General features: G+C 56.2%; 54 protein-coding genes (2 of these 54 cut by a window edge). 32 read left to right on the top strand and 22 right to left on the bottom strand.

Annotation, left to right across the window (positions count from 1 at the left end):
- On the bottom strand, positions 1–806 hold the 5' portion of the coding sequence (gene rhaS, locus IBT54_RS05935; protein ID WP_033783160.1) for an HTH-type transcriptional activator RhaS. 16 nt of this gene lie to the left of the window's left edge; only the first 806 of its 822 coding nucleotides appear in the window; the start codon lies at positions 804–806; its stop codon lies off the left edge, out of view.
- 291 nt (positions 807–1,097) lie between these two features.
- Between rhaS and rhaB the strand changes: the two genes are divergently transcribed.
- From rhaB to rhaM, 4 genes are read left to right on the top strand one after another with little or no spacing between them, the layout of a single operon-like run.
- A complete protein-coding gene (rhaB, locus tag IBT54_RS05930) occupies positions 1,098–2,570 on the top strand; it encodes a rhamnulokinase (RefSeq protein WP_201251801.1) in 1,473 nt (490 codons plus the stop codon).
- Complete coding sequence (locus tag IBT54_RS05925) at positions 2,563–3,819, top strand: L-rhamnose isomerase (RefSeq protein WP_201251800.1); 1,257 nt, start codon at positions 2,563–2,565, stop codon at positions 3,817–3,819. Before rhaB ends, IBT54_RS05925 begins: the two co-directional genes overlap by 8 nt.
- 10 nt (positions 3,820–3,829) lie before the next feature.
- Positions 3,830–4,672: a rhamnulose-1-phosphate aldolase gene (gene rhaD / locus IBT54_RS05920; protein WP_201251799.1), complete on the top strand. Its 843-nt coding sequence runs from the start codon at positions 3,830–3,832 to the stop codon at positions 4,670–4,672.
- Positions 4,662–4,976, top strand: coding sequence for an L-rhamnose mutarotase (rhaM, locus tag IBT54_RS05915; RefSeq protein WP_041456867.1), 315 nt, complete (start codon positions 4,662–4,664; stop codon positions 4,974–4,976). The genes rhaD and rhaM overlap by 11 nt, the downstream gene beginning before the upstream one ends.
- A gap of 34 nt (positions 4,977–5,010) precedes the next feature.
- Here rhaM and IBT54_RS05910 read toward each other — a convergent pair whose 3' ends face one another.
- Complete coding sequence (locus IBT54_RS05910) at positions 5,011–5,661, bottom strand: TetR/AcrR family transcriptional regulator (RefSeq protein WP_147789204.1); 651 nt, start codon at positions 5,659–5,661, stop codon at positions 5,011–5,013.
- Between the two features lie 308 nt (positions 5,662–5,969).
- Between IBT54_RS05910 and IBT54_RS05905 the strand changes: the two genes are divergently transcribed.
- Complete coding sequence (locus IBT54_RS05905; protein ID WP_013357919.1) at positions 5,970–6,227, top strand: DUF1471 domain-containing protein; 258 nt, start codon at positions 5,970–5,972, stop codon at positions 6,225–6,227.
- Between the two features lie 37 nt (positions 6,228–6,264).
- On the top strand, positions 6,265–6,522 hold the full coding sequence (locus IBT54_RS05900; protein WP_013357918.1) for a YdgH/BhsA/McbA-like domain containing protein: 258 nt from the start codon (positions 6,265–6,267) through the stop codon (positions 6,520–6,522).
- Between the two features lie 78 nt (positions 6,523–6,600).
- Here IBT54_RS05900 and IBT54_RS05895 read toward each other — a convergent pair whose 3' ends face one another.
- The 3 genes from IBT54_RS05895 to IBT54_RS05885 all read right to left on the bottom strand — a co-directional run bounded on the left by IBT54_RS05895 (position 6,601) and on the right by IBT54_RS05885 (position 9,751).
- Positions 6,601–7,785, bottom strand: a complete 1,185-nt coding sequence (locus IBT54_RS05895; RefSeq protein ID WP_013357917.1) for a sugar transporter — start codon at positions 7,783–7,785, stop codon at positions 6,601–6,603.
- A gap of 286 nt (positions 7,786–8,071) precedes the next feature.
- Complete coding sequence (locus tag IBT54_RS05890; protein WP_095707169.1) at positions 8,072–8,332, bottom strand: hypothetical protein; 261 nt, start codon at positions 8,330–8,332, stop codon at positions 8,072–8,074.
- Between the two features lie 168 nt (positions 8,333–8,500).
- The gene (locus IBT54_RS05885) at positions 8,501–9,751 is read right to left on the bottom strand and encodes an MFS transporter (RefSeq protein ID WP_201251798.1); all 1,251 of its coding nucleotides are present in this window, start codon (positions 9,749–9,751) and stop codon (positions 8,501–8,503) included.
- 95 nt (positions 9,752–9,846) lie between these two features.
- Here IBT54_RS05885 and IBT54_RS05880 point away from each other — a divergent pair, with 95 nt between their 5' ends.
- The 4 genes from IBT54_RS05880 (at position 9,847) to IBT54_RS05865 (ending at position 14,457) form a co-directional block, all read left to right on the top strand.
- Entirely contained in the window at positions 9,847–10,740 is an 894-nt protein-coding gene (locus IBT54_RS05880; protein ID WP_013357914.1) for a LysR family transcriptional regulator, read from the top strand.
- A 130-nt stretch (positions 10,741–10,870) separates the two neighbouring features.
- A complete protein-coding gene (locus IBT54_RS05875) occupies positions 10,871–12,088 on the top strand; it encodes an ROK family transcriptional regulator (RefSeq protein WP_013357913.1) in 1,218 nt (405 codons plus the stop codon).
- A 113-nt stretch (positions 12,089–12,201) separates the two neighbouring features.
- Entirely contained in the window at positions 12,202–12,900 is a 699-nt protein-coding gene (gene bioD / locus IBT54_RS05870; protein WP_013357912.1) for a dethiobiotin synthase, read from the top strand.
- 180 nt (positions 12,901–13,080) lie between these two features.
- Entirely contained in the window at positions 13,081–14,457 is a 1,377-nt protein-coding gene (locus IBT54_RS05865) for a nucleobase:cation symporter-2 family protein (protein WP_201251797.1), read from the top strand.
- 504 nt (positions 14,458–14,961) lie between these two features.
- Here IBT54_RS05865 and osmV read toward each other — a convergent pair.
- Genes osmV through IBT54_RS05845 form a run of 4 tightly spaced genes read right to left on the bottom strand, consistent with a single transcriptional unit; the run spans position 14,962 to position 18,400 of the window.
- Positions 14,962–16,098 carry an osmoprotectant ABC transporter ATP-binding protein OsmV gene (osmV, locus tag IBT54_RS05860; protein ID WP_095707175.1) on the bottom strand — a complete coding sequence of 379 codons (1,137 nt, stop codon included), beginning with the start codon at positions 16,096–16,098 and terminating at the stop codon, positions 14,962–14,964.
- Complete coding sequence (gene osmW, locus IBT54_RS05855; protein ID WP_010244802.1) at positions 16,098–16,745, bottom strand: osmoprotectant ABC transporter permease OsmW; 648 nt, start codon at positions 16,743–16,745, stop codon at positions 16,098–16,100. The genes osmV and osmW overlap by 1 nt, the downstream gene beginning before the upstream one ends.
- A gap of 9 nt (positions 16,746–16,754) precedes the next feature.
- A complete protein-coding gene (locus tag IBT54_RS05850) occupies positions 16,755–17,666 on the bottom strand; it encodes a glycine betaine ABC transporter substrate-binding protein (RefSeq protein ID WP_013357909.1) in 912 nt (303 codons plus the stop codon).
- A gap of 17 nt (positions 17,667–17,683) precedes the next feature.
- Positions 17,684–18,400 (bottom strand): ABC transporter permease, encoded by a 717-nt coding sequence (locus IBT54_RS05845; protein WP_013357908.1) that lies wholly within the window; start codon positions 18,398–18,400, stop codon positions 17,684–17,686.
- A 392-nt stretch (positions 18,401–18,792) separates the two neighbouring features.
- Here IBT54_RS05845 and IBT54_RS05840 point away from each other — a divergent pair, with 392 nt between their 5' ends.
- Positions 18,793–20,259 carry an MDR family MFS transporter gene (locus IBT54_RS05840; RefSeq protein WP_107319747.1) on the top strand — a complete coding sequence of 489 codons (1,467 nt, stop codon included), beginning with the start codon at positions 18,793–18,795 and terminating at the stop codon, positions 20,257–20,259.
- 39 nt (positions 20,260–20,298) lie between these two features.
- Here the strand turns inward: IBT54_RS05840 and IBT54_RS05835 are convergent, their stop codons facing one another.
- Entirely contained in the window at positions 20,299–20,595 is a 297-nt protein-coding gene (locus IBT54_RS05835; protein ID WP_013357905.1) for a DUF1161 domain-containing protein, read from the bottom strand.
- Between the two features lie 45 nt (positions 20,596–20,640).
- Positions 20,641–20,964 carry a DUF1283 family protein gene (locus IBT54_RS05830; RefSeq protein WP_013357904.1) on the bottom strand — a complete coding sequence of 108 codons (324 nt, stop codon included), beginning with the start codon at positions 20,962–20,964 and terminating at the stop codon, positions 20,641–20,643.
- A 133-nt stretch (positions 20,965–21,097) separates the two neighbouring features.
- On the opposite strand from IBT54_RS05830, the gene IBT54_RS05825 reads away from it, so the two are divergent.
- The gene (locus IBT54_RS05825) at positions 21,098–21,424 is read left to right on the top strand and encodes a YnfA family protein (protein ID WP_041457218.1); all 327 of its coding nucleotides are present in this window, start codon (positions 21,098–21,100) and stop codon (positions 21,422–21,424) included.
- A 31-nt stretch (positions 21,425–21,455) separates the two neighbouring features.
- Here the strand turns inward: IBT54_RS05825 and ydfG are convergent, their stop codons facing one another.
- Positions 21,456–22,202 carry a bifunctional NADP-dependent 3-hydroxy acid dehydrogenase/3-hydroxypropionate dehydrogenase YdfG gene (gene ydfG, locus IBT54_RS05820; protein ID WP_033733008.1) on the bottom strand — a complete coding sequence of 249 codons (747 nt, stop codon included), beginning with the start codon at positions 22,200–22,202 and terminating at the stop codon, positions 21,456–21,458.
- Between the two features lie 402 nt (positions 22,203–22,604).
- Here ydfG and guaD point away from each other — a divergent pair, with 402 nt between their 5' ends.
- From guaD to dcp, 5 genes are read left to right on the top strand one after another with little or no spacing between them, the layout of a single operon-like run.
- On the top strand, positions 22,605–23,933 hold the full coding sequence (gene guaD, locus IBT54_RS05815) for a guanine deaminase (protein ID WP_013357901.1): 1,329 nt from the start codon (positions 22,605–22,607) through the stop codon (positions 23,931–23,933).
- Positions 23,930–25,372 carry a xanthine dehydrogenase small subunit gene (gene xdhA / locus IBT54_RS05810; RefSeq protein WP_201251796.1) on the top strand — a complete coding sequence of 481 codons (1,443 nt, stop codon included), beginning with the start codon at positions 23,930–23,932 and terminating at the stop codon, positions 25,370–25,372. The genes guaD and xdhA overlap by 4 nt, the downstream gene beginning before the upstream one ends.
- Entirely contained in the window at positions 25,362–27,728 is a 2,367-nt protein-coding gene (gene xdhB / locus IBT54_RS05805; RefSeq protein ID WP_201251795.1) for a xanthine dehydrogenase molybdopterin binding subunit, read from the top strand. The genes xdhA and xdhB overlap by 11 nt, the downstream gene beginning before the upstream one ends.
- A complete protein-coding gene (gene xdhC, locus IBT54_RS05800) occupies positions 27,715–28,491 on the top strand; it encodes a xanthine dehydrogenase accessory protein XdhC (RefSeq protein ID WP_147789212.1) in 777 nt (258 codons plus the stop codon). The genes xdhB and xdhC overlap by 14 nt, the downstream gene beginning before the upstream one ends.
- Positions 28,492–28,551: 60 nt before the next feature.
- A complete protein-coding gene (gene dcp, locus IBT54_RS05795; protein ID WP_201251794.1) occupies positions 28,552–30,594 on the top strand; it encodes a peptidyl-dipeptidase Dcp in 2,043 nt (680 codons plus the stop codon).
- Positions 30,595–30,636: 42 nt separating this feature from the next.
- Here the strand turns inward: dcp and hpxO are convergent, their stop codons facing one another.
- Positions 30,637–31,794 (bottom strand): FAD-dependent urate hydroxylase HpxO, encoded by a 1,158-nt coding sequence (gene hpxO, locus IBT54_RS05790; protein WP_201251793.1) that lies wholly within the window; start codon positions 31,792–31,794, stop codon positions 30,637–30,639.
- Between the two features lie 628 nt (positions 31,795–32,422).
- On the opposite strand from hpxO, the gene IBT54_RS05785 reads away from it, so the two are divergent.
- From IBT54_RS05785 to IBT54_RS05765, 5 genes are all read left to right on the top strand, one after another.
- Positions 32,423–33,604 carry a glycosyltransferase family 4 protein gene (locus IBT54_RS05785; RefSeq protein ID WP_095707181.1) on the top strand — a complete coding sequence of 394 codons (1,182 nt, stop codon included), beginning with the start codon at positions 32,423–32,425 and terminating at the stop codon, positions 33,602–33,604.
- Between the two features lie 67 nt (positions 33,605–33,671).
- Positions 33,672–33,917, top strand: coding sequence for a hypothetical protein (locus IBT54_RS05780; protein WP_041456861.1), 246 nt, complete (start codon positions 33,672–33,674; stop codon positions 33,915–33,917).
- A gap of 30 nt (positions 33,918–33,947) precedes the next feature.
- Positions 33,948–35,102: a class C beta-lactamase gene (ampC, locus tag IBT54_RS05775; protein WP_013357894.1), complete on the top strand. Its 1,155-nt coding sequence runs from the start codon at positions 33,948–33,950 to the stop codon at positions 35,100–35,102.
- An 88-nt stretch (positions 35,103–35,190) separates the two neighbouring features.
- Positions 35,191–35,643 (top strand): antitoxin Xre/MbcA/ParS toxin-binding domain-containing protein, encoded by a 453-nt coding sequence (locus IBT54_RS05770; protein ID WP_013357893.1) that lies wholly within the window; start codon positions 35,191–35,193, stop codon positions 35,641–35,643.
- Positions 35,643–36,113: an RES family NAD+ phosphorylase gene (locus tag IBT54_RS05765; RefSeq protein ID WP_013357892.1), complete on the top strand. Its 471-nt coding sequence runs from the start codon at positions 35,643–35,645 to the stop codon at positions 36,111–36,113. The genes IBT54_RS05770 and IBT54_RS05765 overlap by 1 nt, the downstream gene beginning before the upstream one ends.
- Positions 36,114–36,147: 34 nt before the next feature.
- Here the strand turns inward: IBT54_RS05765 and IBT54_RS05760 are convergent, their stop codons facing one another.
- From IBT54_RS05760 to IBT54_RS05750, 3 genes are all read right to left on the bottom strand, one after another.
- Complete coding sequence (locus IBT54_RS05760; RefSeq protein WP_201251792.1) at positions 36,148–37,965, bottom strand: glycoside hydrolase family 15 protein; 1,818 nt, start codon at positions 37,963–37,965, stop codon at positions 36,148–36,150.
- A gap of 92 nt (positions 37,966–38,057) precedes the next feature.
- Positions 38,058–38,951 (bottom strand): SDR family oxidoreductase, encoded by an 894-nt coding sequence (locus tag IBT54_RS05755; protein WP_013357890.1) that lies wholly within the window; start codon positions 38,949–38,951, stop codon positions 38,058–38,060.
- A 263-nt stretch (positions 38,952–39,214) separates the two neighbouring features.
- The gene (locus IBT54_RS05750; protein WP_013357888.1) at positions 39,215–40,249 is read right to left on the bottom strand and encodes a substrate-binding domain-containing protein; all 1,035 of its coding nucleotides are present in this window, start codon (positions 40,247–40,249) and stop codon (positions 39,215–39,217) included.
- 221 nt (positions 40,250–40,470) lie between these two features.
- Here IBT54_RS05750 and IBT54_RS05745 point away from each other — a divergent pair, with 221 nt between their 5' ends.
- From IBT54_RS05745 to IBT54_RS05730, 4 genes are all read left to right on the top strand, one after another.
- Entirely contained in the window at positions 40,471–41,493 is a 1,023-nt protein-coding gene (locus tag IBT54_RS05745) for an ABC transporter substrate-binding protein (RefSeq protein ID WP_013357887.1), read from the top strand.
- An 88-nt stretch (positions 41,494–41,581) separates the two neighbouring features.
- Positions 41,582–43,807, top strand: coding sequence for an iron ABC transporter permease (locus IBT54_RS05740; RefSeq protein ID WP_201251791.1), 2,226 nt, complete (start codon positions 41,582–41,584; stop codon positions 43,805–43,807).
- Complete coding sequence (locus tag IBT54_RS05735) at positions 43,804–44,865, top strand: ABC transporter ATP-binding protein (RefSeq protein WP_033783124.1); 1,062 nt, start codon at positions 43,804–43,806, stop codon at positions 44,863–44,865. The genes IBT54_RS05740 and IBT54_RS05735 overlap by 4 nt, the downstream gene beginning before the upstream one ends.
- Positions 44,866–44,888: 23 nt before the next feature.
- The gene (locus tag IBT54_RS05730) at positions 44,889–45,680 is read left to right on the top strand and encodes an inositol monophosphatase family protein (protein ID WP_201251790.1); all 792 of its coding nucleotides are present in this window, start codon (positions 44,889–44,891) and stop codon (positions 45,678–45,680) included.
- A 33-nt stretch (positions 45,681–45,713) separates the two neighbouring features.
- Here IBT54_RS05730 and IBT54_RS05725 read toward each other — a convergent pair whose 3' ends face one another.
- Positions 45,714–46,151, bottom strand: coding sequence for an N-acetyltransferase (locus IBT54_RS05725; RefSeq protein WP_201251789.1), 438 nt, complete (start codon positions 46,149–46,151; stop codon positions 45,714–45,716).
- A gap of 180 nt (positions 46,152–46,331) precedes the next feature.
- Here IBT54_RS05725 and hipB point away from each other — a divergent pair, with 180 nt between their 5' ends.
- From hipB to IBT54_RS05710, 3 genes are all read left to right on the top strand, one after another.
- A complete protein-coding gene (hipB, locus tag IBT54_RS05720; protein ID WP_201251788.1) occupies positions 46,332–46,580 on the top strand; it encodes a type II toxin-antitoxin system antitoxin HipB in 249 nt (82 codons plus the stop codon).
- Positions 46,580–47,893 carry a type II toxin-antitoxin system HipA family toxin gene (locus IBT54_RS05715; RefSeq protein WP_195858087.1) on the top strand — a complete coding sequence of 438 codons (1,314 nt, stop codon included), beginning with the start codon at positions 46,580–46,582 and terminating at the stop codon, positions 47,891–47,893. Before hipB ends, IBT54_RS05715 begins: the two co-directional genes overlap by 1 nt.
- Positions 47,894–47,997: 104 nt before the next feature.
- On the top strand, positions 47,998–48,204 hold the full coding sequence (locus IBT54_RS05710; protein WP_013357880.1) for a type II toxin-antitoxin system MqsA family antitoxin: 207 nt from the start codon (positions 47,998–48,000) through the stop codon (positions 48,202–48,204).
- Positions 48,205–48,241: 37 nt separating this feature from the next.
- Here IBT54_RS05710 and IBT54_RS05705 read toward each other — a convergent pair whose 3' ends face one another.
- Positions 48,242–49,129 carry a benzoate transporter gene (locus IBT54_RS05705; protein ID WP_201251787.1) on the bottom strand — a complete coding sequence of 296 codons (888 nt, stop codon included), beginning with the start codon at positions 49,127–49,129 and terminating at the stop codon, positions 48,242–48,244.
- A gap of 431 nt (positions 49,130–49,560) precedes the next feature.
- On the opposite strand from IBT54_RS05705, the gene IBT54_RS05700 reads away from it, so the two are divergent.
- The 3 genes from IBT54_RS05700 to IBT54_RS05690 all read left to right on the top strand — a co-directional run bounded on the left by IBT54_RS05700 (position 49,561) and on the right by IBT54_RS05690 (position 53,863).
- Entirely contained in the window at positions 49,561–50,943 is a 1,383-nt protein-coding gene (locus tag IBT54_RS05700; RefSeq protein ID WP_201251786.1) for a Xaa-Pro peptidase family protein, read from the top strand.
- 80 nt (positions 50,944–51,023) lie between these two features.
- Complete coding sequence (locus tag IBT54_RS05695; protein ID WP_201251785.1) at positions 51,024–51,668, top strand: LysE family translocator; 645 nt, start codon at positions 51,024–51,026, stop codon at positions 51,666–51,668.
- Between the two features lie 149 nt (positions 51,669–51,817).
- Positions 51,818–53,863 carry an FUSC family protein gene (locus IBT54_RS05690; protein ID WP_095707192.1) on the top strand — a complete coding sequence of 682 codons (2,046 nt, stop codon included), beginning with the start codon at positions 51,818–51,820 and terminating at the stop codon, positions 53,861–53,863.
- A gap of 334 nt (positions 53,864–54,197) precedes the next feature.
- Here the strand turns inward: IBT54_RS05690 and IBT54_RS05685 are convergent, their stop codons facing one another.
- The 4 genes from IBT54_RS05685 to IBT54_RS05670 form a co-directional block, all read right to left on the bottom strand.
- Positions 54,198–54,542 (bottom strand): gamma-glutamylcyclotransferase family protein, encoded by a 345-nt coding sequence (locus tag IBT54_RS05685; RefSeq protein ID WP_013357876.1) that lies wholly within the window; start codon positions 54,540–54,542, stop codon positions 54,198–54,200.
- Positions 54,543–54,774: 232 nt separating this feature from the next.
- Positions 54,775–55,491, bottom strand: a complete 717-nt coding sequence (locus IBT54_RS05680) for a fimbrial assembly chaperone (protein WP_095707194.1) — start codon at positions 55,489–55,491, stop codon at positions 54,775–54,777.
- Complete coding sequence (stbD, locus tag IBT54_RS05675; RefSeq protein ID WP_081917127.1) at positions 55,457–56,809, bottom strand: fimbrial usher protein StbD; 1,353 nt, start codon at positions 56,807–56,809, stop codon at positions 55,457–55,459. The genes IBT54_RS05680 and stbD overlap by 35 nt, the downstream gene beginning before the upstream one ends.
- Positions 56,787–56,891, bottom strand: partial view of a fimbrial outer membrane usher protein gene (locus IBT54_RS05670; RefSeq protein WP_255540544.1) — the final stretch only. It continues 2,478 nt past the right edge of the window; the window shows 105 of its 2,583 coding nt (coding positions 2,479–2,583); its start codon lies off the right edge, out of view; its stop codon occupies positions 56,787–56,789. Before IBT54_RS05670 ends, stbD begins: the two co-directional genes overlap by 23 nt.

The following is a 56,891-nucleotide window of genomic DNA, read 5'->3' as shown; positions in this document are numbered from 1 at the left end:
CGCTCCGCTCGCGGTGCGCAGCCAAATTCGCGCCTGAACAGGGTTGAGAAATGGTTACTGTCACCAAATCCACACTGGAAGGCGATATCGGTAATTCGCATATCACTGTGACGCAGCAGATGACGAGCCTGTAACAGCCGCAAACGGTTCAGATAGCGCTGCGGCGTACTGCCGGTTTGCTGCTTCATCTGCCGATGCAGGGTTCGCAGTGACAGGGAGAAGCGATCAGCCAGTTCCTCCCAGACAATCTCGTCACTGTAATGGTCGCTAAGCCAGTCGAGCAGGCGATGCAACCGTGCTTCCTGATCCTGACTCTGCCCGTCAATACAGGCTTCCCTCAGCAACACCAGCAGCTGCAAAAAGAGCTGTTCCTGGTGCGCCTGTTTCTCCAGCGACCAGGTATCATCCTGCTGCATCTTCGCTGTCACACTCAGCGCCTGCGCCATCACTTTGTGATTGATACGCCAGTGAGAGGTGTATTGCCCGTCCTGATCGCAGGGCAACAAGGCCTGCAGCCCGGAGAGAAAGCGAAACGCGCCGGGACTGCGATAAAGCACATTTGTCAGGCAAAGATTTTCGGTCTGCTCATAGAGATGACGATCGTGATCGCGCACAAAGCAGACACAGCCTGCACACAGCGTCTGCGGCTGACCATTAAACACATGAATGCCGGAGCCTTGCTCCACCAGTACAATTTCATGAAAATCATGATGATGTTCCGGAAAAGCTGCCTGCGGTATGCGGGGTTCAATCGCTATCGCGTAATCGCCTTCGGGAAAAAAATCTGCACTGTGCAATATGGTCATCGTCGTCTCTCGCTGCTTAACAAAACCGTAACGCAGTCTAATCAGGACGCCGTTACCTTACCTTGAATTTTCAGCTGGACTCAGCAGGAATCATGCTGATTTTTCAAGAAATCCCCGGCAGTTAACAGATTTGCGGCAGGGGTCACATCGCCTCTGCTGCCATCTCTGTGATCTCCCTCACGAAGTTCTTTGCCCATCTGCCAGCCACTAACGCCTGCTGGCATTCTGGGGAAGGTGACAACCAGGCAAGATTTTTACTCTGTGACCACTTAATCACAGGGAAAAGTCGCCATGACCAGGAGAAACATTGTTGCTATCGATCTCGGCGCATCCAGCGGACGGGTCATGCTCGCCAGCTGGGATGCCGCGCAGCGCCAGCTGGCACTGCGTGAGGTCCGGCGCTTTAAAAACAAGCGCCAGCGTCGTGCCGGTTATGACTGCTGGGATCTGGCTATGCTGGAGCAGGAGATACGCGCCGGGCTGGCTCAGTTAGATGATGAGGGCGTCGTCCCTGACAGTATCGGCATCGACACCTGGGGTGTTGATATGGTGCTGCTGGATGCAGAGGGTGAGCCGGTGGGTGAAGCGGTCAGCTATCGTGATGCGCGCACGCACGGCCTGATGGAGCAGGCACAGCATGAGCTGAGCCGCAGCGCCATTTATGCCCGAACCGGCATTCAGTTTCTGCCGTTCAATACACTCTACCAGATGCGCGCTCTGCATCAGCAGCAGCCCGACTGGCAGGCCCGCGTGGCGCATGCGCTGATGATACCTGACTACCTGCATTATCGCCTGACCGGTAATCTCAACTGGGAATACACCAACGCGACCACTACGCAAATGCTCAATATTCACAGCGGTGAGTGGGATCGCGATTTGCTCGCCTGGGCGGGCGTTGACGCGCGATGGTTCGGTCAGCCGCAGGCACCCGGCAATACCGTCGGTCACTGGATCAATCGCGCAAGCACGGCGGTTCCGGTGATCGCCGTCGCCACTCACGACACTGCCAGCGCAGTTCTTGCAACGCCGCTGATGCAGGACGACGCCGCTTATCTCAGTTCAGGAACCTGGTCGCTGATGGGCTTCGAAAGTCTGCAGCCCTATGCCTGCGATACGGCACTGCGCGCCAACATCACTAACGAAGGCGGCGCTGAGGGGTATCGCGTACTGAAAAACATCATGGGGCTGTGGCTGTTGCAGCGTATCTGCAGCGAACTGCAGATTGACGATCTCAGCATGCTGATTGAAGAGACAGCCCATCAGCCCGCCTGTGTTTCACTTATCAGTCCCAATGATGCGCGCTTTATCAATCCGGACAGCATGGTTAATGAGATTCAGAACGCCTGCGCAGAGCAGGGCATGCCGGTGCCCCAATCTGCCGCTGCGCTGGCTCGCTGCATATTTGACAGCCTGGCGCTGCTCTACCGTGAAGTCATTCAGGAGCTGGCTCAGTTGCGTGGCAAGCCTTTCAGCCAGTTGCACGTGGTGGGAGGCGGCAGCCAGAACCGCTTTCTTAATCAGCTCTGCGCCGATGCCTGCCAGATCCCGGTACTGGCAGGCCCGGTTGAAGCCTCCACGCTGGGTAACGTTGGTTGCCAGCTGATTGCCCTGGGCGAACTGACCGATGTGGCTGATTTCCGCTGCAGCGTCATTAACAACTTCCCACTCGAAAAATTCGAACCGCAAACACACAGCGTCTTCAGTGCCAGTCAGGCACGCTTCGCGACGCTGAGTCAACCCGCTAAGGAACCCGCTTATGACTAAGCAGATTGAACAGGCTTTTGAACTGGCTAAACAACGCTACGCTGATAATGGGGTTGATGTTGAACAGGCCATGCGCCAGCTGGACCACATTCCGGTCTCCATGCACTGCTGGCAGGGTGATGATGTCCGGGGATTCGAGAACCCGCAGGGCGCACTGACCGGCGGCATTCAGGCGACCGGCAACTACCCGGGACGGGCACGGAATGCCAGTGAACTACGCAGTGATATCGACAAGGCTATGTCGCTGATTCCTGGCGCGAAACGTCTGAACCTGCACGCTATCTACCTTGAAAGCGACAAGCCGGTGGACCGGGATGCCATTGAACCTGCCCATTTCGCCAACTGGGTCGCCTGGGCCAAAGAGAATAAGTTGGGCCTCGATTTTAACCCAAGCTGCTTCTCGCATCCAAAAAGCGCTGACGGCTTTACGCTGTCGCACAGTGATAAAACCGTCCGTCAGTTCTGGATCGACCACTGCAAAGCGAGTCGCCGCATCTCTGCCTCATTTGGTGAGCAGCTTGGCACCCCCTCAGTGATGAATATCTGGGTGCCGGACGGTATGAAAGATATCACCGTGGATCGGCTGGCCCCGCGTGAGCGCCTGATGAGTGCGCTGGATGAAATCATCTCAGAAAAAATCAACCCGCAGCATCATATTGATGCGGTTGAGAGCAAGCTGTTTGGCATTGGCGCTGAGAGCTACACCGTAGGCTCTAACGAGTTTTATCTCGGCTATGCCGCCAGTCGCCAGACGGCGCTATGCCTGGATGCAGGGCATTTCCATCCAACCGAAGTGATCTCCGACAAGATTTCCGCCGCCATGCTCTATGTGCCGCGCCTGCTGCTGCACGTCAGCCGTCCGGTACGCTGGGACAGCGACCATGTTGTGCTGCTGGATGATGAAACCCAGGCTATCGCCAGTGAGATCATCCGTCATCAGCTGTTCGACAAAGTGCACATTGGCCTCGACTTCTTCGACGCCTCAATTAACCGGATTGCCGCCTGGGTTATTGGCACCCGTAACACCAAAAAAGCGCTGCTGCGTGCCTTGCTGGAACCAACCGACCGCTTACGCCAGGCCGAGAACAGTGGCGATTACACCGCGCGGCTTACCCTGCTGGAAGAGCAAAAATCACTGCCATGGCAGGCGGTCTGGGAAGCGTGGTGCCTGCGCCATGACGTCCCGGCTGATGCCAGCTGGTTAGGCGATGTCCGTCATTATGAACAACAGATCTTGAGCCAACGTTAAGGATTTCACTATGCAAAGCATTCTTTCTTCCGGGTTTGTTAAGGGAATGGTCAAAGCGACCAGCGACATGTGGCTGAAGGGCTGGGACGAACGTAACGGCGGTAACGTCAGCCTCCGTCTGCTGGAGGAGGAGGTGAAACCCTTTGCCGCCGATTTCTATAAGGAACCGCGCTGCATTGAGCTGACCCAGCCTGCGCCAGCGCTGGCAAACGACTGGTTTCTGGTGACCGGATCAGGAAAATTCATGCGTAACGTCCAGCTCGATCCGGCGGATTGTCTGGCGCTGCTACAGGTCGATGACAAGGGACTTTCCTATAAAATTCACTGGGGCCTGTCGAATGGCGGTTTGCCGACCTCTGAGCTGGCATCACACTTTCAGTCTCATGCGGTACGTAAAGCCGTCAGCAAAGGCGCAGATCGGGTGATTATGCACTGCCATGCGACCAACTTTATGGCTCTGAGCTACGTGGTTGAGATGGACTCTGCCCGCTTTACCCGTTTGCTGTGGGAAGGTAGTACCGAATGTCTGGTGGTCTTCCCGGATGGCGTGGGTGTGCTGCCATGGATGGTTCCTGGCACCGATGAAATCGGCACGGCGACTGCCGGACAGATGCAGTCTCACACTCTGGTGATGTGGCCATTCCACGGCGTCTTTGGCACAGGCCCGACACTCGATGAAACCTTTGGTCTGATTGATACGGCGGAAAAATCGTCAGAAGTGATCGTCAAAGTGCTGTCGATGGGCGGTATTCGCCAGAGCATCACCACCGAACAGCTGATCGCGCTGGGTGAGCGCTTTGGCGTCAAGCCGTGGCAACCGGCGCTGGATTTGGGCCCAGCCAATGCTGCGTAAAGCCTTTGTGATGCAGGTGAATGCCGACTGTCATGCAGAGTATGAACGTCGTCACTCCCCAATCTGGCCTGAACTGGCTGAGACGCTGAAGGCACATGGCGCGCACAACTATGCTATCTGGCTGGACGCAGAGCGGAATCTGCTGTTCGCCAGCGTTGAGATTGAATCTGAAGCACGCTGGGAAGCGGTGGCAAAAACGGAGGTGTGTCAGCGCTGGTGGGCGTCAATGAAAGATCTCATGCCGTCTAATGCAGATAACAGTCCTGTCAGTCAGCCGTTAAAACCGGTGTTTTTCCTGAACTAGATGAAGAAAAGGGCGGCAATGCCGCCCTGTTTTTCTAGCCTCTGGCCTGACACAAGCCGGTCAGCGTTGGCCACATGGCCATCAGCGTATCAATAATACCCTCAAGATCGTCACGCTCTGCGCCTTCACGGGCCCGTACCGACATACCCTGCAACATACAACCCAGATAACGTGATAGCGCAGGAATATTCACTGCTGCACTCAGTTCGCCACGCTGCTGGCGCGCCAGCAGAAAATCACTCAGCACATGCTCCTGCGACTGATGCTGCTGTTGCAGCATGGCGGCAATCTCTGCCGAAGCCGCCGACAGGGCTGTTGAGGTACAGATAAAGAAGCATCCGCCGGGAGAGTCGCGTTCGGTAAAACAGGCCGCAGTAGAGCGGAAATAGGCCTCAATGGCCCGATCCACCGGTAACTGATCATCGCCTAATGCTGCTTCACGCCATGCGCTGAACTTCTCTACATAACGCCCCATCGCTGCGCGAAACAATCCCTCTTTATTCACAAACTCTGCGTAGAGGGTTGGCGCTTTTGCGCCAGTGGCGGCAACCAGATCGGCGAGAGAGGTTCCCTCGTAACCGTGTGTCCAGAACAGGGTCAGAGCTTTATCGAGCGCAGCTTCGCGATCGAACACTTTGGGTCGGCCGCGGCATTTCTTTACATCGCAATCCTGAACCTGACTCATACACCCTCACAGACAGTAAAACATCCTATTAAATTACCGATCATTATAAAAATGTGCAAGGCCCACTGGAAATGTCAGCCGCAAGCGTTGTCATTTTGTGCGCCAGCGCATTTTTACCGCCCCTATGGTTAAGTCATAAAAGGGGCGGAAGCCCATAATCACGCCACTTCGCGAATAAAATAACGTTCATTAAATAAATATTGACGACGAACCAGATCGGGGTCTATTATTTAGTTAACGGTCGTTAACTAAATAGCGACAACCCAATTCAGTCACACCGAATTCAAATACCGGACAGAGAGAATATTATGAAAACCATCAAAACCACCCTGGCAGCACTGGCGCTTACTACCCTGGCTTTTGGCGCATCTGCCGCTGATCTCGTCACCAGCGAACCGGCTAATCAGCAGCCCGTTGGCACCATCTCAGTACTGGGTGGCACCAACCTGAGTTCTGTTGAAGCACAGCTGAGTGCCAAAGCGGATGAAGCCGGTGCGAAATCATTCCGCATCACTTCAACAAGCGGTCAGAACAAACTGCACGGCACGGCTGTGATCTATCAGTAACAGGCAGTTCATCAGATAATGTGAGAAGGGGTTCGTTATGAAACGTATCAATATGATGGTGGCGGCGGCGGTGCTAAGTGGCCTCTCCTTTGCCAGCGTGGCGGCCCAACAGGTGAGCAGCACCCCGTTGGATCAGCAAAAAATCGGTGTCATCAGCGCAACGGGCAGTACGAATCTGACCTCGCTGGAGCAGCAATTGTCAGAGAAGGCCAGCGATGTCGGCGCAAAGTCTTTCCGCATCACTTCGACCTCTGGCAGCAACAACCTGCATGGCACAGCCATTCTTTATAAGTAACAGGCGCTATAAATAATCATAAACAGGCTTCAGATAAACCCACTTATCTGAAGCCTTTTTTATTTGGTACGGCGCTGATTATCCGTTGCTGCGTAACTGCGGATAGCGTCGGAAAATATAAACACACCACAGCAATGCCACCAGACCAATCATCCCGCCGACGTTCCCCACTTCCGCCATGCTCAGATGGAGACTGACCTGATTACCCAGCAGCGCGCCCGCGCCAATACCAATATTGTAGATGCCGGACATCAGGGACATCGCGACATCCGTGGCATCCGGTGCCAGCGAGAGCACCCGCACCTGCATACCCAGCCCGATCATCATCATCGCCACTCCCCAGACAACGCACAGCGTGGAGATAGCGGCAGGGCGAACGGCGGCAAAAATCAGCAGGCCCATGCAAAGGGTGATCAGCGCAATGGCGGCAATCAGCAGGGCGGAAGGAAATTTGTTACCCAGCGTACTGAAGAGCAGGCTGCCGACAATGCCCGCTGAACCAAACAGCAGCAGCAGCAGGGTTGTGAAATTGCCGCTGGAGTGGGCGACGGTCTGCATAAATGGCTCGATATAGCTGTAGGCGGTGTAATGCGCGGTCACCACCAGCGTCACCAGCAGGTACATGCTGACCAGCGCCGGACGGCGAAACAGCATCGGCACACTGCTCAGCGAGCCGGTATGCTCACTCGGCAGGCGCGGCAGAATACGTACCAGCATGATCATCAGCACCAGCGCCGACAGACCAATCGCGCCGAAAGTGGTGCGCCAGCCAAGATACTGACCCACCACGCGGCCAATCGGCACGCCCAGCACCATCGCCAGCGCGGTACCGGTCGCCAGCATACTCAGCGCCTGGGTTTTCTTACCCGCCGGGGCAACACGAATCGCCAGCGAGGCGGTGATCGACCAGAACACCGCATGAGACAGAGCGATGCCGACGCGCGACACCATCAGCGACCGGAAATCCCAGGCGACGGTTGAAAGCACGTGGCTGACGATAAATATCAGGAACAGCACGCCCAGCAGCAGCCGTCGCTCAATATTGCGGGTCAGCAGCATCAGCGGCAGTGAAAGCAGCGCGACGACCCAGGCGTAGATGGTCAGCATGATCCCGACATCAGCCGTCTGCATTGAAAAGTCAGCAGCGATATCAGATAACAGGCCAACCGGCACGAACTCGGTGGTATTGAAGACAAATGCGGCGATGGCCAGCAATACCACGCGTAGCCAGGCAGTTTTACGTGAAACAGTTGTTGGTTGCATGAGGAGTCAAGTCAGTCAGTACAGCGAAATCGGATGTGGCAGAAACATCCAGCGAAAGTGACCTGCGTCACAAATTACTGACCATTGTAGTGAATAAAGCGGGAAGCGAAACCTTATAAATGCCTTTTATTGCTGATTTTTTATTATCGCCCTGTGACAGGGCGATAGCCTGAGGTTATCGAGGGCGAAGCGGTGCAGACATCATTCAGAGCAGGGGTTTGCCCTCAGGCAGAATGTCATTGAACAGCACAGCGGAAAGCGTTTTACCTCCGTGCTGTCCAGTCGATTAACGCGATGGCGGAGTATGTTTCAGGGCCACGCTGAGCTGACTGGCCTGCGGGTCGCTGTGATTAAGCGGACAGCAGTTTTCGCAGCCGATGGCGCCCGCATAATATTTTTTTGCCTGCAGAATAGCGGCGTTCACATGATAAAAACTGCCCAGAAACAGTCGGTTATTCATGTCGGGAAGATGGGGGCAGCCCGCGGCATGAACAACATGATTATCGTTATATCCCGATTGTTTATTAACGTAATAGTAGAGAGCCACAGGCGTTCCTTGTTGCCGTGTTAAAAGGCAAAGCAGATGAATTATTACAATAAAAAGGATTATAGCGGGAAAAGCACGTTTTGTTTGTTATGGATCTGAAGGGAATGTTCAGCGTGACAAGCAGCCAGACCCGCCGGAGAGGTCGGGGCCTGGCATGAGAAAAATCAGTCAGAGTCTTTTACTATGCAGACGCCAGGCAACCAGCAGCGCCAGGATTAACAGGACGCTGATAAACAGCGTGATTCCACTCCAGCCGAAATTATGCCAGAACAGACCGCCCAGCGTGCCCGCCACGCTGGAACCCACATAGTAGCTGAACAGATAGAGCGACGAAGCCTGCCCACGCGCCCGGCGTGCACGGGGACCAATCCAGCCGCTGGCGACCGCATGGGCGGCAAAAAAGCCGGCGGTGAACAGCATCATTCCGGGCAGAATCAGCCAGAGCGAGTCGAAGGCAGTGACCAGCAGACCCAGCAGCATGATGGCTGTCGCGCCCAGCATCACCGGCCCGCGTCCCAGGCGGGTGGTCAGCGCACCGGCTTTAGGTGAACTCCAGGAGCCGGTGAGATAGACCACCGACAACAGACCCACCACGGCCTGGCTGAGATGCCAGGGCGCATCCAGTAAACGGTAGCCGATATAGTTAAACAGGGTGACAAAGGCACCCATCAGCAGAAAACCTTCGGCAAACAGCCAGGGCAGGCCCGGATCGCGCCAGTGCAGCCGGAAGTTAATCAGCAGATTGCGCGGGCGCAGCGTAATAGGGCGGAAATGACGCGATGCAGGCAGGATTTTCCAGAACATCAGTGCTGAAGCCAGCGAAAAACAGCCAATCACCGCCACGGCGATGCGCCAGGATAAGAGGTCGGTCAGGACACCGCTTAACAGACGCCCGCTCATCCCGCCAATGGAGTTACCGCTGATATATAACCCCATCGAAAAGGCGACGACCCGCGCATCCATCTCCTCGCTCAGATAGGTCATACCGACCGCCGCAACACCGCTGAGCGACAGTCCCATCAGCGCCCGCATAATCAGAATGCCGTGCCAGCTGGTCATGGTGGCGGAGATCAGCGTGCAAATGGCCGCCAGCATCAGAGCGGTCACCATCACCGATTTTCGCCCGATGGCATCTGAGAGCGGCCCGGTCACCAGCAGGCCCAGCGCCATCAGGCCGGTAGAGATTGAGAGCGACAGACTGCTGGTCGCCGGAGAAACACCAAACTGCTGTGACAGCACCGGCAGAATAGGCTGCACACAGTAGAGCAGGGCAAAGGTCGCCAGCCCGGCAGAGAAAAGCGCCAGCGTGACGCGCATAAAAGCGGGTGTTCCCCGCCGGATATAACCTGCTGCGGCAACGGACGCCTGCGGTTCAGTCACCGCTTTCTCATCCACTGTTGCCTGTATTGAGCGACTCACACATCTTCCTCTTAGTCAGAAAACCTGTCGTCAGCTTAGGAAAGCGGCATTATGCTGTCTAATATATTAATAATCTCAAATAAGACGTTTAAAATATGAATATCGAACTGCGTCATTTGCGCTACTTCATTGCGGTGGCGGAAGAGCTCCATTTCGGGCGGGCGGCCCGGCGTCTGAATATTTCCCAGCCGCCGCTCAGTCAGCAGATTATTCAGCTGGAAGCGGAGACCGGCGCAAGGCTGTTCAATCGCACCAACCGCAGCGTGCAGCTTACCGCTGCCGGACAGCAACTGCTGAGTGATGCCCGCACGATAATCCTGCAGGTTGAGCAGGCCGCCGATCGTGCTGCCCGGCTGCATCGTGGTGAAGAGGGAGAGCTGCGTATCGGCTTTACCTCGTCGGCACCCTTTACCGCTGTCGTTTCTGATGCGCTCTTCCGGTTCCGACAGCGCTGGCCACAGGTGCATATTCAGATGCAGGAGATTAATACCCGCCAGCAGCTGGCCCCGTTACATGACGGACGGCTCGACCTCGGCGTGATGCGCAACACGCCGCTGCCCGCCGACCTGCGTCATCAGCTGCTGCTGAGCGAGCCGCTCTATGCCGTGGTCCACAAGGCGCATCCGCTGGCTGAGGCTGAAAAGATCTCTGTGACGGCGCTGGCGGCTGAACCCTTTGTCTTTTTCGATCCTCAGGGCGGAACCGCGCTCTATAGCGACATTCTGGCACTGCTGCACCGCTACCACATCAAGCCTTACATTACTCAGGAAGTCGGTGAAGCGATGACCATCCTGGGGCTGGTGGCAACCGGTTTAGGCGTTTCCATTCTGCCCGCCTCTTTTCGCCGGGCGCGGCTGGCCGATCTGGTCTGGCTGCCGTTAACGGAAGAGGATGCGATTTCAGAACTCTGGCTGGTCTGGTCAGCCGGACGCGAAATAAATGCACAGATGGAGAATATGATGACGTTGCTGCGGGAAAACCGGGTCTGAAGCGAGCGCGACACAGCATCAATCTGTGCGATAAATCACATTTCTAATCAAATATTTGACGCTGTCGCCTGATCTGCCTCACCATGGCGCATGTTTATTTAGAAGCGCGAAAATAACCGGGAGCAGGGTTGTGAATCCGGACAGTCAACCTGGCCACATTGACCAGATCAAGCAGACCAATGCAGGTGTCGTATATCGATTAATTGACCGTTACGGTCCCATTTCGCGTATCGAACTTTCCCGCCGTGCTCAGCTTGCTCCGGCCAGCATAACCAAAATTGTGCGTGAGATGCTGGATGCGCATCTGGTGCAGGAGACCGAGTTTCAGGATCCCGGCAGCCGTGGCCGTCCGGCGATTGGCCTGATACTGGATACCGACGCCTGGCACTATCTGGCGATTCGTCTGCATCGCGGTGCCATGACCTTTACGCTGCGCGATCTCAGCAGCCGTGAGCTGGCAGAAGAGCGTCTCCCGCTGCCCGATGAATCTGCTCAGCCCTTACTGACCTCGTTGATTGAACAGGTCGATGCTTTCTTTATTCGCCATCAGAAGAAGCTGGAACGTCTCACGGCCATCGCCATTACGCTGCCGGGGTTGATCAACGCTGCGTCAGGCGTGGTGCATCGGCTGCCGGGTTATCAGGTACGCGATATGCCGCTGGGCGATGCGCTGGCGGCGCGAACCGGCTTGCCGGTGTTTGTACAGCATGACATTTCAGCCTGGACGCTGGCGGAGTCGCTGTTTGGTGCTTCGCGCGGTGCCCAGGATGTGATTCAGATTGTGATTGATGAAACTGTGGGAGCTGGCGTCATCAGTGGCGGTCAGCTGCTGCATAAGAGCGGTCGGGCGCTGGTCGAGATTGGCCATACTCAGATTGACCCTTATGGCCAGCAGTGTTACTGCGGGAATCATGGTTGTCTGGAGACGGTAGCCAGCACTGGCAGTTTACTGGCGCTGGCGGCGCAGCGACTGCCTGCCCAGCCTGACAGCCTGCTCAATAACCAGCCGCTGACGCTTCAGTCACTGTGTGCGGCCGCGCAGTCGGGCGATCGTCTGGCGCGTGACACCATTGCCAGCGTCGGGCATCACGTTGGGCGGATCCTGGCAATGATGGTTAATATCTTCAATCCACAACATATTCTTATCGGTTCTCCTCTTAATGCCGCCGCTGATGTGCTGTTTCCCGCGGTAAGCAACACTATTCTGCAGCAGTCACTGCCTGCCTACAGCGCCGGCATTCAGCTGGCACCCACTGAATTCAGCGAGCCTGGAACGCTGGGCGGTGCCGCGCTGATCAAGGACGCACTCTACAACGGGCACCTGTTAGTGAAACTGTTGCAAGGTTAAGCAGACCTGAACTTGCGCTAACGCAATCCATTCTCATCCTTCATTCCTTAAAATACCGTTTCGCAGCAAGGTTAATCACCGATTAACCGCAACGGTTCGAGAGGAGAAGTTGTGTGAACAGATTATTTGTTACCGGCACCGACACCGCAGTGGGCAAAACGGTGGTGTCCCGCGCGCTGTTACAAAGTTTTATCCAGACCGGACAGAAGGCTGTGGGCTACAAGCCCGTCGCGCGCTGTGCCATTAAAACCGCTGATGGCCTGCGTAACAAAGATGCACAGGTTCTGCAAAGTTCGTCATCTATCGACTTACCCTATCTGGCGATCAATCCGCTGGCTTTCCAGGAAGAGGAAATCTGCACACATCCGGGGCAGATTATCGATTACGGATTGCTGACCCGGGGATTAACCAGCCTGACGCAGCAGGCCGATCGCGTGGTTATTGAGGGCACAGGCGGCTGGCGCAGCCTGATGAATGACGGACGTCCGCTCTCCTGCTGGGTCGTTGAGCAACAGCTTCCGGTGGTGCTGGTGGTCGGCATCCAGTCGGGTTGTATCAGTCATGCTCTGCTGACGGCAGAGGCGATAGCGCGGGATGGACTACCACTGGTGGGCTGGGTTGCGAATCGCATCAATCCGGGACTGGCACAATACAGCGACATTATTGAAGTGCTGCAGGAAAAAATTGCTGCGCCACTGCTGGGCGAACTGCCTTATCTGCCACGCGCTGAACAGCGCGATCTCACGTCCTGGGTCGATATTTCACTGCTGGAAAAGGATGCTTTGCACGCTGTGAGTGCAAAGATCGCCTGATTATGAAACAAAACAAATCAACTGGGTCCGGGGTGAGCCTAAAGTTTCAGGCTCATCCCGGACTGTCTGCAACTATTTCTGTTTAAATTTGAAAGACCTGGATCGACTGTCGCGAAACCCTGATGTCATGGCGCAGAAAATGCATTAACTCCGCTTATCACACAGAGCCGGAGCACCACCATGTCGCATTCGCACGAGAAAGGTTTGTTATATGGGCTTGAAGCCCGCATTGGCCCCGTCCCGGCGTTCTTCGCCGCGCTGCAACATCTGCTGGCCAGCGTGGTGGGCATTATCACACCACCGCTGATTATTGGCTCGGTTCTGGGATTGCAGGCCTATATTCCTTATCTGATTAGCATGTCGCTGTTCGTCTCCGGTTTAGGCACGTTTATGCAGGCCCGACGTTTTTATGGCGTTGGCGCGGGCATGATCTGTCTGCAGGGAACCAGTTTTGCATTTCTGGGGGTGATTCTCTCCGGTGGCCTGATGGTAAAAGGGCGTGGCGGCTCGCCGGAAGAGATTATGGCGATGCTGTTTGGCTGCAATCTGGTCGCGGCGCTGATCCCGGTTCTGATTAGTCGCTGCGTTGGCACGCTGCGCAAAGTACTGACGCCGGTGGTGACCGGTACGGTCATTACCCTGATAGGCATCAGCCTGATTAAAGTCAGCATTACTGACTGGGCGGGTGGTCACAACGCCACAGATTTTGGCTCACCGGGGAATCTGACGCTGGGCGCACTGACGCTGCTGGTGATTGTGGCGCTGAACCGCTCACGTAACCGCTGGGCGCGACTGGTGGCGGTGGTGGCTGGCATTGCGGTGGGATGTATTGCAGCAGCCTTAACTGGTCATCTGCAACTCAGGGCCGCGCCGGAGAGCAGCTGGCTGGTGCTGCCTGCTTTCTTCCGGTTTGGTTTCGCCTTTGACTGGACCATTTTTCTGCCGATTGCGCTGGTGTCTGTGATTGCGGTGATTGAAGCGGTCGGGGATCTCACCGCTAACTGCCTGATTTCACAACAGCCGATTACCGGCAAACCTTTTCAGCAGCGGTTGCAGGGCGGCATTGTTGCCGATGGCCTGAGCTGCGTGCTGGCCGCGGTCTTTTCTGCCTTTCCTAACACCACGTTTGCGCAGAACAATGGCGTGATCCAGATGACCGGCGTTGCCAGTCGTTATGTCGGTATGCTGCTGGGGATTATGCTGGCGCTGCTGGGGCTCTTTCCCTATGTCGGGTCGCTGTTGCAGCAGATCCCGCCGCCCGTGCTGGGCGGGGCGACAGTGGTGATGTTTGGCAGTGTAGTCGCTGCCGGTATCCGGGTGATGACGCAGACACCGCTGGGCCGCCGCGAGATGCTGATTGTCGCGATCTCATTTGGGATTGGACTGGGAGTAGAAGCGGTGCCGGAGGTGCTGAAGCAGTTCCCGCCGCTGATTAACAATTTATTTGGTCACGCGGTGACGACCGGCGGCATTCTGGCGATTGTGCTCAATCTGGTGCTGCCAGATGAGGCACATGCGGTGGACGAGGTTGAAGCGGAAACGCTGACTGGAAGTTAAAAGCAGATAATCAGGAAGTTTAGAAACACAGAAGGATCAATGTATTTCTTACAGACAACACAGAAATTAAAGCGATGGGAGCATACGCGTGTAGCAAAGTATCGCGAGCCAGGGATGGCGGGTTTTGCGTCTTTGCGGAGGGCGTATGCTCCCTGAGCCATTACCTGAAGCACCAGAAAGAATGGTCCGACGCAGCCAGTAAACTGATTCGCTTTAAGAGCGAGCCTGCGAAGGGAACTGGGTCAGATCGGAAAGACGCAAAAGAGTCATCCCTGACTGCTCGACCCGCGCGATTACGCACCTCATCTATGAGGTGCGCCCTTAGCCGGGCCAACGCGTTGCGTTGTTCAAAAACGCTCCCGGCGTTTTTATCCGGGCGGCGTGACGCTTTCCTCTTCTGACCCAGTTCCCTGCGCATTAAGCTTTTGTATTGCTGTCAGTTTCACCCAGATTAGGGTTTCTTTGCGATTGAAAGGGCCATGGCGGCCCTTTCGTCTGACTGGACTATGGATTCAGACGACGACGGGTTCGACCCGAGCTGAGGTAATCCGCGATATAATCCTGCGAAATCTCCCCGCTGTAGCGACCCTCTTCATCGACAATCGGCATCCAGACCGTGTTGTGCTCATAAAGTTTCGACAACACCACACGCAGGTTCTCTTCGGCTTTACCGGTCACCTTAAAGGTGTGCAGCTTCTCTTCACAACGGCCACTGACGTTTCGCGCCTCACGCCGCTTCACGAAGCCCAGCGGTTTGCCATCCTCATCGACCACAGTAATCGACCGCATATCGTTGTCATCCATGGTGCCAAAGGCTTCTTCCAGCGGCGTCGAGCGGCGCACGGTGATAGTCGGCTGCTGATCGGTCACGTCACCCGCCTGCACCAGTAGCAGGCGCTTAAGGGTGCGGTCCTGACCGACAAACGAGCCGACAAACTCATTGGCCGGGGTAGCCAGCAACTCATCCGGGCTGGCGCACTGCACGATTTTACCCTGACCAAATACTGCGATGCGATCGCCGAGCTTCAGCGCCTCATCAATGTCGTGGCTCACCAGCATTACGGTTTTCTTAAGCTGACGCTGCATATCGAGAAACTCGTTCTGAATCACTTCACGGTTAATTGGGTCGACAGCACCGAACGGCTCATCCATCAGCAATACCGGTGGATCCGCAGCCAGCGCACGAATCACGCCGATACGCTGCTGCTGACCGCCGGACATCTCACGCGGATAGCGGTGCAGGAACTTTTTAGGGTCCAGCGCAACCATGCTCATTAACTCTGTAGCGCGCTCATGACACTGCTTCTTATTCCAGCCCAGCATGCGCGGCACGACGGTAATGTTCTCCTCGATGGTCATGTTGGGAAACAGACCAATCTGCTGGATCACATAGCCAATGTTGCGGCGCAGGGTGGTTGTGTCCTGCGTACTGGTGTCTTCGCCATTAATCAGGATCCGGCCACTGGTGGCCGGAATAAGGCGGTTAATCATCTTCAGCGTGGTGGTTTTACCGCAGCCCGATGGACCCAGCAGCACGCACATCTCACCGGCTGGCACATGCAGGCTGACGTTATCGACGGCTTTATTGGTGGTGCCGTTTTTCTGAGTAAAGGTTTTCGTCAGGTTTTCCAGCGTAATCATTATCGAATCCCCTTTGGAGTCAGCGCCTGCTGCAAACGGTGCAGCAGCCAGTCAAGAAAAATAGCCAGCAGACAAATCATCAATGCGCCAGCAATTAGCATACGAATATCACTGCCGCTGATACCATCCAGCAGCAGCTGGCCCAGACCGCCCGCGCCAATCACGGCGGCAATCGCCATCACGCCAACGTTCATCACCACGGCGGTTCGGATGCCGCCGAAAATCACCGGCAGCGCCATCGGGATTTCAACCCAGCGCAGACGCTGCCAGAAGGTCATGCCGATGCCGCGACCGGCCTCACGCAAACCGTCCGGCAGATTCTCCAGCGCGGTATGCGTGTTGCGCACAATCGGCAGCAGCGAGTAGAGAAACACGGCGGTAATCGCTGGCAGCGCGCCGATGCCCTGACCGATCAGCGAAAACAGCGGGATCATCAGACCAAACAGCGCAATAGTCGGAATGGTCAGTACTACGGTGGCGATACCGAGAATCGGTGTAGCCAGCCATCTGACGCGCACGATCAGAATGCCCAGCGGCACGCCAATCACAATGGCCAGACCGACCGCAACCAGCACCAGCCAGCTGTGCTGCCAGCTCAGGGTGAGCAGGGTGCTCCAGTTATCCATGATGTAGTGAAGGGTATCCACAGTGCCTCCTTACAGCATGTTTTTGGATTGAAGGAAATCACGTGCCACTTTTTCCGGTGACTCATGGTCGATATCGACCCGCTTGTTCAGCTCGGTAATCGCCTCATTGGTGATCTGTGCAGAGAGCTGATTAAGGGCACTATCCAGCCCTGGATGGCTCGCCAGCACATCCTGACGTACGACCGGCGTCACGTTATAGCTTGGGAAGAAGTGTTTATCATCCTCCAGCACTTTCAGATTAAAGCCTTTAACCCGGCCATCGGTGGTGTAGATCAGACCGGCATCCACGAATTCGTCACGAATAGCGTTATAAACCAGACCCGGGTCCATCTGACGGATCTGCGGGCGATCCAGCGCCAGGTTGTAAGTCTTCTGTAGCGGTTTCAGGCCGTCTGAACGCCCCGCGAACTCCAGGTCCAGCCCCAGCCGCCAGTTGTGGTCCGGGTCAGACTGACGAACCTGTTCCACTTTCGCGACCAGTTGTGACATCGTATTGATGCCCTCTTTTTTGGCCCGCTCCTGAGTCATGGCAAAGGCGTAGGTGTTGTTCATCGGCGCCGGGTTCAGCCAGACCAGTCCCAGTTTTCCGTCCAGCTGTTTCACCGTCTCATACGCCTGCTGTGAAGACATCGGCTGGCTGATGTGGTTGAAGATAATCAGTGACGTACCGGTATACTCCCAGACCATATCAATCTGTTTATTCAGCAGCGCGTTACGGCCAATGGTGGTGGCGATATTGCGTTTAGGGACCACCTCAAAACCTTTCTTTTGCAGCCAGAGTACCGTCATGGCTGACAGGATATGCTGCTCGGTAAAACTCTTGGTTGCCATTACCAGCGGGGCAGCCGCCTGTGCCGTCTGGCTGAGCAGCAGCGTCGCGGTCAGCGCGACAGCGCTTTTCTTAATCCACTTCGTTAGCATTGCAAAGCTCCTTGTGGTCAGGCCGCAGCGTGCGGACTCAGAAAGCGGCCCAGCGCGGCCAGCATCATATCCAGAACCAGTGCCACCAGCGCAGTCGCAACGGCACCCAGAATCAGGGTCGGGAAGTCATTCAGATAGATACCCGGGAAGATCAGCTCGCCAAAACTGCTGGCACCAATCAGGAAGGCCAGTGGCGCGGTGCCAACGTTGATAGCGGTGGCGATACGCACGCCAGAGAGGATCACCGGCATCGCGTTGGGCAGCTCAACCTGACGCAGACGTTGCCATTTGGTCATGCCGATGCCGTTGGCGGCCTCAATCAGCGACGGAGGAACCGCGCTCAGACCCGAGAAGGTATTGCGGACGATGGGCAGCAGCGACGCCAGAAACAGCGCAATCAGCGCCGGACGGTCGCCAATGCCGATAATAACCATCGCCAGTGCCAGCACCGCGAGCGGTGGCAGGGTGTTACCGACATTGAAAATCTGCATCACATACTCGGCCCAGCGACGCGCAAACGGGCGACTAAGCAGGATGCCGCTGGGAATACCGACCAGCAGGGCGAACAGCATTGACCAGAAAACTAAGAAAAGGTGTTGTTGCCCGAGATAAAGCAGATCGACTTTACGTGCGACCAGCTGATCCCAGCCTAAGCCCCAGATCAGCACCGCGATCACCGCGACCACTGCAAGCAGTGCCAGACCGGCGCGTCGGGCCAGTGAAGCATTTTGCATAGGAGAATCTCCCTGATAACGATCTCAATTGTTATAACAACCATAAACAGCCCGACAGGTACGGCAAAAACTGCCGCCGCGCCCAATACCGAAACTGCGATAAAATGTAGATAAAATGACTGTTTATCCACTCTTTTTCAGTGAATACCGAATAAGATGGTGTAATGCTATAGCAGGCCTTTTTTGTACAAGCCAGCTTTTAAGCCCGAAATCAGGCAGATAGAAACAGGTTAAAAGCGTGATAAAGCCGCGTAGCCGCTGGGCTAATGCGACAATAAAAAAAATTCATCGACTTTATGTTACACCGTCACAGATGGCGCAGAAAATGCGCACGCGTGGGAAACTGCACTGGCTGTTTTTCAGCTAGCCTTGCAGATTAAAAAAGGAACCCTATGACTGACAGCGCACAAATCCATACCGGACATCGCCACTGGATCTTAATCGCCTGCATGCTGGCGATGTTTATGGCGGCCATTGAAGTCACGATTGTGGCCACCGCGATGCCGACCATTATTGCTGACCTTGGCGGTTTTTCGCAGTTTGGCTGGGTCTTCTCCATCTATCTGCTGACGCAGGCGGTCAGCGTGCCGCTCTATGGGCGGCTGGCGGATATGGTGGGGCGCAAAACGATGTTTTTCGTCGGCACCTCGATTTTCCTGGTGGGATCGATGCTTTGTGGCTTTGCCCATACCATGACCTGGCTGATTCTTTTCCGGGCCTTTCAGGGCCTTGGCGCGGGTGCCATCATGCCACTCAGCTCCACCATCGTGGCCGACATCTATTCGCCGCGTGAACGCGCCAGCGTGCAGGGCTGGCTCTCCAGTGTCTGGGGTGTGGCGGCGATAGTGGGGCCGCTGACCGGCGCCTGGCTGGTGCAGCACTTTAGCTGGTCGGTGATTTTCTGGGTCAATCTGCCGATTGGCCTGATCAGTATGCTGATGCTGGCGCGCTGGTTACCGGCGCATCAGAAAGAGGAGTTATCGCAGCCGCTGAACCTGGCGGGCAGTAGCTGGCTGATGCTTTGCGTGACGGCCCTGTTGATTGCACTGTTGCAGGCGGAACAGCTGGGCCTCTGGCTGGTGCCGTTCCTGCTTTTCTCTCTGTTCGCGGGCTGGCAGCTCAAGCGTCACGAGCAGCGTGCTGCGGCACCGTTGTTTCCGCTGGTGATCTGGCGCAGCCGGCTAATTGTGGCAGGGAATGCGGGTAACCTGATTATCGGGGCGGCGATGATGGGCATCAGCGCGTTTCTGCCCACCTGGATTCAGGGGATCAGCGGCGGCTCACCGTTACAGGCGGGCAGTGTGCTGGCAATGATGTCGATTGGCTGGCCGCTGGCCAGCACGCTGAGTGGCAGATTGATGCTGCACACCTCCTACCGCTTTACTGCCCAGCTCGGCGCGCTGCTGCTGGTCGCCGGCAGCGCCCTGTTGCTGTTCCTGCAGCCCGCCAGCTCCCTCTATCAGGCGGGCTTCACGGCGTTTTTGATCGGCACCGGCATGGGGATGACCAGCACCACCTTCCTGGTCTCTGTGCAGAACCAGGCGGATTACCAGATCCGGGGCATCTGTACCGCCTCTATTATGTTCAGCCGGATGATGGGTTCGGCGGTAGGGACGGCGATTATGGGGGCGGTGCTGAATCTTAATCTGCAGTGGCGTCTGCCGCAGGTGCAGGATCCGGTGCAGCAGATTATGTCCGAGCCCAGCCGCCAGCAGTTACAGCCGGAAAACCTGCAGCAGATGGTCGCAGCGATAGCCGCATCCCTGCATTGGGTATTCGTGGTAGCCCTGGTGATTGCTCTGTTTGCGGTGGGAGTGGCATGGATGATGCCGCGTCAGCGGCCGGAACAGGCGGAATAACGGGCAGGGCGACAGGATGTCGCCCTGGTTTGGTGCTCACTACTGTGCTGGCGCGTCCTGAGAACTGCCGGCACTGGCTGGGACGCTGGCTTCATCGTCACGGCCTGTACGCTTGTAAACAATCTTTTGTGTGTCGTTTTCACAATGTCCAACGACCTGACCGCCCGCCTGATCGACCTGATCGTTGGCAACGATATCGAGACTAAAACCCGATTCAGGTACGCCGTTCTGAATAATCTTCTGGCTGATATCGGCTTTTACCGATTCGCAGGATGCCTGCGCCATCAGCGGCAGAGCAAATAACGCCGCGCTTAACAAAACCCTCTGTAGCTTCATCACGTCTTCCTTATGTTAGTCGTCCGTCATTACTATAGCTCAAATTTACGGCGCTACCGGGCGACCTGAACGGCGGTCCAGACAACGCAGGGTGTTAGGTTCCCAGTACGCGTTGAGATTGAGGCTCTGCTCGCACTTGTCGCGGGTATCAAAGGCGCGATCGGTTTTATCAAACTCTTTTTCGACGCGGGTGTTCACTTTGTTGCGCAGCATACGCGTGTCATTCCATTGCTCTTTGTCCTGACGCGCTGCTTCATTGCTCAGCGCAGAACTGCCATCTTCAATGATCAGACGATTAGTATTCGCAGTGGCAGTCAACGCCGCTGTGGAGAGCAGCACCATCAGCACGGCAGGGATCATTTTTTTCATCACAATTTCCTTTAGTTAACGCAAACATCGCCATCCGGGACGGCTGTTGCAGCGAGTACTCATAGTATATCATCGCCGTTTCTTTGCTCACCAGCGGTGAGTCGTTTGTTTACGTTCAGGAGAGGTAAGGGTGCTGATTAAGACCGCCTTGCTGTTTTTTATTACCGCGCTGGCGGAGATCACCGGCTGCTTTCTGCCGTGGCTATGGCTGAAAAAAGGCGGATCGGCGTGGCTGTTACTGCCCGCCGCGGCGAGTCTGGCGCTGTTTGTCTGGCTGCTGACGCTGCATCCTGCCGCCAGTGGACGGGTCTATGCCGCCTATGGGGGTGTCTATGTGTTGACCGCACTGCTCTGGTTACGCGTAGTGGATGGCGTGAAGTTAAGTGCGTGGGACTGGAGCGGTGCATTGATTGCCTTCAGCGGCATGCTGATCATCGTGCTGGGCTGGGGACGCGGCTAGCGCCAGCCGTAGTGGCTAGCGCGGCAGAGGCTTACGGCTTATGCACTTTCAGGCCCGCCAGCGTCTGGCTGACCGGCATCATTTCCAGGCTATTGATATTGACATGCTTAGGCAGTGTGGCGACCCACCAGACCGCTTCAGTCACATCTTCCGGCGTCAGGGCGGTAGCGCCCTCATAGACCTGACCGGCTTTGTCATCATCGCCTTTAAAGCGCACATTGGAAAATTCGGTACCACCAACCAGACCCGGCTCAATGTCGGTCACACGCAGCGCGGTGCCGTGCAAATCGGTACGCAGGTTCAGGCTGAACTGACGCACAAAGGCTTTGGTCGCTCCGTAAACGTTGCCCCCGGCATACGGCCAGCTGCCGGCAATGGAACCGATATTGATGATATGACCCACATCCCGCTCCACCATCTGTGGCAGCAGGGCGCGGGTCATATAGACCAGCCCCTTAGTGTTGGTGTCGATCATATTTTCCCAGTCTTCGACGTTAGCCTTGTGCGCAGGCTCAATGCCCAGCGCCAGACCGGCGTTGTTAACCAGTACGTCAATATTGCGCCATTCGGCCGGTAACTGTGCCACCGCCTCTTCAATAGCGGCACGGTTACGTACATCCAGCTGTACGGTATAGAGGCTGTCGCCCAGCTCATCCTTCAGCGCTTTCAGACGTTCCGCGCGTCGGCCAGTGGCGATCACTTTATGACCGTTCTCAATAAAGCGGCGGGTGATGCTTTCACCAAAACCGGCGGTCGCGCCGGTGACAAAAATAATCATCTCACTGTTCCTTATGCCATTTTCAGAGTCGATGGCTTCACCATAGCATTTCATTTCTGCTTCTGCGCGTGGAAAAGCAGACTGGCCTGTAAACGGATTTTAACGGGTATCCCGCTGCGCCTTTTCAGGGCAGCCTGCACCGTAAAAGGGCAGATTGTCGGGTGGCAGGCCATACTCAGGTTAACCTGTCTGCGCGATGTCGCATCGCAACCGTTTGCATCGGCTCCGCAAACGGTTGCGACGCTGCCGGAGGCCACTTTTGTTGCGCAACACCCTGTTATTTTTATTAATATACTGATATTTAAGGTTTTTATTGCATTCCAGATCTGGCACGCAGGTTGCAGGGTTTTTAATAGAGATTCCTCTGCAGATAATCAATCGCGCTTTCAGAAAGGACATACCATGCTATCAGCAACCGATACGGCGATACGCGCCAGCTTCTTTGACTTCACTGGCGTGGTGAATCATCCCGACGATTTGACCGGAAAGGCTCGCTATCTGGAGGATGGCGTGCTGCTGCTGCGTGACGGACACGTAATTGGGCTGGATAGCTGGGAGAACAGCGAGGCGAAGCTGGCAGGTCATCCCGTGACCGATCTGCGTGGCAAGCTGATTGTGCCGGGCTTTGTCGATACCCATATTCACTATCCGCAGACGGAGATGATTGGTGCCTTTGGCGAACAGCTGCTGGAGTGGCTGAATCACTACACTTTCCCGGTTGAAGCGCAGTATCACTGCCCGGATCACGCGGCAAAGATGTCCGCCTTTTTCCTGCATCAGCTGCTCTCCAACGGCACCACCAGCGCGCTGGTGTTTGGCACCGTACATCCGCAATCCGTCGACGCGCTGTTCAGCGCCGCCGAAGCCCTGAACATGCGGCTGATTGCCGGCAAAGTGATGATGGATCGCAATGCGCCCGACAATCTCATCGAAACCCCGGAACAGAGCTACCAGCAGACGCGGGCGCTGATTGAGCGCTGGCACAAACGTGGACGGCTGAATTATGCGCTGACGCCGCGCTTTGCGCCGACCTCATCCCCGCAGCTGCTGGAAAAAGTGCAGCAGCTGCGTCAGGCGTTCCCGGATACCTGGCTGCACACCCATCTCAGCGAAAACCCGCAGGAGGTTGCCTGGGTGAAAGAACTGTTCCCGGAGCGCGAGGGTTATCTGGATGTTTATCATCATCACCAGCTGACCGGTCGCCGCAGCGTCTTTGCGCACTGCCTGCATCTGGAAGAGCAGGAGTGGCAGTGTCTGCACGATACCGATTCCTCCATTGCCTTCTGTCCCACCTCAAACCTGTTCCTCGGCAGCGGCCTGTTTAACATCAAACGCAGCTGGCAGCAGGGTGTGAAAGTGGGGATCGGCACCGATGTCGGCGCAGGCACCACTTTTAATATGCTGCAGACACTGGGCGAAGCCTACAAGGTGGGCCAGCTGCAGCACTACCGGCTCAGCGCCGCCGAAGCCTTTTATCACGCCACGCTGGGCGGGGCGCGTGCGCTGGATCTCGACCATGAAATCGGTAATTTCAGCGTCGGCAAAGAGGCGGACTTTGTGGTGCTCGATCCGGCAGTCTCTGCGCTGCAGCAACTCCGCATCGGCAACAGCAAAGATATCTGGGAAAAGCTGTTCGTGTTAATGACGCTGGGCGACGACCGCAACATTGCCCAGACCTGGGTCGGCGGTCGTCCGGTCTGGCAGCGCGATGCACAGGAGCAAGCCGCATGATCCAGTTTCTGTTAAACAATCAGCTGGTCAGCGAAGACGCGCTCGACCCGAATCTCACCGTGCTTAACTATCTGCGCACCCGTCAGCATCGCCCTGGCACCAAAGAGGGCTGTGCCTCCGGCGACTGCGGTGCCTGCAGCGTCACGCTGGGCAAAGCTGTTGAGGGAGAGATGCAGTATGAAACGGTCAACAGCTGCCTGACGCTGGTCTCCGCCTTACAGGGCAAGCAGCTGATCACGGTTGAGGATCTGCGTCACGGTCGCGCACTGCATCCGGCGCAGCAGGCGATGGTTGACTGCCACGGTTCACAATGCGGGTTCTGTACGCCAGGCTTTGTGATGTCGCTGTTCAGCCTGCAAAAAAAGGCAGCGGGCTGGGATCGGCATCAGGCGGAAACCGCGCTGGCGGGCAACCTCTGCCGCTGCACCGGCTACCGGCCAATCATGGCAGCCGCAGAACAGCTCTGCTCGCAGCCGGTCAATGATCAGTTCGATCACAGTGCTGCCAGCACCGTACAGCGGCTCGAGGCGCTGGCCACCCCGGGAATGCAGGAAATAGGCGATAAGGGGCATCGCTGCTTTCTGCCCAAAACCCCGTCCCAGCTGGCGGCAATCTATCAGGCGCATCCCGACGCGAAGCTGATTGCCGGTGGCACCGATCTCAGCCTGCAGATCACCCAGCAGCATAAAAAAATTCCGCTGCTGATTGCGCTGGAGCAGGTTGCCGCGCTCAAAGTCTGCAGCGAATTTGATGACCACTACCTGTTGGGTGCGGGCGCCTCGCTGCAGCAGGTCAGCGAGTTTCTTGCCAGCCGCATTCCCGGCGTCAGCGAGATGCTGCAGCGTTTTGCTTCGCTGCAAATCCGCCTGCAGGGGACACTCGGCGGCAACATTGGTAACGCCTCTCCGATAGGCGACGCCTCGCCGGTGCTGCTGGCCCTCAATGCCAGCTTGCTGCTGCAATGCGGAGAGCAGCAGCGCAGCCTGCCGCTTGACCAGTTCTTTACCGGCTATCGCCAGACGCAGCTGGAAAAAGGGGAGTTTATCCGCGCCATTCGTATCGATAAAGTGACGGTGTCACCTGATTTTGTGGCATGGAAAGTCTCGAAGCGGCTGGATGATGATATCTCTGCCGTGTTCGCTGCCTTTAACCTGCAATTGGAACAGGGCATTGTCAGTTCCGCCCGTATCGCCTTTGGCGGCATGGCAGCCACACCGCAGCGCGCCCGGCACTGTGAAGCGGCACTGGTCGGTCAGCCGCTGAATGCCGTGACGGTGTCACGGGCAGCCGCCGCGCTGGCTGAAGATTTCCAGCCGCTTTCTGATTTTCGCGCCAGCAGTGACTACCGCCTTCAGGTGGCACGCAATCTGCTTCGCCGCTACTGGCATCGCCATAACGGCGAAATAACCTGTCTTGAGGTCTCCCGCTATGTCTCATAACCGTCCTGAACTCAACGAAGAGGTGATTAAGGCGCAGTATGCCGCGGAATTACAGAGCGGCGTGGGTCGCAATCACCGTCATGAGAGCGCGGAAAAACATGTCTCCGGCGAGGCGCGTTTTATCGACGACAAGCCGGAACTGCCGGGTCTGCTGCACCTCTGTCCGCGCCTGAGTGAACATGCACATGCGCGCATCCTGCACATAGATGTGCAGCCCTGTTATGCCGTGCCTGGCGTTGTCAGCGTCTTAACCTGGCAGGATGTGCCGGGCATTAATGATGTTGGCCCGCTCGAGCCGGGCGATCCGCTGCTGGCCCATAACAAGGTGGAGTATCTGGGGCAGATCGTGATCGCTGTGGCGGCGGAATCGCCGGACGCTGCACGTCTTGGCGCAGCCGCGGCGGTGATTGAGTATGAGGTGCTGGAACCGCTGCTGGATGTGGAGCAGGCGCTGGCGCAGGGCAGCTTTGTGCAGGAACCGCACATCCATCAGCGCGGTGACGTGGACGCGGCACTGGCGCGTGCGCCGCATCGGGTCAGCGGATCGTTTCATATCGGCGGGCAGGAGCATTTCTATCTGGAAACCCAGACGGCGATGGTCGTTCCTGGCGAAGATCAGCAGTTGCAGGTTTTCTCCTCGACTCAGAACCCCACTGAAGTGCAGAAGCTGGTGGCGGAAGTGATGGGCATCAGCCTGAATCAGGTAACAATAGATATGCGTCGGATGGGCGGTGGATTTGGTGGCAAAGAGACGCAGGCAGCCGGTGTCGCCTGTCTCTGTGCTATCGTGGCGCGTCAGACTGGCCGGGCGGCGAAGATGCGGCTCTCACGCCGCGACGATATGCGCGTCACCGGAAAACGCCATCCGTTCTTTGTGCGCTACGACGCGGGCGTGGAAGAGGACGGGCGTCTGTGCGGCATCAAAATCGATCTGGCCGGTAACTGCGGCTATTCGCTGGATCTGAGCGGATCCATCGTCGATCGTGCTATGTTCCACGCCGATAACGCCTATTATCTCGGCGATGCGCGGGTAACCGGCTACCGCTGCCGCACCAACACGGCCTCTAACACTGCCTATCGCGGTTTTGGCGGGCCGCAGGGCATGGTGGCGATTGAACAGATCATGGATCATATCGCCCGAGACCGTGGACTGGATCCGCTGGCGCTGCGCAAGCGCAACTATTACGGCAAGCAGGATCGCAACATCACCCATTACCACCAGCAGGTAGAGGACAACCTGCTGGATGAGATCACTGAACAGCTGGAGCTGAGCAGCGACTATCAGGCGCGCCGCGCGGAAATCACAGCGTTTAACGCCCGCAGTCCGCTGCTGAAACGCGGTCTGGCGCTGACGCCGGTGAAATTTGGCATCTCCTTTACCTCCAGCTTCCTCAATCAGGCGGGCGCGCTGATCCTGATCTACACCGATGGCACGGTGCAGCTTAACCACGGCGGCACCGAAATGGGTCAGGGCCTCAACACCAAGGTGATTCAGATTGTCGCCGAAGTGCTGCAGATTGAGACCGATAAAATCCAGATCACCCCCACCGACACCGGCAAAGTGCCCAACACCTCGCCGACGGCGGCCTCCAGCGGCGCTGATCTCAACGGTAAAGCGGCGCAGAATGCCGCGGAAATCCTGCGCGACCGCATGACCGCCATGCTCTGTAAGTTGCATCAGTGCGATGCGGCGGCGGTGAGCTTCCGTAACGGCGTGGTGCGCGCTGGCGAAAAGCATTACACCTTTGCCGAGGTAGCGAAGCTGGCCTGGCTCAATCAGGTGCCGCTCTCCGCCACCGGCTACTACCGCGTGCCGGGCATTCATTATGACCGGCTGGCCGGGCGCGGCACGCCGTTCTATTACTACGCATTTGGGGCTGCCTGCTGCGAGGTGGTGATCGATACCTTAACCGGCGAATCCCGCCTGCTGCGTGCCGATATCCTGCATGACGTCGGGGCGTCGCTGAACCCGGCTATCGACATCGGCCAGGTTGAAGGGGGCTTTGTCCAGGGCATAGGCTGGCTCACCTGCGAAGAGCTGGTGTGGAGTGACAAAGGACAACTGCTGACCGATGGTCCGGCGAGCTATAAAATTCCAGCCATCAGCGATGTCCCGGCTGATCTGCGGGTGACGCTGGTGGAGAACCGCAAAAATCCCAAAGACACGGTGTTCCACTCCAAGGCCGTGGGCGAACCGCCGTTTATGTTAGGGATAGCCGCCTGGTGCGCGCTGCAGGATGCGGTCGCCAGCGTTAACGATTACCATCAGCACCCGGGGCTGGATGCGCCTGCTACGCCGGAGCGGATCTTCTGGGGCGTACAGCGCCTGACGGGAGCCATTGATGATCTATCATGACTGGATCGGCGTGCTGCATCAGCTGCGTGAAAAACGCCAGAGCTGCGTATTAATTACCGTGCTCAGTGAGCATGGTTCAGTGCCGCGTGACAGCGGCAGCAAAATGGTTGTCACGCAGCAGGAGAGCTTTCTCACGATCGGGGGCGGTCATCTGGAGTTTGCGTGCATCGCTCAGGCCAGAGCGATGCTGCAAAGTGGAGCCACTGCGCCACACACCGAGGATTACAGTCTCGGTGCGCGGCTCGGACAGTGCTGTGGCGGCAAAACCACGCTGCTGTTTGAGCCGCTGCTTCAGGCGCAGCCGGAAATCTATCTGTTTGGCGCGGGCCACGTCGGGCAGGCCCTGGTGAATCTGCTGGCGACGTTACCCTGTCACATAAACTGGATCGACAGTCGTCCGGATCAGTTCAGCCACGTTCCGGCTGGCGTGGTCACACTGCAGCCGGACGACCCGCTTGACTGTGTGGCCCAGGCGCCTGAGGGCAGCTACTTCATCATTATGACCCATCATCATCCGCTCGACTTTGAACTGTGCGAAGCGGTGCTGAAACGCGGCGACTTTCGCTATGCCGGCGTCATCGGTTCAGCGACGAAAAATCAGCGTTTCCGCTACCGGCTGGCGGGCAAGGGTGTGGCCCGCGAGCCGCTGGCGCGCCTGCGCTGTCCGATTGGCCTGCCGGACGTTAAAGGCAAGCTGCCCGCCGAGATTGCGGTGGCCATTGCCGGTGAAATCATCAGCGTGTATCAGCAGCAAATCGCCTGAGTTGCGCTTTCGCGGCAACCTGTCAGGATAAGACTTTGCGATGCCCATCAGGAGCGAACCATGAACGCCCGTCAGAATCCCTTCTTTAGCGTCAGCACACTGCCTTACCAGGCGCCTCCCTTTGACCAGATTGAGGAGCAGGATTTCCTGCCCGCGCTGCAGGCGGGCATTGAGGAGAAGCGTCAGGACGTTGAGGCGATCGCCCTGAACAGCGAAGCGCCCACCTTTCTCAACACCTTTGAGGCGCTGGAGAAGAGCGGACAGCTCCTCAATCGGGTGAATCTGGTCTTCAGCGCCATGACCTCGGCCCATACCAGCCCTTATCTGCAGCAGGTAGATGAGGAGATTGCGCCGCAGCTTACTGCGCTTAATGACGACATCATGCTGAACCGTCCGCTGTTTTCACGGCTCGATGCGGTTTATCTGCAGCGCGCCAAACTGGATGCCGAATCAAAACGGCTGGTTGAGGTGATCTGGCAGCGCTTCCAGCTGGCGGGCGCCAATCTCCCGGAGGCACAGAAGCAGCAGCTTAAAGCCCTGAATCAGGAAGCGGCGCGCCTCAGTACCCGTTTCACCAATAAACTGCTGGCCGCCACCAAAGCGGGCGGACTGGTCGTTAATGATCTGCAACAGCTGGCGGGACTGTCACCGGCCGACCTGGCAGTGGCCCAGGCGGAAGCGCAGGCGCGCGGACTGGAAAAAAGCTGGCTGCTGGTGTTGCAGAACACCACGCAGCAACCGGCGCTGCAGAGCCTGGCCGATCGCGCAACCCGGGAAGCGCTGTATAAAGCGGGCGTGACGCGCACGGAAAAAGGCGATGAGAACGATACCCGTGAGCTGGTATTACGGCTGGCGCAGGTCAGGGCAGAGCAGGCCCGGCTGCTGGGTTTTACCAGCTATGCCGAGTGGAAGCTGCAGGATCAGATGGCGAAAACCCCCGATGCGGCGCTGGCCTTTATGCGCAACATCGTGCCTTCCGCGCGCGCCCGTGCGGAACGTGAAGCGGCGGCCATTCAGCAGACCATCGATAAGCAGCAGGGCGATTTTACTCTGCAGGCATGGGACTGGCGTTTTTATGCCGAACAGGTACGGCGTGCCCGCTACGATCTCGATGAGAGCCAGATTAAACCTTACTTTGAGCTGAACTCGGTGCTCCGGAATGGCGTCTTCTGGGCGGCGACGCAGCTCTACGGCATCCGCTTTACACCGCGCCAGGATCTGCCGGTTTATCATCCCGACGTGCAGGTGTATGAGATTTTCGATGCCGACGACACGCCGCTGGCGCTGTTTTATACCGACTTCTTCAAGCGCGACAGTAAAGGCGGCGGTGCCTGGATGAGTAACTTCGTCAACCAGTCAACGCTGCTCGACAGCAAACCGGTGATCTACAACGTCTGTAACTACACCAAACCGCCCGCCGGAGAACCGGCGCTGCTGAGCTGGGACGACGTTATCACGATGTTTCATGAGTTCGGCCACACGCTGCACGGCCTGTTTGCCAGCCAGCGCTACCCGAGCCTGTCGGGCACGGAAACCCCGCGCGATTTCGTTGAGTTTCCTTCGCAGATCAATGAGCACTGGGCCAGCGAGCCCGCGGTGTTCCGCAACTACGCCCGGCACTATCAGACTCAGGCATTAATGCCTGCTGAGCTGCATGAAAAGATCGTCCGGGCCGCGACATTCAACAAAGGCTATGAGATGAGCGAGCTGCTGGCTGCCGCGCTGCTGGACCTGCACTGGCACAGCCTTAACCGTGATGCCGCGCCGCAAAGCGTGGAAGGGTTTGAGCAGCAGGCGTTGCAGAGCGACAATATCGCGCTGACGGCGGTGCCACCGCGCTATCGGTCCAGCTATTTTCAGCACATCTGGGGCGGAGGCTATGCCGCAGGGTATTACGCCTATATCTGGACGCAGATGCTCGCCGACGATGGCTATCAGTGGTTTGCGGAGCATGGCGGACTGACGCGTGAGAACGGTGAAATCTTCCGGCAGAAGATTCTGTCACGTGGCAACAGCAGCGATCTCAAAGCGCTGTATGAAAGCTGGCGGGGCACAGCGCCTCAGCTGGAGCCGATGCTGAAAAATCGCGGTCTGGCGGATTAATAATAAAAGGGCTGTCGCGGTGACAGCCCCTGTTTTCCTGGATTAGCCCAGCGGGCCGCCTTCAATGGTTTCGCACATTCCGGCCAGCACCCGCTCACCGGTTTCGTTTTTCAATGACTGATACCACTCCGCCGTAACTGCCGGGTCGCGCGCATGGGTCACATCACAGCGTTTACGCGCTTTCAGCACCAGATCTTTTACCCGCTCAACCCGTCGTGCCTGATAGCGCAGCAGGGCATCTTCGATGCCCAGCGAATGCGAAGCCAGCGTCGCGGCCAGCACCACGGCATCTTCCATCGCCGCACAGCCACCCTGACCAATATCGGGCGTGGTGCTGTGGGCGGCATCGCCAAGCAGCGCTACTCGCCCTTTGACAAAGCGGCTGAACGGTTCGATGTCGTGGATCTCCACCCGGTTAGTGGTGTCGGGATGAATTGCCGCAATCAACTGCTGCACCGGCTCCGCCCAGCCCTGGAAGTAGCCAGTTAAGTCCGCTTTCAAGGTGCTGCGATCCTGCGGCAGTCCCTTCGGCAGCGGTACATCAAAGAAGAAGTAGAACCGATTGCCGCTGACCGGCATCAGTGAAACTCGCTTGCCGTCACCGACAAAAGTGGTCCACTGATCGGCGGGTGCAATGCGTTCGTCTATGGTGACCAGACCGTTCCAGTTAACGTAACCGGCATAACGTCGTTCCAGCTTCTCTTCCAGCACATAGTCGCGGACGACGGAATGCGTGCCATCGGCGGCAATCAGAAAATCGCCGTGCGCCTGACTGTTATCAGAGAAGGTTGCGATAACGCCATTTTCAGTCTGGTCGACCTGGATCACGCGCTTGCCAAACTGCACCCGTTCACGTCCGAAGGTGTCAATCAGCATCGCCTGCAGTTCTGCCCGCGCTACCGGACAGGGATATTCGCCCACCTGCTGCACCAGTGGTGCCATGCTGAAGCGGGTCAGGGGTGTACCTGTTGCGCCATCGTGATAGGCCATATAGGCCATATTGCCGCCCAGTTCACGCAGCGCGGTTTTCATTCCCAGCGCATTCAGGCATTTAACGCCGTTGGGCCAGATGGAAATGGCCGCGCCAACAGGCTTCATCTCCTGAACGGCTTCAAAGACTTCAACGTCGATTCCGGCTTTCTCCAGCGCAATCGCGCTGCTCATTCCGCCAATACCGCCACCAATTACGATTGCTTTCATAATGCTCTCCTTTCTGCATAGAGAGACTCCTGCAACTTTTGTACCAGCAACATAGCTAAGCCGAATATGATTATTAAAGTCAATAAAAACAATAAATTATAAGCATTTCGGCGAAGTGAGGCGAGCATATCCTTTCTGACGTGATGCACTTAAATGTCGCAAATCAGGGCGCAATAAGGGTGCAAATGTGAGCGGGCTGCATCTTTTGTTTCATCGTTTGTTTTATTATTGCTGCCAGGTTTCCGGGGCACTCATCAGCCAGTTAGCCCCGGCTTTCTGTTATCCCGCGCGGTTAATTACTTTAAAAGTTATGAACTAAAAAGCCGCTTCGCTTTGATAGCATTGCTAACAAATAATTAAACATAGACATAACAACTGGCGTGAATATTGCCCGGAAAATTCTGGCTTTATTCAACAGGGGGTTAGGGTGACACAATTAAACACACCTGTTAATAAAAAACGCTGATTCATAATCAGACACAACTGTGACCGTTTTATCACCGGTCGCAATCATTAGTAAAACTGCGCAAGCCGCATCAGAAAAGGCTTTTAGGATATTGCTCAAACGTATCAGCCGCGATCGCGTGATATAGATCACTCTGGACATAAAGGACTCTGGAAGACGATCATGAAAATTGGAATTACGAATAACCAGTATCCGGAGCAACGTAATATCTTAGTTAATCCGGATAACGAATATATAAATCTGAAAAAGAGCAATCTGTTCTATTTTATTAATCCGTTACGCACCCGATTACTTAAAAAGAATAAAACCTTTGTCTTTCAGCCTGTGCCATTTTCCGGGGCATCGCGGGCTGACATCCTTCACCTGTTCAACGAAGTTGCGATTACTCAGCAGAAGTGGGTTGCCTCGTTTGAAACTGAACTGCCGCGCGTGCTGCCGGTGGCGGGTGTTGCCAAGCAGGACAATCCCGAGCTAAAGCGGCTTATTCCTTATCTGTTAAAAGATAACTGTCTGGGGCTGATTGCCATCTCAGACGCCACGCTGAACATCCAGATGAAACTGTTCAAACCGGATGTTGCGCAGCAAATCCGCCGTAAAACCCTGGTGCTGCATCCGCCGCAAAAGCTGTTCGTTCAGCAAAAAACGCCACGTCAGCCAGGTGTTCTGAAGCTGATCTTTGCCGGCAATGAGTTCTACCGTAAAGGCGGGGCGGAAGTGGTGCTGGCAATCAGTGAGCTGATTGAAGAGCACCGGCTGGATGAGTCGCAGCTGGACCTGCAGCTGATTGGCGATCTCACCAAACGTCGCAACGTTGCTCATCGTCAGTTCCAGGATGATGATGCTTTCTGTCGCGACATTGAGAACCGCATCAAGCGCTATCGCTGCATTACGCATCATTCACAGATGGAAAACAGTGCACTGATGCAGCTGTTCCGTCAGAGCGATGCCGGACTGTTACCGACCTGGCAGGAGACTTACGGTTTCTCTGTGCTGGAGATGCAGGCCAATGGCTGTCCGGTCATCACCAGCAACGTGCGTGCGCTGCCGGAGATCAATCCTGCCAATGCGGGCTGGGTGATTGCGAGTCCGCTGAACGCCGATCGCGAATACAGCATCACCTCGGCAGAGCAAAAATCTCAGCTGCGCCGGTCGCTGGTGGACGGGCTGAAATCGACGCTGCTCGCCATCATTGAACGTCCTGAAATATTGCAGGAGAAAGGGGAAGCGGCCATTCTGCGCATCAAAGAGCAGCATGACACCCAGCGTTATATCGCCCGGCTCAACGATATCTATAGCCGTGGCGTGATGAATGTCACTCAACACCCTCCTGTTGTCTCAATTTGATGAGATTTCTCTGACGGCACGCGCCAGACTAGCCATACTTAGTGCTGCGTACCTCAGGAGAAATGTTATGAAAATTATCCTCACTCTGCTGCTGTCCGGATTGCTGGGCAGCAGCGCTTTCGCTCAGCCTGCACCCCTTTTTCCGGCCCGCGCGCCGCTGTCGCAGCTGACACCCGTTGCTGACCGCTGCGATCTCTCCACCTGTCAGACCAACTGCTACGTCGAGCAGTCCCATTGCAACACCCGGGATAGCAGTGCCTGCAGCTCAAAGGCTCAGATGTGCGTACAGGCCTGTTCCAGCCAGTGTAAATAATTCGATTCAGTGAAGAACGCTTAGTTAACAATGAAAAAGTCCCTGTTTTACCTTGCTTTATTTTCTCTCTCTGCCAGCTGTGTTGCCGCCGATCTCTCCTCACAGCAGGTCACTTCTCTGGTTAAAGCCGCGATCGAACCGCTGATGGAGCAGCAGGCGATCCCCGGTATGTCGGTGGCGGTGCTTTACAAGGGCCGGGCGCAGTTTGTGAACCTCGGCGTGGCCGATCTTGAGTCACGCCGCCGGGTCACGGAAAACACGCTGTTTGAACTGGGGTCGGTGAGTAAAACCTTTACCGGCACTCTGGCCGGGATCATGATCCGCAACGGCGAAATCCGTCTGAACGATCCGGTGCAGAAGCGCTGGCCGCAGCTGACCGGTGAGCAGTGGCGTCCGGTGCGTATGCTGCATCTGGCGACCTATACCGCAGGCGGCCTGCCTTTACAGCTGCCTGATGAGGTCACCGATCAGGCTTCGCTGCTCCGCTTTTATCAGAACTGGCAGCCAACGGCAGCACCAGGTTTGCAGCGCCAGTACTCCAACGCCAGTATCGGTCTGTTTGGCTCGCTGATGGTGAAGGGCGATTATGAGCAGGCGATGGAGCGACATGTGTTTCAGCCCCTGCGCCTGACGCGCACTTACATTACCGTGCCGCCGTCGATGATGCTCAACTATGCGTGGGGCTACAAAAATGGCCAGCCGGTGCGGGTCTCGCCCGGCATGCTCGATGCGGAAGCATACGGCATTAAATCCACCGCGCGGGACATGCTCACCTTTATGCAGGCGAATATCGATCCTAACCGTTTATCGGCGGGCAACGCGGTGCTGCGCAATGCCATCCGTACTGCGCAGTCGCGCTACTTCAAAGTCGGCAGTCTCTATCAGGGGCTGGGCTGGGAGATCTACGACTGGCCCGTCGATGCTGAGACGCTGCTCAGTGACAACGATAATGCTGTTGCACTAAAGCCGCGTCCGGCGACGCAGGTTAATCCGGTCGGGCCGTCGCAGAGCGCCAGCTGGGTACATAAAACCGGTGCCACCAATGGATTTGGTGCCTATATCGCTTTTATTCCTGAGCAGAACAGCGGCATCGTGTTACTTGCCAACAAAAATTACCCCAATCCGCTTCGCATCAGGGTAGCGTGGCAGATTCTGCAGGCGCTGCAGCAGGGTACACCTGAATAATGCACCTTACGCCTGTTCAGCCCGGAGCAGGCTGGCGCCCTCTGTTCATTTGCGCTAAAATAAAAATCAAATGAACAGGAGGGCTGATATGTCCATCGCCATTTACACACCCGCTCAGCATCAGCATAACCGTTCGCTACTGCACGCCCTGAATCTGCCGGAAACGCTGCCTGATGCACACCAGCGTATCGCAACAGGATTCAGCAGCGGCGTGCTGAAGCGCACCGCGTCATTGTCCACCTTTGACGAGGGCTGGCTCTGCCGTCTGGCGGGCATCGACCGCACCACATACAACCGCAAAGTTAAAGATCCGCAGCAGACCTTTTCGCCCGATCAGAGCGGACGGATCTATATGCTGATTCGCGTTCTTTCTGCCGCCAGCAAACTGTTTCGTGACGACAGAGAGCGGCTGGTACAGTGGCTGGAAACGCCCGCCAAAGCGCTGGGCGGTAAAAAACCGGCCGAGATGACCACCACGGTGGCCGGTGCAGAAGCGGTGATTAACCTGATTGGTCAGCTTGAGCATGGCGTGATCACCTGATGGCGGTGCCTTTCTTTCGCCTGGTAAAGCGTGAGTATGCGATGACCGCCTTTGATGGGTTCGGTGCCCGCACCTATGGCGGGCGCTGGAATTCTGTGGGAACGGTCTGTGTCTATATGGGATCGAGCCGGGCGCTCTGTGTGCTGGAGGCGCTGGTGCACCTCACCATTCAGGATCTGGCACACGACTACGCAATGCTGGCGATTAACGTACCGGAACCCCTGATCACCGAGCTTTCGCTGGCGGCGTTACCTGCTGACTGGCAGGCCGATCCTGCGCCATCGTCCACCCGACAAATTGGTGATGACTGGCTCGCCAGCCCGGACAACGGGCTGGTGTTGAAGGTGCCGAGCACGCTGACGGGTGAATGGAACGCACTGTTCAATCCCCGTCACCCGGCGGTGGCTGGCATCATCAGTAAAGTGGTGGTAGAACCTTTTTTCTTCGACCCGCGCTTTCGGCGACAGTAGGGCAGTGAGGCGCTGATATCCTCACCTCCACAGCTCACGCCTGTGATTCTGATAACGCCTGCGCCGCGCAAATCAGCGCCAGATGGCTCAGTCCCTGCGGCATATTGCCCCGCCAGCTCTGACTGCGGACGTCATACATCTCATTGAAGATATCGACGTTACCCTGGCCGTCCAGCGTCGTCAGAATCTCCTGCATCGCCTGTTCTGCCTGGTCTGTTTCGCCCATCTCTGCCCAGGCTTCCACCAGCCAGAAGGCGCAGGCCAGAAACGTACTCTCTTCCTCTCTGACACCGCTGTAGCGATAAAGCATGGCGCTGCCGTCGCCCAGCGCCTGCTGAATCGCGCGGTAGGTCAAGAGCATCCGTTGTGGATTGACCGCATTGCCGTAGCTGTGAACCAGCGCCAGCGATGCGTCGAGACGATCGTCGCTGCCAGCATAGAAGAGATAAGCCTGTTTCTGTTCTGACCAGCAGTGCGACTCAATCCAGTCACGGATGCGCTCACGTTCCCGCTGCCAGCGCCCCAGCCACGTCGGTTCGATATGCTGGCTTTCGGCAAGGGCAACCGCCCGGTCCAGCGCCATCCAGCAGGCCATCTTGGAGTGGGTGTAGTGTTGCAGCTCCGGCAGTTCCCAGATGCCGCAATCTTTCTGCCGCCAGTGATCGGCGCAGCAGTTTGCCAGCTCCCCCAGCATGCGCGAGGTGGTGATATCCAGCACGTGTCCCGCTTCAATAAAGTGCTGTGCGGTAACCAGCAAGTCGCCATACATGCTGAGCTGCAGCTGGTCGCGGGCATTGTTGCCAACCCGCACCGGCTGAGAGTTTTTATAGCCGCTCAGTGGCGGATAACGCTCGGCGGGCACCTCATCACCGTTCAGGGCATAGCAGGCGCGCAGCCTGACGCCGTGACGCATAATGGTCTGCGACAGCCAGGAAAAGGCCGCCTTACAATCTTCCAGCGCCCCGATATAGACGAATGCTTTAATAATCAGGCAGGCGTCGCGCACCCAGGCGTAGCGGTAATCATAATTTTTCTCGCCGCCGATCCCTTCCGGTAAAGAGGTCGTTGCGGCAGCCGCCAGCGCGCCGGTCGGCGAGTACCAGAGAAACTTCAGTGACAGGGCAGAGCGCTTCACCAGTGCCGGATAGCTGCCCGCGTAGCTCAGGCTCTCCACCCAGCTGCTCCAGCCGGTGTGACTGGTTTCAATCCGCTGATCGATAGCCTCCAGCGGCGGCACCGCCAGCGGCTCTTTTTCGGTTACCAGCAGCGCGCAGAGCGATCGGGACCCGGCCGTCGTGCGCAGCGTGGCGCAGACCTGCTCATCGTCCAGCTCGGTTATCTGGATATCGTCGCTGGTGCGGAACATCGCCATGATCTCCGCGATGTGAAAGACCTTGCCTTTCTCATTGTCAGCCACCCAGGGCGAACGGGTTTCGGCGGCAGTGCCGAAGCGCAGGGTGATCGCTAATTCCACTTCACCGCTGACGCCCTCAATGCGGCGCGCCAGTTCACACCACGGCAGACGGCCCGCCAGCGTGCTGTTAATCGACTCGGTCAGCAGCACGCTGCCGCTGTCCGTTTCGAAACGGGTCTCCAGCACATTGCTGTTATCACGGTAACGGCGCGAAACCTGATAAGGCGAGCACGGCACGATCTGAAAGTAGCCACCGAGTCCGGCATCAAGCAGGCGATCAAACAGCGGTTTCGCATCGAGATTAGGCGCGCACCACCAGTCAACAGCCCCATCCGGCGCGATCAGCGCCACCGAACGGCCCTCACCAATGGCGGCATAATCACCCAGACCCGCAAAGCCATCTTCTCTGACCGGCGAATGAAAGATCGGGTTTTCCATGGTCTGCTTCCTTATTTCACGGTAACGGGAATTCTTCTATGGGCAAATGCGGGACAAAAAAATGGCCGCGCTATGCGGCCATCAGAGACAATTTACAGCGTGCCGGTGCCGCCATCAGAGCACCAGACCTGACCGGAAGAGTAACTGCTCTCGGTTGAGGCCAGGGTAACGTAGAGCGGGGCGATCTCAACCGGCTGACCGGGACGGCCCATCGGTGAATCTGCACCAAACTGTTTCACTTTTTCCATCGGCTGACCGCCGCTCGACTGCAGCGGCGTCCAGTATGGGCCAGGTGCTACGGCGTTGACGCGGATACCGTCGCCACCCAGCTGCTTCGCCAGCGATTTAGTGAAGGCAACAATAGATGCCTTGGTCTGCGCATAGTCGAGCAGAATATCGCTGGGTTTAAAGGCCTGTACTGACGAGGTATTAATAATCGATGCACCGCGTGGCAGATATTCCAGCGCTGCTTTGGTGATCCAGAACATCGCATAAACGTTGGTTTTAAACGTCGCGTCAAAATCTTCCGTACTCAGGGTACGAATGGACTCATTAAATTGCTGACGACCAGCGTTATTAACCAGAATATCCAGGCCGCCTAATTTATCCGCAGCGTCTTTCACCAGCTGCTGACAGAATTCTTCAGAACGAATGTCGCCGGGAATAGCGAAAACTTTACGGCCTTCCGCTTCGATTAATTTAATCACTTCATCAGCATCGGGCTGTTCTTCGGGCAGATAGTTAATCACCACGTCTGCGCCTTCACGGGCATAAGCGATAGCCACTGCGCGGCCAATACCGGAGTCACCGCCCGTAATCAGCGCCTTGCGGCCGGTCAGTCGGCCAGTGCCGCGGTAGCTGGTTTCTCCGTGGTCGGGAACCGGGATCATCTTGCTGGCCAGGCCAGGTGCCTGTTGTGGCTGCTCCTCAAACGGAGGCTTAGGAAAGTGATCCAGATCGAGCGTCTTGTTAGTTGGTGTAGCCATTGTATGCTCCTTGAACAGAGTTATCTGAGACATTAAGCCTGGCACAAATGTGATATTTGTCACATCTGACTGCTGATTCATTGAGCAGGTAAAACCAGAAGAACTTAATAATGCAGATAAAGCGTAGTCAGGAAATCGGTATTGTGTGCTGCACTGTCCGATTATTTTTCAGAGGAGGCAGGGAATAATTAAAGCGAAGCGTAAAAACGGCTGGGGATTATTTCAGTACGTGAAATGTTCCGGCTGAAAATAAAAAAGGGCGGTTAACCACCGCGTACCGAACCGCGCCAGACCACATCGACCGCATATATTCTGCGCTCCTGCTGCTGTTCATTTTTGGGTGTTAATGTTTCCGGTTGCGCTTCCGTCTCCACCAGCCAGGCAATAGCATCGCGGGCAAACTGCTCCACCGGCTGCGCGAAGGTGGTGAGATTATACGAGGACCAGCCCGACTGTGGAATGTTGTCATGTCCCATGATGCAGAGATCCTCCGGAATGCGCAGCGCAAAGCGGTGACGCGCCTCATCCATAAAGCCGCAGGCGAGCAGGTCGGTAGCACAGTAAACCGCATCCGGGCGAATGTTACGCGTCAGCAGACGCTGGGCCAGAATCTGGCCGCTTTCATAGGAGGTGGTGCCGAAGCGTTCTACCTGAACCGTAACGCCCGCGTTCTGCGCTGCCACCAGAAAATCGGCTTCGCGCTTCAGCAGGCTCGGCGTGCCCGCCAGCGAATTGACAAAGGCGATGCGATTGCAGCCCGCCCGGACAAAAGCGTTAACCGCCATTTCCGCCGCCGGACGGGAGTCGAGGTTGATATTGAGCGTGCCGGGCAGGGATTCGTCGCGGTTAATCAGCACCAGATGCTGACCATGTTTGTAGCAGAGCCGGGTAATGCCGCTGTCCGGCATGCCGGAGAGAATGATAGAGGCGTCGGCACGGAAATTAATCGCCTGTTGCAGCGCGTCCGAAACCCGCGCATCCGAGCGGTCGGTGTTGATCAGCATCGCCACTTTTCCCGCTTCCTGCAGATACTGGGTCATCCAGCGCACCAGGCTGGCACGGTAGGGCGTGTCCACCTCGGAGGCGATTAAGCAGACAATGCCGCTGCGGTTGCGTACGAGGCCGCGAGCCAGATGATTGACGTGATAACCCAGCTCTTCAGCCGCTTTCATCACCCGCTGACGAGTGGACTCTGACACGCTGGCCCCTTCTGTAAAGGTGCGTGAGACCGCTGACCGGGAGACGCCCGCCCGGTCAGCGACATCCTGCGCACTCACTACCGCTTTAAGCTGCTGCATCTTTTTCCTCGCCCCTGTGTTACCTGCACTGAGTCTGCCTGAATTTGCAAGGCTGTGCAAAGGATGCCTGTACATCGGATGTTTCAAATTTGTGACAGAGCCTGACAATTGCACAACAACTCAATTGACAGTGCAGCCGGGTCACCGTACTACTTTGCTCATACCTTTGCACGCATGTGCAAAAGCTGGCGCACCTGCGTCATCCAGCCCAGGAGAACACCATGCGTTATCCCTCTCTGCTCGCTGCTGTCATCGTCTGCCCTGTGGTGCCGTTTGCTGCCCCGGCGGCGGGCCTTAATATGATCTGCTCTGCTGATGTAGTGGTGTGCGAACAGATGACCACGCTGTTCAGCCAGAGTCATCCCGACATCAAACTCAGCATGGTGCGGCTCTCTGCCGGTGAAGCTTATGCCCGTATCCGCAGTGAAGCGCGCAATCCCCGTACCGATATCTGGTGGGCGGGCACCGGTGACCCCCATATGCAGGCCGGCGAAGAGGGCTTAACCCAGGCCTACAAGTCACCCCTGCTCGATCAGCAGCAGCCCTGGTCACAGAAAGTAGCGGAGATCTCCGGCTATCGCACCGTTGGCGTCTATGCCGGTGCGCTGGGCTGGGGCTACAACACGAAACTGCTGGCGGAGAAAAAGCTGAAGGTCCCGGCCTGCTGGGCGGATTTACTCGACCCGGGCTTTAAAGGCGAGATTCAGATCGCCAATCCTAACTCCTCCGGCACGGCCTATAACACCCTGGCGACGCTGGTGCAGATCATGGGTGAAGACAAGGCCTTTGACTACCTGAAGAAGCTCAACGCCAACATCTCGCAATACACCAAGTCCGGCTCAGCACCGGTCAAGGCCGCCGCGCGCGGTGAAACCACCGTCGGCATTGTCTTTATGCATGATGCCGTGGCGATGGAGGTGGATGGCTTCCCGATTAAGCCCGTCGCGCCCTGCGAAGGCACCGGCTATGAGATTGGTTCGATGTCGATCATTAAAGGGGCGCGCAATCTGGCCAATGCTAAAAGCTGGTATGACTGGGCGCTCAGCGCGGAGGCGCAGTCGCACATGAAAGAGGCGAAGTCGTTCCAGCTGCCTTCCAACCGCAAGGCGGAGATCTCTGAATACGCCCCGCGCTTCGAGAACATCAAACTGATCGACTACGACTTCAAAACTTATGGCGACTCGGCAAAACGCAAGGCGCTGCTGGGCCGCTGGGATAAAGAGATTGGTGCCAGCGCGCAATAACGGGGGTACCAGCCCGGCCGCCTGAGCCGGGTTGGTGCCAGACCGCGGTGGCGTAAGCCTGATGTCCGCTTCCTGATGGAGGTGATTTATGAATGCGCATAATCGTCGCTTAACCGGTGCGCTGCTGGCAGGTGCCGTCGCGCTGACGCTGCTGCCCTGGTATAGCCTGGAGCAGGGCTTCTTTACGGGTGACTGGCTGTTCAGCTTCTGGGGAGATGAGAACAACGCACCAGCGCTGGGACAGCTCGCGCTGCACAGCTGGCTGGGCAGCGCCGTGGCGCTATGGCTGCTCTCGGCGGCCAGTGTCTTTCTGCCGCCAGGCCGCACACGCAGCACGCTGCTGCTGCTATTCAGCGTCTGCGGGATTCTTTTTCTGGTGCTGGAAGGGCATGCCATCGGGTTTAGTGGCTGGAACTGGCTGTGGCTGGAAAATCTCTTTGGTCCGCTGACACAGGGGCAACCGGCGATGGGCGCGGGCGCACTGCTGCTGCTGACCGTCTTTCTGCTGATCTTCGCTTTTGCCCTGGCAGAGCGCGGCGTGCTGAAAGGCGATGCCTTTGTGGTGGCGTCGATTGTGCTGCTGGTGGCGCTGGTGACGACCTTTGTACTCTATCCGGTGCTGAGCCTGTTTGTCGCCTCAGTGCAGGATAGTGACGGCAGCTTTAAACCGGATGGACTGATTGCCAATATGCAGGACCCCGCCATCTGGAGCCTCGCCTGTTTTACCGGCGACACCTGCGGCACAGCCTGGCGCACGCTGGGACTGGCGCTGATGACCGCCAGTGGTTCCACGCTGCTGGGACTGGCGTTTGCGCTGGCGGCCACGCGCACGGCGCTGCCATTTAAAAAAGCGCTGCGAATGCTGACCATTCTGCCAATTATCACGCCGCCGTTTGTTATCGGTCTGGCGCTGATCCTGCTATTTGGCCGCTCCGGCGTGGTGACAGCATCGCTGGCGACGCTGTTCGGCATCGAGCCGGGTCGCTGGCTCTATGGACTGACCGGCATCTGGATTGCCCAGGTGCTGTCGTTTACTCCCATTGCGTTTCTGGTGCTGATTGGCGTGGTTGAGGGGGTCAGTCCGTCACTGGAAGAAGCGTCGCAGACTCTGCGTGCCAGCCGCTGGCGCACCTTCTCCCGCATCTCGCTGCCGCTGATGGCGCCAGGTCTGGCCAACGCGTTCTTAATCAGCTTTATCGAAAGCATGGCCGATTTCGGTAACCCGATGGTGCTGGGCGGCAGTCACGGCGTGCTCTCGACGGAGATCTTCTTCTCCGTGGTCGGCGCACAGAACGACCAGAGCCGCGCGGCGGTGCTGGCGATGATCCTGCTGGGCTTTACCCTGACAGCGTTTCTGGTGCAGCGCGTCTGGCTCTCCGGCAAAAGCTTCGCCACCGTGACCGGCAAGGGCGACGGCGGCCGTCATGTGATGCTGCCGCGTCCGGTACGCTACAGCGTTTATGGCATGGTGATCCCGTGGGGACTCTTCACCCTGGTGATCTACGGCATGATCATGATTGGCGGCTTTGTGCAGTCGTGGGGTCTGAATAACAACCTGACGCTGGATCACTACATCCGCGCCTTCAGCATCAGCGTGAATCAGGGGCAGCTGGTGTGGAGTGGCGTCGCCTGGAACTCGTTCTGGACCACGCTGGAAATCGCCCTGATTGCCGCACCGCTCACTGCCATTGTGGGGCTGCTGACCGCCTGGCTTATCGTGCGGCAGAAGTTTGCCGGCCGTCAGACCTTTGAATTCATGCTGATGCTCAGCTTTGCCATTCCCGGCACGGTGATAGGTGTGAGCTATGTGATGGCCTATAACCTGCCGCCGCTGGAGATCACCGGCACCGCGATGATCCTGATCGCCTGTTTTGTCTTCCGTAATATGCCGGTCGGCGTGCGGGGCGGAATTGCAGCGATGAGTCAGCTGGATAAAAGCCTGGATGAAGCGTCTCTGACGCTGGGCGCCAACAGTTTGCGGACGCTGCGCAAAGTGGTGCTGCCGCTACTCAAACCGGCGATCAGCGCCGCTCTGGTCTACGCCTTTGTGCGGGCGATTACCTCGATCAGTGCAGTGATTTTCCTGGTCAGCGCGCAGTACAACATGGCGACCTCGTACATTGTCGGGCTGGTGGAGAACGGAGAGTATGGCGTCGCGATTGCCTACTCCTCGGTACTGATCGTGGTGATGCTGCTGATCATTGGCCTGTTCCAGCTGCTGGTGGGCGAACGTCGCCTGCGCCGTGCAGCCCAACCGGCGGTGATCGTTGCCGCACCCTCTGTATCCACGCTGACTCAGGAGAGAGCCGTATGACGACCATTAACGCCGGATCGGTGGTGTTTGAACATGTCGCAAAGCGTTTTGCCGGTTTTACCGCGGTGCCGGATCTGTCGCTTACCGTAGAGCCGGGCACGCTGGTCACGCTGCTCGGGCCATCCGGCTGCGGCAAGACCACCACGCTGCGGCTGCTGGCCGGGCTGGAGCATCCCACCTCGGGGCGGATTCTGATTGGCGGCAAAGAGGTGACCCATCTGCCCGCCAACGAGCGCGACGTGGCGATGGTGTTTCAGTCCTACGCGCTGTTTCCGCATATGAACGCCCTCGACAACATTCTGTATGGACTGCTCTCCGGGGGTATGAATAAACGCGAGGCGCAGGACAGGGCGCGCGAAGGGCTGAAGCTGGTGGGGCTGGAGAGTCAGGGTCAGCGGCTGCCGTCCGAACTGTCTGGTGGACAGCAGCAGCGTATTGCAGTGGCGCGTGCGCTGGTGCTGGAACCGCAGGTGCTGCTGCTCGATGAGCCGCTGTCGAACCTTGATGAGCGTCTGCGCCGTCGGGTGCGCACCGATATTCGTGATCTGCAGCAGCGGCTCGGGTTCACTGCCGTCTACGTGACCCATGACCAGGAGGAGGCGCTGGCGGTCTCCGATAAGATTATTGTCATGAAAGAGGGGGATATTGCTCAGCAGGGCGCGCCGGAGACGCTTTACCATTCGCCCAATTCAGTCTTCATCGCGGACTTTATGGGGGAAGCGAACATTCTGCCCTGTGAAGTGGAACAGGCCGATGCGGATGACGCGCTGGTCCGTCTGGGAAATCAGCGCTTCCGGGTGCGGGGTATCGGTGCAAAAACCGGCAGTGCCCAGCTGGCGGTGCGACCGCAGTTTATTACGCTGTCCGGCGACGGTCAGGGCGCGTTGCAGGGTGAAGTGATCCACAGCACCTGGCTGGGCGATCATATCGAATATGAAGTCGCTACCGAGCTGGGCGCGCTGTTCATTATCGATCCACAAATGGAACAGCGTCTGCCGCTCGCCGCCACGGTTGGCGTCAACTTTAAGCCGCAGGGCTTAGCCCTGATTGCCCGTTAATCTGATTAACCCGAGGAGTTCGCATGGAATCGCAGGAAAGAGTGGCGCGACTGGCGTTAGCGGAAGCTGTGGCCCGCGAAGGTGGCGCGACCGCGCTATCTTACTTCAACCGCCGCGACACGCTGGTAGTAGAGACTAAGTACGATTTGCAGGATGTGGTGTCGATTGCCGACCGTGAAGTCGAGCAGCTGATCGCCAGCCGCATTCGGGATGCGTTTCCTGATGATGGCTTTCTTGGCGAGGAGACGGGTCTGCAGGCGGGAACCTCTGATTACACCTGGGTGGTCGATCCCATAGATGGCACCAGCCCGTTTCTCAATGGAATGCCGAGCTGGTGTGTTTCTGTTGCTGTGCTGCGTGACGATATACCTGTCATCGGGGTGATTTTTGCGCCCACCTATGAGGAGTGCTATGTGGCGGCACTGGGGCAGGGCGCGACGCTGAACGGGCGTCGTCTGCAGGTCGATCCTGCACGCACGCTGCAAAACCACGTCACCGGTTTTGGTGCTAACAGCTATGTCAGTCCGCAACAGGTGGGCGAGATTGTAGCGGCGCTGCTGTCGGCGGGCGGTAACTTCATCCGCATTGGCTCCGGCGCGCTGATGCTGGCCTGGGTGGCGGCTGGTCGTGTCGTGGGTTACTACGAACCCTATATGCACGCCTGGGATTGCCTGGCGGGTTACTGCCTGGTGAAAGAGGCGGGCGGCTGGTACCACCCGTTTAACATCGAAGGCGACCGCATCACTAAAGGGGCGCAGGTGCTTGCTGTGGCACCCGGCGCCGAAGCGGACCTCCGGCGTATTGCTGGTTTGTAGCTCAGTGACCCTGTCACGCTGGCTGCATCAGGGTCAGCGTGATTCCGCAGGTCGTAGCGTTTTCGTCAGATAGTGGCGCTGCATTCCGTCCTGCGGAAAATCGGGCAGGGACATCTGCTGCTGATAACCCTGTTTCTGATAAAACGGCAGCGCCTGAAAACTGAAGGTATCCACCAGCGCAAACAGACAGCCCAGTTTAACTGCTTCCTGTTCCGCCGCTTCCAACAGCGCACGACCCAGACCACTGCCACGCAGCGTTTCATCCACCCAGAGATAATCAATGCAGAGCCAGTTTCCTTTGCGCGAGGCGATCAATCCACCCCGTAATATACCTTCTGCATCCCGGTTAGAAACCGACAGCGGGCCCCAGTTCTCCCGACTGATAAATTGCCGGTTGTAAGCCCCTAATCCTGCCAGTAACTCTTCCCGGTCGTCGTCGTTTTGCTGATGGGTAAGGGTAAATGTGCTCATCCTGTTCCTCTGCTAGCCATGTATTGTCTTTATCCCTTACAAGGGATAATTTCGGCATTATCCTCTGCAGGGTATAATTTGTATATTATCCTCTGTGGGGTATATAATGTACTTTATACCCTGCCGGGGATAACCCCTCTACGCTATGCTTAAAGCCTGTGATCCTGAAGGAAGTCACCCATGATATACAGCCCGCTACAGCTGGCAAACCGGCTAAAGCTTATCCGCCAGCGCAACGGCTGGACCCAGAGTGAACTGGCAAAAAAGGTGGGCCTGAAACAGGCAACCGTCTCTCACTTTGAAAATGCGCCTGACAGTACCTCGCTGGCCACGCTGTTTAAGCTTTTACAGGCGCTGGAAGTGAGTCTGGACGTAGTGGAAAAAGAGGAGGCCAGTGCGTCTCAGTTGCATGATGAGGATGAATGGTAATGCAAAGGCTGATTGCGTGGATGAACGGTGAGCGGGTAGGCGTGCTTACCCGGCAGCGAAACGGCGCTCATGAGTTTCAGTATGATACCGGCTGGCTGAGTAACCCGCTCTCCAGGCCGCTGTCACTCTCACTGCCGCTGCAGGTTAAGGCGATTACCTCACACGCCGTAATTAACTTTTTCGACAACCTGCTGCCGGATAGCCCGTTGATTCGTGACAGGATCGTGGCGCGTTACCAGATTAAATCCCGCCAGCCGTTTGACCTGTTGCAGGAAGTGGGACGTGACAGCGTCGGAGCGACCATGCTGTTGCCGCCCGATATGCCGCTGCCCGCACTGCAGGCTCGCTATGAGGTGCTTGATGAAGCCCGGCTCGAGAGCGTGCTGTCAGCCTATCAGTCCGATATTCCGCTGGGGATGCTGCGTGAAGAGACCGACTTCCGCATTTCGGTGGCGGGCGCACAGGAGAAAACGGCGCTGCTGCTGACCGAAGAGGGCTGGAGCATTCCTGCCGGCGCTACGCCCACCTCACACATTATCAAGCTGCCAATCGGTGAGATTAAACAGCCAGCCGCGACGCTGGATATGCGTGAAAGCGTAGAGAATGAGTATCTCTGTCTGGCGCTGGCACGTGCACTGGGTATTGATGTGCCGCAGGCGACGATTATCCGGGCCGGTAAGATGCGCGCTCTGGCCGTTGAGCGCTTTGACCGCCGCTGGTCGCGCGACCGAACCCGGCTGATTCGTCTGCCACAGGAGGATTTCTGTCAGGCGCTGGGGCTGCCATCCTCGACTAAATATGAGTCGGATGGCGGGCCGGGCATCGCAGAAATAATGCAGATACTGATGGGATCGAGCAATGCCATCGAGGATCGCTATCGCTTTATGATGTTCCAGGTGTTTCAGTGGCTGACGGGCGCAACCGACGGTCACGCTAAAAACTTCTCGCTGTTTATCGAGCGCGGCGGCAGTTATCGACTGACACCTTTTTATGATGTGATCTCTGCTTATCCGGTGCTGGGCGGTACCGGCCTGAACAGGCGTGCACTCAAACTGGCGATGGGGCTGCGTGCCACTAAGGGGAAGAAGACAGAAATCGACAAAATCTTTCCGCGCCATTTTATCGCCACGGCGAAGCAGGTGAATTTTGATCGTGACAGCCTGCAGCAGATCTTTGACTTCTTCGTCCGTGAGTTTCCAAAGGCGGTAGTCTCAGTGCGCGAGGCATTACCGGCCGATTTCCCGCAGCACATCGCGGATGCAATCTTCAGCCATTCACTGATTATGCTGGAGCGGTTACGGCATAACGATTGATGGCGGATATGAGCTGGCACTATCCTGAAAAGCCCTTTCACCACTCTCTGGCAAACCGCCTGTCAGCTATGCTTATCTGACAGGCTTATCAAGGGAGTAAGGGTATGAAGTGTCCGGGATGTGAAGGAGAGGCGTTTGTTTACGCCACGCGTGACGTCAGTCTTAATACGGGTAATCCCGATGATGTCGTGCCGGATGTGAAGGGTGATCACTGCATTCGCTGCGGCGCGGTGATTATGAACGCCGGAACGTCGGAATTGTACCCCGAAAAGGCGGAAGCGCTGGAGAATGCAGGCGTGCCTGTTAAATGATACAAAGAGCCCGCTTAGTGCGGGCTTTCGTTTTTATTCACCACTTGAGAAACTCTTCAAAACGGGCCTGGTTATCCACTAACCATGCAGGCAAATATTCCTGCGTTACTGGCCGGATCACCATTTTCCGGGGTCGGTTCCAGATATCAATATTCTGCTCAACGCAGTGCCGAATATGATCGGGATTGTTAAACTCAGGGAGATTATTTTCTGTGTGAGAAATGGTCTCCATCTTCTCACTGATACGGGCGTCGGTCATTACCCATGAGAAGTGCCAGCCAGCGTTTTCAACTGTTCTGGTACGCATCTTCAGCAGCTTCCAGCGCCACCAGCTGTCTCTGATTGGCGTACCCTTGCGTTTAACGTTGCGTAACAGCTCTGGCTGGCTTCTGAAAAAATGCTTCAGATTCTTCATAGTGGTCATCTTTGGCAGGCGGCAGAGACGGGCAGAGCCATCATCATTAAGAACCTGAACGTTAAACTTATAATTATAGAAGTTATGGTACAGCGTCGTGCAGAGGTGGCGCGGGCTGAACTGTTTCAGGGCTTCAGGGCGGGGGATTTCATCTACATCCGATACCATGATGATATCGTCGTCCTCAGCGAAGTCGAGGCCGCGCATAATGGCGTTGCGCGCTATCGTCTCATTTTCCCACGGATCGGATTCACCGGCTTTCACCATAGAGCTGCCAGACACGAAATCATGCTGATGGATCGTCGGTACTGAGTCATTAACGACGTAAATAATTTTCTCGCGAAATGCTGCAAACTTTTCGATATTAAAACTGAGTCTTTCTCGACGCTTACCAGTAAAGGTATAGAGGGATTCAACAATGACGAACTTATCAACATGTTCATAAAGCGTATTGAGTCGAAGCTCAAGAAGCATGTCTTCATCGTAGTAAAGGAAACAATCGTAAATCATTGGCTAACGAACCTTCCTGGTATAATTTTAAAATTATTTGAAACAATTATACCGCATGTTAAGCGTAAATTTACTTTTTCCTTACGTTATCTGTACTTTTTGATGCGGTTATAAAGAAAATATGATCTCGGGCAAAAAATTACACAATAATAAGGAATCTCTGCAACACGTACTCCACACATCAGGCCTTTGGGGAAGTTTCATACAGGTAGCAATTAGGTCATGCTTAAATATTAAACATAGTGCATGCTCACAAATTGAAGATATAAAAAAGCCTGCACAATGCAGGCAAAATCGTTACAAGGGAATGTCCATCTTTTGATAACACGCAACGAGTAAGTTGTGTGATGGTGGCACCGTACAGGAGAAACATTAGGTTTACTCTGGGAACGGAAATCACAATCACATTAATCTGGCTGCTGGAGTGCGTTATGGATGCCAATCGCTATGCCCTGAAAATAATCCCTTTACCGCCCACTTTTCCCGATGCCGCCAGTCCGGTAATGTCTGATGACACACTGCATCGCCGTCTGGCTGCCATTATTCAGCGGATGCAGCAGCAGCAGATTACGCAGCTGATTATCTATGCCGACAAAGAGCACGGCAGTAACTTTGAGTACCTGGCGGGATTTATTCCGCGTTTTGAGGAGGCGCTGCTGGTGGTGAATCAGCAGGGCGGGCTGACCTATATCATGGGGAATGAGAACCTCAAGCTGGTGCCTTTCGCCCGCAATCCGGGACGCTGTCTGCATGCGCCGGTGTTTTCGTTGCCCAATCAGCCAATGCATGGGGATCAGCCGCTGGATCAGCTGTTGACAGAGGCAGGCATTAAGGCAGGTGAACGCACTGGCCTGGTGGGCTGGAAGCTGTTTACCGGCAGTCAGCATGAGTTATTTGATCTGCCGCAGTTCGTTTATACCGCAGCGGCTCAGGCGGCGGGTGGCGATGTCCATCTGGTTAACGCCACCGGATTGTTTATCTCGCCAGATCACGGTGCGCGTTGCGTTAACTGCGCCGATGAAGTCGCCTTTTATGAGGCGGGAGCCAATCTTGCGTCAACCGCGATGCTGGCTGCGCTGGAGAGCGTTGCGCCTGGCGTCACAGAGAAGGCGTTGGGCGCACGGCTGAATGCAGAAGGACAGCCAAACAGCGTCATCACGATCGCCGCGACGGGCGATCGTTTCGCTCAGGCCCGGCTCTATCCGTCAGACAAACAGATTTCAACTGGCGACAAACTTTCACTGACGGTCGGCTATAAAGGCGGCCTGACAAGCCGCTCTGCGTATGTCGTCAGTGAGGCTTCTGAGTTACAGTGTAACGTTTCTGACTGGTTAACCCGGCTGGCGATCCCCTATTATCATGCGGTCGTCAGCTGGCTGGAGCAGTTGCGAATCGGGATCACCGGCCGCGAACTCTATACGCTTATCGAAACGGTATTGCCCAAAGCGCAATATGGCTGGCATCTCAATCCGGGGCATCTGGTCGCTGACGAAGAGTGGCTGAACTCGCCCATCTATCCCGATTCAGCGGTGACCCTGAAGAGCGGAATGCTGTTGCAGATTGATATCATCCCATCGGTACCGGGTTATGGCGGCTGCAGTATCGAAGATACGGTCGGACTGGCAGACGCGGCATTGCGTGACGAGCTGGCGAGCCGTTTTCCGGAAGTCTGGCAGCGTATGACCCGCCGCAGAGACTATCTGACCGACGTACTGAAAATCCGGTTGCCGGAGGAGGTGATTTTGCTCTCGAACACGGTAGGGTATCTGCGCCCTTTCTTGCTGGATAAGCAGCGTGCGCTGGTGCGGCAGTAAGGTATTGATTCGCTCTGGACAATGCTGTCTGGCCTGATAAGTTAATCAAATCGTAAATCTGCCTATTCTCAGGAGTATTGATGCTGGATATTGTGCATTTTCCGCTGTTCGTCGCGTCGGTCGCGCTGCTTTGTGTTACGCCTGGTCCTGATCTCGCCTATATCATCGGTCAGAGTATGGTCAGGGGACGACGCGCCGGGATCCTTTCGGCGACCGGCGTGGCATTGGGCAATTGTACGCATGCTATTGCCAGTGCACTGGGATTAACAGCACTCATTGCGGCTTCACCGCTGCTGTTCACGGTCATTAAATATATCGGCGCGGCCTACCTTATCTATCTTGGCGCTAAAATGATGCTATCAACCTTTGGCGTCAGTAAAGAGCGCCCGCTGGACGTTCAGAGCAATATGGCTGAGGTCGAAACCCGACGGTTGATGCTGCGCGGTTTCATTACTTCAATAACCAATCCCAAAGTATTGCTGTTTTTCATCGCGTTCTTCCCTCAGTTTGTGGTGATTGAGGGCGACCATCATGCGATCTCATTTCTGGTGCTGGGAATGGTCTATGCGCTGATTGGCGTCATGATTGATGTGTTGTTTGCTATTCTGGCCGGCGGTGCTGCAGGTGCTGTGGCAAAAAATCAAACGCTGCGAAAAATGCTGGATCGCGTCGTGGGTGCCACCTTTATCGGGTTGGGAATTCGCCTTGCATTGACACGGCGCTAAGGCAGTTGCATGCTTAACAGAATCGCACACTCATCTCTCATTACCGGCCGCCTCAGGCCGGTAATAATTTGTAAAATTTAACTGAGAGTAAAACGCAGGCGCTTCTGTCAGGATACGCGCCTAAGAAAGTTCCTGGTTGCTCTCATTCGATGAAATGGTTTACCAAAAACGCGGTTTTGTTTGCCTGCAAAACCTCTCTTGCCGCGTTTATCGCACTCTCTGTGGCGCTCTTACTTAACTTCGAAAAACCGGCCTGGGCGCTGACCACCGTGTTTGTCACCTCACAACTCTATGCCGCCTCGACCGTCTCGAAATCGCTGTTTCGTCTGATGGGCACGCTGCTCGGCGGCATCTTTATTTTGCTGATCTATCCTGAAACCGTGCAGTCGCCGGTGCTGTTCAGCCTCTGTGTGTCGCTGTGGGTGACGGTCTGCCTGTATCTTTCTCTTCATGACCGCACGCCGAAGAGTTATGTCTTTATGCTGGCGGGTTACAGCGCAGCGATTATGGGCTTTCCTGACGTGGATACGCCGTCGGCGATCATCAACACCGTGATTTCACGTATTGAGGAGATTACGCTGGGGATCCTCTGCAGCACGCTGGTTCACCGGCTGGTGTTTCCGGTGTCGATGCACCATCTGCTGGGGCAGAGCGTCAATCTCTGGTTTCAGAACGCGCGCAAACTCTGTGATGAACTCATCAGCGGGATGGCAAAGAACAAATCGCTGGAGCGGGAGGATATCCTGATCCAGATGGCGGGCTATCCGCTGAATGTTGAAACGCTGCTGACCCACTGCGTCTATGAGGGCGAAGCGGCGCGTAATGTCATCCGTCTGGTCAGCGTGCAGTATCAGCATCTGACCTATCTGCTGCCGACCCTGACCGCGATTGAGGCACGGCTGGGCGTGCTGGCCGAACTGAATATCCGTTTTCCGCAGTGCGTCACCGATGTGTTTCAGGCATTTTTGCTGTGGCTGCATCATGACCGGATTAACGACATCGCCGGGCTGCGTGAGGCGATTGCCGCCAGTCAGACCACCCTGGAAAATCAATGGCGGGCAGGGCTGCTGGCCACCGAAGAGAGCCTGCTGCTGATCGGCCTGCTCGAGCGGATGGCTAACTTTGTCCGTATTGCCGATGCCTTTGAGAACGTCAGTGCGCGAGCCGGGGATCTCTATAGCCACGGGGATGGGGCGGCGATCCGCAATATCCGGGAACACCGGCACATCGATAAGGGGCTGCTGAGACTCTCTGCGCTGACCGCTTTTCTGGCGACCTTTCTCTCCAGTCTGTTCTGGATTGGCAGCGGCTGGGCTGACGGCGCAAATGCGCCTCTGATGGCGGCGATCATCAGTTCATTCTTTGCCGGTGTTGACTCCCCGGTAACACCCATGAAACTGTTCGTGAAAGGGGTGATGGTTGCGCTGGTGGTCAGTCTGTTCTATATCGCTTTCCTGATCCCGCAGGCCAATACTTTGCAGGCGCTGATGATCTGTCTGCTGCCGGGTCTGATGCTGCTGAGTCTGATCATCGCTAATCCGGCGACCAATATGGTGGGGCTGAGTGTCGCCATTCAGATCCCTGGCTTTATCGGCCTGAGCCATCACTATGTACCGAATCTGATCGTCACTCTGAATGCAGCCATCTCATCGATGGTGGGGATTATGTTTGCGGTGGTGCTGACGGCGCTGATCCGTAACAAACGACCGTCCTGGATTGCCAGAAGAGCGGTGCAGCGGGGACTACGCGATCTGTTAGGGTTTATCAAAATGGTGGAGCGCAATTCGGCCACGCTGCTGTCACGCCAGCAGTTTATTGCACGGATGCTCGACAGGGTGAACGTGATTCTGCCGCGCAAACGGCTCGATCCGGTGCCGGATATTGTGGTGGGTGGGTATCTGATTACCGAAACCTGGCTGGGTGCGAACTGCTATGACTTTTACGCACGTCATCGAGAGATGCTGGAAGGGCATCGGATTGAGAGTGGACAGATGTTTCACGAGCTGGCGCTCTATCTGAAACGCAAGATGAAGTCGCTACAGCTAACGCCACATCAGGATTTGCTGGATGAACTTGACCTGTTACTGCTGCGGCTGGAGCCGATTGCGCGACAGGAGAGTGTTGCAGTCGCACCGTTAATTCATCTGTTTAATATTCGTGTTTCTCTGTTTCCACATCAGCGCTGGCCGGAGTAAAGCGTAGAAGAGTCGCTGGTGGCGTAGAGCGAGACGTGAACAGCGCCCGGAAGATATAAAGGAAGTGCATTTTAGTTACATCATACATTAGCTCTTAGCTTAAAAAAGAGCAGGCATAGTGCCTGTTTATCTGGCCTATCAGTGAAAAAGGCAGGGCTGAGGGAAAAAGCAAAGATAACGGCGCGGTTGTTTAACCTGCCATTATACCGATTTAAAATCAGTGTGTTGCATACTATTTCCTATGAGCAAGACACAGATATTATCCTGGGTATTCAGGTACAACGCGCATCCCGCTGCGGCTGAAGCCAGTAATAAGAGCAGGGCGCACGCATCTTCAGGCGGGCTGGCTGTTTCCCTGTGGCTGGAGCTGATAAATCCACGCGGTGTAATGCTGATTATCTCCGGCAGAGACGCGAACTTCGACGCGATCATAGCCATCTTCAAACGCATCCAGCATCGGCCAGTGCGCATCCAGCTGGTCAGAGACAAACAGATAGCCCGGCACATCGGGGCCATGCTCATCCAGTACGATGCCGGGGAAATCGGCCGCCGCACCCCAGCCACGCTCGTAGAAGGTTCCGTTCACCGAACCGGCCAGCCATTCTCCGCCAATGTTTTCCAGGATATGGGCATTTTCGCGGCCCGGGCAGAGCGTGCCATAGACAAATAAGCGTATCATTTTCTCTCATCGTGGAATCCGTCGAAGCCAGCAACTTTAACGTGCCGTCAGCCGGTTGTCTCGCAGAACCTCGATGCTGCCCGACAGAGTCAGCCAGTAGCAACCCCTGGGTAAATTCTGCCAGCTATCAGACACACCTGATACGCAGAATTCACGTAGCGGCGTCTGTGAAAATCGCAAAGTGTGACTTTTGGGTGTTCTGAATGTGTTAGCTGACGGCACTCGCGTGCCATTACTTAAAGACAGTCGCGTAATTAACCGGAATGCCCTGGTCATTGATCACCGCATAGCTCACAGAATCCCCGGATTTCAGCGTGGCGTCACTGTTCAGTTGCAGATCGGACTGTGGGGCAATCATCAGGTTTTTTATAGATTGTTGACCTTTAGGATTGACGTTCATGCTCATGAACCACGGCGTTGGGTTTGTTATCGTGATTTTATTTCCCGACACCGCGAAACGGATCTTTTCCGGATCGATGGTCAGTGGGGCATTGAGTCCTGCAGGCCGGACAAAGATTTTCAGCCGGATTCTCAGCGGCAGCACCACTTTGCGCTCAGCCACGCTTAACGCTTTTGTCAGTGCCGGAATCTGGTAAATATTTAACCAGAAAAGGCTCTCTTTATTTGCGGGTAACGTCTGCCGCGATGTGAGCATCAGACGCAGCGAGCGCATTTCTCCGGGAAACATTTTTACCACCGGCGGAATAACAATAATCGGCGTGATGCTGGCATCAGGTGAAAGGGTAAGGTCACCATCGTCTGTCCAGATTTGCAAAAAAGTTTCGTTCTGGCCGCTGTTAATAACATTAATTGACTGGGTCAGATCCGACGGATTAAAAACGATCCGGGTTTTATCTACATTAACCACCGCCCACACGCTGGTTGAGAGCAGCAGGCCAGATAATACGATGAGATTACTGAAAACTAACCACAACCTGTAATTGTGCATTGACTGTTCCTGCTGTAATCGTTTGTCCACTGATTGCTTCAAGTGAAGCCGTAAAATCGCCACTGTAAATATCGCTGCCGCCTGAAGAGATTTGCGACGTGAGATCTTTATAGGCATACCAGCCACGGCCGTTACCTGTGCCGGTCAGGGTTCTGTCAGGCAGTAAATTCAGCACCATATTATGGCTGTCATAAATCTTTATCCCGACGCCGGCGGCGGCAGCGCTGCTGCCATAATGTGAATCCAGCAGCCAGGTTAATCCGCCGCCAGCAGTCGTCAGTCCCAGATTCCTGGCCTGCGTCACCGCATTTGACTGGTTAACGAGAAAGCCCATAGCGACATTTGCTGAGGTGGTTGTCGAGGTTGAGGTGCCGGATAGGGCGCCAGATTCACACTGGATGGTGACGGTAAACGGGGCCTGACTTTTTCCGCCAGCGGCGAGCGTGTTCACGCTTACGGTAGGCAGCAACACCACCGACGGATAATCCAGGACTTCGCACAGCGCACCGCGCACATAGGTGACATTTGAGTAGGTGCTCCATGCGGCAGGCCAGTTACGGTACCAGCCATACCAGTATGAGAGACTGTCCTGACCCACCTTCAGATTATTGGTATCCAGGCCCGGCCCCTTAAAAGCAATATAACCGCGAGGTTGTGTCCAGGTGTCCACATAACGATTACTATTGCTGGCGTAATAGCGGGTAGAATCTATTTTAAACATCTCATACAACACATTGCTGAATGCACTGGCCGGAATATAGATATAGGTACCATCGGAATACCAGTCACTGGCCGTCAGCTGCCGGGCTTTCCAGTAGCGACTGTAATACTCACCGGTTGAAAGGTTAGTCAGCCTTACGGCAACGTTGGCGGCCACATCATAATAAGCGCCATCCACTTCAGACGTAATATATTGCCCGGCATAGGGACTGTCGCCATTAGTGGCATACATTTCATACAGACTGTCTGCATCTGCCACGGCGCAGCGATAAAGAATCTGGTTAGCCGAGTAGGAAACATTGCTTGCAGATGTCAGAAAGCTGCCCACTGAACTGGCCAGTAACGTGCCGGAGGGCTGAAAAGTCTTTCCGCTATTGATACTTATCACGGAAGGCAGCCCTACATTACCTGAGCAGGTATCACAGGCGCCGGTCCAGTATGCGGCGGTATAGCCTGCCGCAATCGCGCTCTGAGAAAGGGCGGAGGTGGCGGTGACAACACTGCAATTGGCCCAGGCGGAGATAGTAAACAGTAATAAAAAAACAGGCAGAAGTAATTTTTTGATTCTCACACAATTAACCCTTGCGGCAGACGGCATCCAGGCGAACAATATCCTCATTCACCCGACCGGTTATTTGATAATTAACAAAGCAGGTTTTATTGCCTTTGTATTGCCAGTT

The organism is Pantoea sp. S62 (assembly GCF_016658625.1).
Lineage (GTDB): Bacteria > Pseudomonadota > Gammaproteobacteria > Enterobacterales > Enterobacteriaceae > Pantoea > Pantoea vagans.
Note: the sequence above shows the minus strand (reverse complement) of the source record. Positions and strands in the feature narration are given on the sequence as shown.

Coding starts and splice junctions, on each gene's coding strand:
- IBT54_RS05780 (WP_041456861.1), top strand. CDS start 33,672: ATGAAAATTATCCTCACTCTGCTGCTGTCCGGATTGCTGGGCAGCAGC.
- IBT54_RS05735 (WP_033783124.1), top strand. CDS start 43,804: ATGACGACCATTAACGCCGGATCGGTGGTGTTTGAACATGTCGCAAAG.
- ampC (WP_013357894.1), top strand. CDS start 33,948: ATGAAAAAGTCCCTGTTTTACCTTGCTTTATTTTCTCTCTCTGCCAGC.
- stbD (WP_081917127.1), bottom strand. CDS start 56,809: ATGCCGTCTGCCGCAAGGGTTAATTGTGTGAGAATCAAAAAATTACTT.
- IBT54_RS05765 (WP_013357892.1), top strand. CDS start 35,643: ATGGCGGTGCCTTTCTTTCGCCTGGTAAAGCGTGAGTATGCGATGACC.
- hpxO (WP_201251793.1), bottom strand. CDS start 31,794: ATGAAAGCAATCGTAATTGGTGGCGGTATTGGCGGAATGAGCAGCGCG.
- rhaM (WP_041456867.1), top strand. CDS start 4,662: ATGCTGCGTAAAGCCTTTGTGATGCAGGTGAATGCCGACTGTCATGCA.
- IBT54_RS05880 (WP_013357914.1), top strand. CDS start 9,847: ATGAATATCGAACTGCGTCATTTGCGCTACTTCATTGCGGTGGCGGAA.
- IBT54_RS05705 (WP_201251787.1), bottom strand. CDS start 49,129: ATGATTTACGATTGTTTCCTTTACTACGATGAAGACATGCTTCTTGAG.
- IBT54_RS05830 (WP_013357904.1), bottom strand. CDS start 20,964: ATGAAAAAAATGATCCCTGCCGTGCTGATGGTGCTGCTCTCCACAGCG.
- IBT54_RS05690 (WP_095707192.1), top strand. CDS start 51,818: ATGAAATGGTTTACCAAAAACGCGGTTTTGTTTGCCTGCAAAACCTCT.
- IBT54_RS05850 (WP_013357909.1), bottom strand. CDS start 17,666: ATGCTAACGAAGTGGATTAAGAAAAGCGCTGTCGCGCTGACCGCGACG.
- IBT54_RS05840 (WP_107319747.1), top strand. CDS start 18,793: ATGACTGACAGCGCACAAATCCATACCGGACATCGCCACTGGATCTTA.
- rhaD (WP_201251799.1), top strand. CDS start 3,830: ATGCAAAGCATTCTTTCTTCCGGGTTTGTTAAGGGAATGGTCAAAGCG.
- xdhA (WP_201251796.1), top strand. CDS start 23,930: ATGATCCAGTTTCTGTTAAACAATCAGCTGGTCAGCGAAGACGCGCTC.
- IBT54_RS05730 (WP_201251790.1), top strand. CDS start 44,889: ATGGAATCGCAGGAAAGAGTGGCGCGACTGGCGTTAGCGGAAGCTGTG.
- IBT54_RS05835 (WP_013357905.1), bottom strand. CDS start 20,595: ATGAAGCTACAGAGGGTTTTGTTAAGCGCGGCGTTATTTGCTCTGCCG.
- IBT54_RS05755 (WP_013357890.1), bottom strand. CDS start 38,951: ATGGCTACACCAACTAACAAGACGCTCGATCTGGATCACTTTCCTAAG.
- ydfG (WP_033733008.1), bottom strand. CDS start 22,202: ATGATTATTTTTGTCACCGGCGCGACCGCCGGTTTTGGTGAAAGCATC.
- IBT54_RS05760 (WP_201251792.1), bottom strand. CDS start 37,965: ATGGAAAACCCGATCTTTCATTCGCCGGTCAGAGAAGATGGCTTTGCG.
- IBT54_RS05710 (WP_013357880.1), top strand. CDS start 47,998: ATGAAGTGTCCGGGATGTGAAGGAGAGGCGTTTGTTTACGCCACGCGT.
- osmV (WP_095707175.1), bottom strand. CDS start 16,098: ATGATTACGCTGGAAAACCTGACGAAAACCTTTACTCAGAAAAACGGC.
- IBT54_RS05785 (WP_095707181.1), top strand. CDS start 32,423: ATGAAAATTGGAATTACGAATAACCAGTATCCGGAGCAACGTAATATC.
- IBT54_RS05740 (WP_201251791.1), top strand. CDS start 41,582: ATGAATGCGCATAATCGTCGCTTAACCGGTGCGCTGCTGGCAGGTGCC.
- IBT54_RS05910 (WP_147789204.1), bottom strand. CDS start 5,661: ATGAGTCAGGTTCAGGATTGCGATGTAAAGAAATGCCGCGGCCGACCC.
- xdhC (WP_147789212.1), top strand. CDS start 27,715: ATGATCTATCATGACTGGATCGGCGTGCTGCATCAGCTGCGTGAAAAA.
- IBT54_RS05700 (WP_201251786.1), top strand. CDS start 49,561: ATGGATGCCAATCGCTATGCCCTGAAAATAATCCCTTTACCGCCCACT.
- rhaB (WP_201251801.1), top strand. CDS start 1,098: ATGACCAGGAGAAACATTGTTGCTATCGATCTCGGCGCATCCAGCGGA.
- dcp (WP_201251794.1), top strand. CDS start 28,552: ATGAACGCCCGTCAGAATCCCTTCTTTAGCGTCAGCACACTGCCTTAC.
- IBT54_RS05695 (WP_201251785.1), top strand. CDS start 51,024: ATGCTGGATATTGTGCATTTTCCGCTGTTCGTCGCGTCGGTCGCGCTG.
- IBT54_RS05925 (WP_201251800.1), top strand. CDS start 2,563: ATGACTAAGCAGATTGAACAGGCTTTTGAACTGGCTAAACAACGCTAC.
- IBT54_RS05865 (WP_201251797.1), top strand. CDS start 13,081: ATGTCGCATTCGCACGAGAAAGGTTTGTTATATGGGCTTGAAGCCCGC.
- IBT54_RS05905 (WP_013357919.1), top strand. CDS start 5,970: ATGAAAACCATCAAAACCACCCTGGCAGCACTGGCGCTTACTACCCTG.
- IBT54_RS05900 (WP_013357918.1), top strand. CDS start 6,265: ATGAAACGTATCAATATGATGGTGGCGGCGGCGGTGCTAAGTGGCCTC.
- hipB (WP_201251788.1), top strand. CDS start 46,332: ATGATATACAGCCCGCTACAGCTGGCAAACCGGCTAAAGCTTATCCGC.
- IBT54_RS05725 (WP_201251789.1), bottom strand. CDS start 46,151: ATGAGCACATTTACCCTTACCCATCAGCAAAACGACGACGACCGGGAA.
- IBT54_RS05845 (WP_013357908.1), bottom strand. CDS start 18,400: ATGCAAAATGCTTCACTGGCCCGACGCGCCGGTCTGGCACTGCTTGCA.
- xdhB (WP_201251795.1), top strand. CDS start 25,362: ATGTCTCATAACCGTCCTGAACTCAACGAAGAGGTGATTAAGGCGCAG.
- IBT54_RS05680 (WP_095707194.1), bottom strand. CDS start 55,491: ATGCACAATTACAGGTTGTGGTTAGTTTTCAGTAATCTCATCGTATTA.
- IBT54_RS05895 (WP_013357917.1), bottom strand. CDS start 7,785: ATGCAACCAACAACTGTTTCACGTAAAACTGCCTGGCTACGCGTGGTA.
- IBT54_RS05715 (WP_195858087.1), top strand. CDS start 46,580: ATGCAAAGGCTGATTGCGTGGATGAACGGTGAGCGGGTAGGCGTGCTT.
- IBT54_RS05685 (WP_013357876.1), bottom strand. CDS start 54,542: ATGATACGCTTATTTGTCTATGGCACGCTCTGCCCGGGCCGCGAAAAT.
- IBT54_RS05770 (WP_013357893.1), top strand. CDS start 35,191: ATGTCCATCGCCATTTACACACCCGCTCAGCATCAGCATAACCGTTCG.
- IBT54_RS05745 (WP_013357887.1), top strand. CDS start 40,471: ATGCGTTATCCCTCTCTGCTCGCTGCTGTCATCGTCTGCCCTGTGGTG.
- guaD (WP_013357901.1), top strand. CDS start 22,605: ATGCTATCAGCAACCGATACGGCGATACGCGCCAGCTTCTTTGACTTC.
- IBT54_RS05750 (WP_013357888.1), bottom strand. CDS start 40,249: ATGCAGCAGCTTAAAGCGGTAGTGAGTGCGCAGGATGTCGCTGACCGG.